Annotated in this window: 50 protein-coding genes, 1 tRNA gene, 1 pseudogene and 1 riboswitch (2 of these 53 only partly in view); of the genes and pseudogenes, 20 read left to right on the forward strand and 32 right to left on the reverse strand. The window is 70.9% G+C overall.

Annotation, left to right across the window (positions count from 1 at the left end; translation table 11 throughout):
* Together RC2_RS14040 and RC2_RS14045 are read right to left on the reverse strand one after the other, a co-directional pair.
* Positions 1-197, reverse strand: the start of a protein-coding gene (locus tag RC2_RS14040; protein ID WP_068147797.1) for an SDR family NAD(P)-dependent oxidoreductase. Its footprint begins 481 nt before the window's first position; only the first 197 of its 678 coding nucleotides appear in the window; the start codon lies at positions 195-197; the stop codon falls past the left edge of the window.
* 1 nt (position 198) lies between these two features.
* Complete coding sequence (locus tag RC2_RS14045) at positions 199-1074, reverse strand: LLM class F420-dependent oxidoreductase (protein ID WP_068147799.1); 876 nt, start codon at positions 1072-1074, stop codon at positions 199-201.
* A 176-nt stretch (positions 1075-1250) separates the two neighbouring features.
* Here RC2_RS14045 and RC2_RS14050 point away from each other — a divergent pair, with 176 nt between their 5' ends.
* Entirely contained in the window at positions 1251-2765 is a 1515-nt protein-coding gene (locus RC2_RS14050) for an NAD(P)/FAD-dependent oxidoreductase (RefSeq protein WP_082895470.1), read from the forward strand.
* Positions 2766-2779: 14 nt separating this feature from the next.
* Here the strand turns inward: RC2_RS14050 and RC2_RS14055 are convergent, their stop codons facing one another.
* Both RC2_RS14055 and RC2_RS14060 read right to left on the reverse strand, forming a co-directional pair.
* Positions 2780-3235 carry a PaaI family thioesterase gene (locus RC2_RS14055; RefSeq protein ID WP_068147802.1) on the reverse strand — a complete coding sequence of 152 codons (456 nt, stop codon included), beginning with the start codon at positions 3233-3235 and terminating at the stop codon, positions 2780-2782.
* Between the two features lie 152 nt (positions 3236-3387).
* Complete coding sequence (locus RC2_RS14060; protein WP_072681538.1) at positions 3388-4080, reverse strand: hypothetical protein; 693 nt, start codon at positions 4078-4080, stop codon at positions 3388-3390.
* Between the two features lie 205 nt (positions 4081-4285).
* Between RC2_RS14060 and RC2_RS14065 the strand changes: the two genes are divergently transcribed.
* Genes RC2_RS14065 through RC2_RS14075 form a run of 3 tightly spaced genes read left to right on the forward strand, consistent with a single transcriptional unit; the run spans position 4286 to position 7631 of the window.
* The gene (locus tag RC2_RS14065; protein ID WP_072681552.1) at positions 4286-5704 is read left to right on the forward strand and encodes a FecCD family ABC transporter permease; all 1419 of its coding nucleotides are present in this window, start codon (positions 4286-4288) and stop codon (positions 5702-5704) included.
* Positions 5701-6789, forward strand: a complete 1089-nt coding sequence (locus RC2_RS14070) for a FecCD family ABC transporter permease (RefSeq protein ID WP_068147808.1) — start codon at positions 5701-5703, stop codon at positions 6787-6789. The genes RC2_RS14065 and RC2_RS14070 overlap by 4 nt, the downstream gene beginning before the upstream one ends.
* Entirely contained in the window at positions 6786-7631 is an 846-nt protein-coding gene (locus RC2_RS14075; protein ID WP_068147810.1) for an ABC transporter ATP-binding protein, read from the forward strand. The genes RC2_RS14070 and RC2_RS14075 overlap by 4 nt, the downstream gene beginning before the upstream one ends.
* Here the strand turns inward: RC2_RS14075 and RC2_RS14080 are convergent.
* Together RC2_RS14080 and RC2_RS14085 are read right to left on the reverse strand one after the other, a co-directional pair.
* The gene (locus tag RC2_RS14080) at positions 7628-10243 is read right to left on the reverse strand and encodes a rhomboid family intramembrane serine protease (RefSeq protein ID WP_371828687.1); all 2616 of its coding nucleotides are present in this window, start codon (positions 10241-10243) and stop codon (positions 7628-7630) included. The two genes, RC2_RS14075 and RC2_RS14080, sit on opposite strands and share 4 nt — an antisense overlap.
* Positions 10240-11538 (reverse strand): alpha/beta hydrolase, encoded by a 1299-nt coding sequence (locus RC2_RS14085; protein WP_068147813.1) that lies wholly within the window; start codon positions 11536-11538, stop codon positions 10240-10242. Before RC2_RS14085 ends, RC2_RS14080 begins: the two co-directional genes overlap by 4 nt.
* 107 nt (positions 11539-11645) lie before the next feature.
* On the opposite strand from RC2_RS14085, the gene RC2_RS14090 reads away from it, so the two are divergent.
* The 12 genes and pseudogenes from RC2_RS14090 (at position 11646) to RC2_RS14145 (ending at position 27262) form a co-directional block, all read left to right on the forward strand.
* Positions 11646-12044, forward strand: coding sequence for a BlaI/MecI/CopY family transcriptional regulator (locus tag RC2_RS14090; RefSeq protein WP_174552329.1), 399 nt, complete (start codon positions 11646-11648; stop codon positions 12042-12044).
* A 30-nt stretch (positions 12045-12074) separates the two neighbouring features.
* Positions 12075-13022, forward strand: coding sequence for a M56 family metallopeptidase (locus RC2_RS14095; protein WP_068147819.1), 948 nt, complete (start codon positions 12075-12077; stop codon positions 13020-13022).
* 288 nt (positions 13023-13310) lie between these two features.
* A pseudogene (locus RC2_RS14100) lies at positions 13311-14789 on the forward strand (DEAD/DEAH box helicase); the annotation flags it as partial.
* A 90-nt stretch (positions 14790-14879) separates the two neighbouring features.
* Positions 14880-16343 (forward strand): NADP-dependent phosphogluconate dehydrogenase, encoded by a 1464-nt coding sequence (gnd, locus tag RC2_RS14105; RefSeq protein WP_068147823.1) that lies wholly within the window; start codon positions 14880-14882, stop codon positions 16341-16343.
* Between the two features lie 4 nt (positions 16344-16347).
* Positions 16348-17244 carry a DMT family transporter gene (locus RC2_RS14110; RefSeq protein WP_068147828.1) on the forward strand — a complete coding sequence of 299 codons (897 nt, stop codon included), beginning with the start codon at positions 16348-16350 and terminating at the stop codon, positions 17242-17244.
* A gap of 11 nt (positions 17245-17255) precedes the next feature.
* Positions 17256-18692 carry a GMP reductase gene (gene guaB1, locus RC2_RS14115; protein ID WP_068147831.1) on the forward strand — a complete coding sequence of 479 codons (1437 nt, stop codon included), beginning with the start codon at positions 17256-17258 and terminating at the stop codon, positions 18690-18692.
* Between the two features lie 106 nt (positions 18693-18798).
* Positions 18799-20187, forward strand: a complete 1389-nt coding sequence (locus tag RC2_RS14120; RefSeq protein WP_068147834.1) for a hemolysin family protein — start codon at positions 18799-18801, stop codon at positions 20185-20187.
* Positions 20180-21271 (forward strand): hemolysin family protein, encoded by a 1092-nt coding sequence (locus RC2_RS14125; protein ID WP_068147836.1) that lies wholly within the window; start codon positions 20180-20182, stop codon positions 21269-21271. Before RC2_RS14120 ends, RC2_RS14125 begins: the two co-directional genes overlap by 8 nt.
* A complete protein-coding gene (locus RC2_RS14130) occupies positions 21268-22161 on the forward strand; it encodes a 3-methyladenine DNA glycosylase (RefSeq protein WP_068147838.1) in 894 nt (297 codons plus the stop codon). The genes RC2_RS14125 and RC2_RS14130 overlap by 4 nt, the downstream gene beginning before the upstream one ends.
* A gap of 59 nt (positions 22162-22220) precedes the next feature.
* Positions 22221-24398 carry a malate synthase G gene (locus RC2_RS14135; protein ID WP_068147841.1) on the forward strand — a complete coding sequence of 726 codons (2178 nt, stop codon included), beginning with the start codon at positions 22221-22223 and terminating at the stop codon, positions 24396-24398.
* A 6-nt stretch (positions 24399-24404) separates the two neighbouring features.
* A complete protein-coding gene (locus tag RC2_RS14140) occupies positions 24405-26123 on the forward strand; it encodes a VWA domain-containing protein (RefSeq protein ID WP_068147843.1) in 1719 nt (572 codons plus the stop codon).
* Positions 26120-27262, forward strand: coding sequence for a metallophosphoesterase (locus RC2_RS14145; protein ID WP_068147847.1), 1143 nt, complete (start codon positions 26120-26122; stop codon positions 27260-27262). The genes RC2_RS14140 and RC2_RS14145 overlap by 4 nt, the downstream gene beginning before the upstream one ends.
* Before the next feature lie 10 nt (positions 27263-27272).
* Here RC2_RS14145 and gcvP read toward each other — a convergent pair whose 3' ends face one another.
* From gcvP to RC2_RS14200, 11 genes are all read right to left on the reverse strand, one after another.
* Positions 27273-30116, reverse strand: a complete 2844-nt coding sequence (gene gcvP / locus RC2_RS14150; protein WP_068147850.1) for an aminomethyl-transferring glycine dehydrogenase — start codon at positions 30114-30116, stop codon at positions 27273-27275.
* 165 nt (positions 30117-30281) lie between these two features.
* A riboswitch (glycine riboswitch) is annotated at positions 30282-30399 on the reverse strand.
* Positions 30400-30424: 25 nt separating this feature from the next.
* On the reverse strand, positions 30425-31027 hold the full coding sequence (locus tag RC2_RS14155) for a MerR family transcriptional regulator (protein ID WP_068147936.1): 603 nt from the start codon (positions 31025-31027) through the stop codon (positions 30425-30427).
* 221 nt (positions 31028-31248) lie between these two features.
* Positions 31249-31722 carry a bifunctional nuclease family protein gene (locus RC2_RS14160; protein WP_068101514.1) on the reverse strand — a complete coding sequence of 158 codons (474 nt, stop codon included), beginning with the start codon at positions 31720-31722 and terminating at the stop codon, positions 31249-31251.
* A gap of 100 nt (positions 31723-31822) precedes the next feature.
* Positions 31823-32566: a transcriptional regulator FtsR gene (gene ftsR / locus RC2_RS14165; RefSeq protein WP_068147852.1), complete on the reverse strand. Its 744-nt coding sequence runs from the start codon at positions 32564-32566 to the stop codon at positions 31823-31825.
* Positions 32563-33057 (reverse strand): glycogen accumulation regulator GarA, encoded by a 495-nt coding sequence (gene garA / locus RC2_RS14170; RefSeq protein WP_068101522.1) that lies wholly within the window; start codon positions 33055-33057, stop codon positions 32563-32565. The genes ftsR and garA overlap by 4 nt, the downstream gene beginning before the upstream one ends.
* A gap of 197 nt (positions 33058-33254) precedes the next feature.
* Positions 33255-33659 (reverse strand): glycine cleavage system protein GcvH, encoded by a 405-nt coding sequence (gcvH, locus tag RC2_RS14175; RefSeq protein ID WP_068147855.1) that lies wholly within the window; start codon positions 33657-33659, stop codon positions 33255-33257.
* A gap of 77 nt (positions 33660-33736) precedes the next feature.
* On the reverse strand, positions 33737-34378 hold the full coding sequence (locus tag RC2_RS14180) for a CDP-alcohol phosphatidyltransferase family protein (protein ID WP_082895472.1): 642 nt from the start codon (positions 34376-34378) through the stop codon (positions 33737-33739).
* Positions 34379-34401: 23 nt separating this feature from the next.
* Positions 34402-35028 (reverse strand): NUDIX hydrolase, encoded by a 627-nt coding sequence (locus RC2_RS14185; protein ID WP_068147858.1) that lies wholly within the window; start codon positions 35026-35028, stop codon positions 34402-34404.
* Between the two features lie 29 nt (positions 35029-35057).
* A complete protein-coding gene (locus tag RC2_RS14190; RefSeq protein ID WP_068147860.1) occupies positions 35058-36356 on the reverse strand; it encodes a GAF domain-containing protein in 1299 nt (432 codons plus the stop codon).
* Positions 36357-36405: 49 nt separating this feature from the next.
* Positions 36406-37185, reverse strand: coding sequence for an acetoin reductase (locus tag RC2_RS14195; RefSeq protein WP_068147863.1), 780 nt, complete (start codon positions 37183-37185; stop codon positions 36406-36408).
* A 34-nt stretch (positions 37186-37219) separates the two neighbouring features.
* Positions 37220-38266, reverse strand: coding sequence for a 2,3-butanediol dehydrogenase (locus tag RC2_RS14200; protein ID WP_068147864.1), 1047 nt, complete (start codon positions 38264-38266; stop codon positions 37220-37222).
* A gap of 104 nt (positions 38267-38370) precedes the next feature.
* Between RC2_RS14200 and RC2_RS14205 the strand changes: the two genes are divergently transcribed.
* The 3 genes from RC2_RS14205 to RC2_RS14215 all read left to right on the forward strand — a co-directional run bounded on the left by RC2_RS14205 (position 38371) and on the right by RC2_RS14215 (position 42518).
* Positions 38371-39594 (forward strand): CaiB/BaiF CoA transferase family protein, encoded by a 1224-nt coding sequence (locus tag RC2_RS14205; RefSeq protein ID WP_068147867.1) that lies wholly within the window; start codon positions 38371-38373, stop codon positions 39592-39594.
* On the forward strand, positions 39591-40568 hold the full coding sequence (locus RC2_RS14210) for a 2-hydroxyacid dehydrogenase (RefSeq protein WP_068147870.1): 978 nt from the start codon (positions 39591-39593) through the stop codon (positions 40566-40568). The genes RC2_RS14205 and RC2_RS14210 overlap by 4 nt, the downstream gene beginning before the upstream one ends.
* Before the next feature lie 114 nt (positions 40569-40682).
* Positions 40683-42518 carry a flavin-containing monooxygenase gene (locus RC2_RS14215; protein WP_068147873.1) on the forward strand — a complete coding sequence of 612 codons (1836 nt, stop codon included), beginning with the start codon at positions 40683-40685 and terminating at the stop codon, positions 42516-42518.
* On the opposite strand, the gene RC2_RS14220 is transcribed toward RC2_RS14215, so the two are convergent.
* Positions 42515-43471 carry a ring-cleaving dioxygenase gene (locus tag RC2_RS14220; RefSeq protein ID WP_068147876.1) on the reverse strand — a complete coding sequence of 319 codons (957 nt, stop codon included), beginning with the start codon at positions 43469-43471 and terminating at the stop codon, positions 42515-42517. The genes RC2_RS14215 and RC2_RS14220 overlap by 4 nt on opposite strands.
* A gap of 22 nt (positions 43472-43493) precedes the next feature.
* A complete protein-coding gene (locus RC2_RS18715) occupies positions 43494-43799 on the reverse strand; it encodes a DUF3263 domain-containing protein (RefSeq protein WP_245811117.1) in 306 nt (101 codons plus the stop codon).
* A 95-nt stretch (positions 43800-43894) separates the two neighbouring features.
* On the opposite strand from RC2_RS18715, the gene RC2_RS14230 reads away from it, so the two are divergent.
* A complete protein-coding gene (locus tag RC2_RS14230) occupies positions 43895-44404 on the forward strand; it encodes a gamma carbonic anhydrase family protein (RefSeq protein WP_068147883.1) in 510 nt (169 codons plus the stop codon).
* Positions 44405-44496: 92 nt separating this feature from the next.
* Here RC2_RS14230 and RC2_RS14235 read toward each other — a convergent pair.
* The 13 genes from RC2_RS14235 to recN form a co-directional block, all read right to left on the reverse strand.
* Positions 44497-44570 (reverse strand) — tRNA-Pro (locus tag RC2_RS14235).
* A gap of 112 nt (positions 44571-44682) precedes the next feature.
* Complete coding sequence (gene der, locus RC2_RS14240) at positions 44683-46119, reverse strand: ribosome biogenesis GTPase Der (protein ID WP_068147885.1); 1437 nt, start codon at positions 46117-46119, stop codon at positions 44683-44685.
* On the reverse strand, positions 46116-46778 hold the full coding sequence (gene cmk / locus RC2_RS14245; RefSeq protein WP_082895478.1) for a (d)CMP kinase: 663 nt from the start codon (positions 46776-46778) through the stop codon (positions 46116-46118). Before cmk ends, der begins: the two co-directional genes overlap by 4 nt.
* A gap of 32 nt (positions 46779-46810) precedes the next feature.
* Complete coding sequence (locus RC2_RS14250; protein ID WP_072681540.1) at positions 46811-47839, reverse strand: pseudouridine synthase; 1029 nt, start codon at positions 47837-47839, stop codon at positions 46811-46813.
* A gap of 9 nt (positions 47840-47848) precedes the next feature.
* The gene (gene scpB, locus RC2_RS14255; protein ID WP_068147890.1) at positions 47849-48538 is read right to left on the reverse strand and encodes an SMC-Scp complex subunit ScpB; all 690 of its coding nucleotides are present in this window, start codon (positions 48536-48538) and stop codon (positions 47849-47851) included.
* Positions 48535-49386, reverse strand: a complete 852-nt coding sequence (locus RC2_RS14260; protein ID WP_068147893.1) for a segregation and condensation protein A — start codon at positions 49384-49386, stop codon at positions 48535-48537. Before RC2_RS14260 ends, scpB begins: the two co-directional genes overlap by 4 nt.
* Positions 49383-50282, reverse strand: coding sequence for a ParA family protein (locus tag RC2_RS14265; protein ID WP_068147946.1), 900 nt, complete (start codon positions 50280-50282; stop codon positions 49383-49385). Before RC2_RS14265 ends, RC2_RS14260 begins: the two co-directional genes overlap by 4 nt.
* A gap of 108 nt (positions 50283-50390) precedes the next feature.
* A complete protein-coding gene (gene xerD, locus RC2_RS14270) occupies positions 50391-51317 on the reverse strand; it encodes a site-specific tyrosine recombinase XerD (RefSeq protein ID WP_068147897.1) in 927 nt (308 codons plus the stop codon).
* Entirely contained in the window at positions 51307-51936 is a 630-nt protein-coding gene (locus tag RC2_RS14275; protein ID WP_068147900.1) for an NUDIX domain-containing protein, read from the reverse strand. Before RC2_RS14275 ends, xerD begins: the two co-directional genes overlap by 11 nt.
* Before the next feature lie 6 nt (positions 51937-51942).
* Positions 51943-53709, reverse strand: coding sequence for a CTP synthase (gene pyrG, locus RC2_RS14280; RefSeq protein ID WP_068147902.1), 1767 nt, complete (start codon positions 53707-53709; stop codon positions 51943-51945).
* Between the two features lie 142 nt (positions 53710-53851).
* Positions 53852-54799, reverse strand: coding sequence for a copper transporter (locus RC2_RS14285; RefSeq protein WP_068147905.1), 948 nt, complete (start codon positions 54797-54799; stop codon positions 53852-53854).
* A complete protein-coding gene (gene steA, locus RC2_RS14290; protein ID WP_068147908.1) occupies positions 54796-55980 on the reverse strand; it encodes a putative cytokinetic ring protein SteA in 1185 nt (394 codons plus the stop codon). The genes RC2_RS14285 and steA overlap by 4 nt, the downstream gene beginning before the upstream one ends.
* A 115-nt stretch (positions 55981-56095) precedes the next feature.
* A protein-coding gene (gene recN, locus RC2_RS14295) for a DNA repair protein RecN (RefSeq protein WP_068147911.1) crosses the window boundary here: on the reverse strand, positions 56096-57671 show its 3' portion. Its footprint extends 194 nt past the window's final position; 1576 of the gene's 1770 nt are visible here — the last part of the coding sequence; the start codon falls outside the window, past its right edge — the gene reads right to left on this strand; its stop codon occupies positions 56096-56098.

Here is a 57671-nt window from a genome sequence, read left to right on the forward strand (position 1 = left end):
AACCGTCCCGGCACGGTGGGGTCGATCAGGTCGCCCGCGAGCACGTGCGCCTCGGTGCCGCCCACCTCGGCGAGCCGGTCGGCGTCGCGGCCGGCCAGGGACACGGACGCGCCCGCCTCGACCAAGCGACGGGCGATGCGCGACCCGAGCGCGCCGGAGGCGCCCACGACCAGGAAGTGCTTGCCGTTCGGATCCATGTCAGTTCCCCATCTCGGCGAGCGGCGTCACGGCGGCGGCCGTCGCGGCGCGGGCCCACGCGGCGGGGTCGTCCCCGTGCGGGTTCAGACAGACCGTGTCGATGCCCATCGCGGCGTAGGTCTCCATCTCCCGAAGGAATCCGTCACGGTCGGCGACGGGGTCGAGCGAGGAGATGATGGTCTTCTCGATCTCGTCGGGGTTTCGGCCCTCCCGCTCGCAGTGCTCCCGGAGCACGGCGAGCTTGTGGGCGACGGTGTCGCTGTCCGCCGCGAACAGGTTGCAGAGCGAGGCGTAGCGCGCGACGAACGCGAGGGTCTTCTTCTCCCCCGACCCGCCCACCATGATCGGCGGAGCCGGTGCCTGCAGCGGTCGGGGTTCGCAGATGGTCTCCTCGAGCGAGTAGTGCGTGCCGCGGTACGGACCGTCGTCGTCGCTCCACATCTGTCGAACGATCTGCAGGGTCTCCTCGAGCCGCTCGAACCGCTCCTTCATCGCTGGGAACGGGACGCCGAGGCCCTTGTGCTCGCGCTCGTACCAGGCGGCGCCGATGCCGAGCATCGCGCGGCCGCCCGAGAGCACGTCCAGCGTGGTGACGGTCTTCGCGAGCAACCCGGGATGCCGGTACGTCACTCCCGTCACCAGCAGGCCGAGCCGGATCGACTCGGTCCGGCCGGCGAGGAACCCCAGGCCGGTGTAGCCCTCGAGCATCGGGTCCTGCGCGGTGGCGAGGTTCTCCATCTGGAACCAGTGATCCATGAGCGTGAAGAGCGTGCACCCGCCGTCCTCGGCGGCGCGGGCGGTGTCCGACAGCAGAGTCGCCGTGGCGGCCGCACCGCCCGGGTAGGAGAAGTAGGGGTAGTGGACGGCGAGTTGCACGGCCGATCCTCTCGTCAGGCGGTCACCGAGTGTGCCCGGTCACCGATGCTTCGGTCACACCGGAGCGTACGGACGAGTCGGATCGGGAACCCCCTCGTCGGGCTCGCGTGAACCCTGTCGGCACGGAAGACTAGCGTTGAGCCGTACACCGGACCTTTTTTCTAGGAGCGATACACATGAGCGAGACGATCGAGAAGAAGCGCCACCACGTCGTCGTCATCGGTTCCGGCTTCGGTGGCCTGTTCGGCACGCAGGCGCTCAAGCGCGCCGACGTCGACGTCACGCTCATCGCCCGCACCACTCACCACCTGTTCCAGCCCCTGTTGTACCAGGTGGCCACCGGAATCCTGTCCGTCGGCGAGATCGCCCCGGCCACCCGCGTCATCCTGCGCAAGCAGAAGAACGCCGAGGTGCTGATGGGTGACGTCGAGCGCATCGATCTGTCGAACAACACCGTCACGTCGCGGCTGCTGGAGCGGGAGACGGTGACCCACTTCGACAGCCTGATCGTCGCGGCCGGCGCGCAGCAGTCGTACTTCGGCAACGATCACTTCGCCGAGTTCGCCCCCGGCATGAAGACCATCGACGACGCTCTGGAGCTGCGTGGCCGCATTCTCGGTGCGTTCGAGCAGGCCGAGCTGTCCTCCGATCCCGCCGAGCGGGAACGTCTCATGACGTTCGTCGTGGTCGGCGCCGGCCCCACCGGTGTGGAGCTCGCGGGTCAGATCTCCGAGCTCGCCACCCGCACGCTCGACGGCGCGTTCCGCAACATCGACGCGCGCGACGCCAAGGTGGTCCTCCTCGACGCCGCTCCCGCCGTGCTGCCGCCGATGGGCAAGAAGCTGGGCGAGAAGGCCGCGAACCGCCTCCGCAAGCTCGGCGTGGACATCCAGCTGAACGCGATGGTCACCGGGGTCGACAACGACGGCATCACCGTCAAGGACAAGGACGGCAGCGAGCGCCGCATCGAGGCGCAGTGCAAGGTCTGGTCGGCCGGCGTGCAGGCGAGCCCGCTCGGGAAGCAGCTCGCCGAGCAGTCCGACGGCACGGAGGTCGACCGCGCCGGCCGCGTGATCGTCGAGCCCGATCTCACGGTCAAGGGCCACCCGAACGTCTTCGTCGTGGGCGACATGATGTCCGTGCCGGACGTCCCGGGCATGGCGCAGGGTGCCATCCAGGGCGCGCGCTACGCCGCCAAGGCGATCAAGGCGGGCCTCGACGGGCAGGAGCCGAGCAAGCGCAAGCCGTTCTCCTACTTCGACAAGGGCTCGATGGCCACCGTGTCGCGCTTCAGCGCGGTCTGCAAGGTGGGCAAGCTCGAGTTCGGCGGCTTCATCGCCTGGGTTGCCTGGCTCGGCCTGCACCTGTTCTACCAGGTGGGATACCGCAATCGGCTCACCACGGTCATCTCGTGGTTCGTGACGTTCCTCGGCCGCGGACGCGCTCAGATGGCGTCCACGGAACAGCAGGTGTTCGCGCGCCTCGCCATCGAGCAGCTCAACTCGCTGGAGAAGGAGAACCGCATCGACGACGCGGCCCTCCCCACGCGCACCATCGACGCCAACTCCGCGGCGGGACGTCGGGATGCCAAGGCCGATGCCGATTCCGAGGGCCGACGCAAGCAGGTCGACAGCACGGAGAAGCGCGCAGCGTCCGGGGCGTCCCCGACCAGCGCCGAACGCGCGGGCTGACCGGGGACGGGTGATCAGCGCCCGATGCTGCCCGTGTCGGCGATGTTCTGCAGGCGGACCTGACCGCGCGCGATCGGGCGGCTCTGCTCGTCGGTGATGGTGACGAGCCAGAGCTGTTGCGTGCGCCCTCGGTGGATCGGGGTGGCCTCACCGGTCAGAGTCCCCTCCCGCGCGGCGCGGAGGAAGTCCGTGGAGTTGGACACTCCCACCACGTGACCCTGCTCGAACCACAGGCCGGCCCCGGTGCTGGCCAGCGATTCCACGACGGCGCAGTGGACTCCGCCGTGCACGATGCCGAAAGGCTGGAGCAGTTCCGGTCGCACCTCGTACGTCGCCGTCACTCGGTCGGGGCCCAGGTGGGCGAAGCGCAGTCCCAGCAGCTTGCCGAAACCGGTGTCGAGCAGAGCAGCCATGTCCGGGCTCACGCCGTCGTGCGACGAGCGGGGAGCATCGGGGTCGGTGGGGGTCATCGGCTCAGTCAATCAACCGTGGTGTAGCGGATGCACGGTGGGCCTCGCGAACGTCACTGTTCGCGAGGCCCACCGGGGCGCGGACCGGGTGTCACTGCAGCCCTCAGGACTCCGCTCGATCCGACGTGTCGAACTATATAGGACAGGCTGCCCTAAGTCATGCGTATCGATCCGGTCCGCACCGGGATACCGATGTCCGTGAACGCGTCGAGCAGCAGCTGACCGCGGCGCCACCCCACCTCGGGGTCGACGGCGCCCAGGTGCGGAACCCGCACCGACGCGCCCAGCACGGAGTCACCGACGATGCGGCCGACGGCGTCCGCGTCGATCGGGCCGCGCGTCGACAACCCGCGCGTCACCACGTCCAGGGATCGCGAGGCGCGGTGCGCCGTCCAGGCCGCGAGCGACCGTTCGCACGGCAGGGACACCACCCCGGCACGCCCCGCGGGTGAGCCGGTGTCGCGCAGCACGACGTCCCACACCCCGACCCAGTCGATACCGCAATCGCTGTCGACGTGGACCCAGAGGTTCTCCGGACCCGGGTCCCACACCCGACCGACGCCGACGAAGGACGCCGCGACCCGACCGACCACACAGTGGACGAGATCGGCGGCGACTCCGAGTACGGCCTGCGCCGGGTCGCCGCGGTCCGCCATCGCCCTGGCCTGCAGGGCGGCGAAGCGGCCCGACGACTCGCCGGCTGTCAACGCCCACCATCGGCGCTTGGTCTGGTGACGCATGTCGGCCACCGCGTACACCCGAGGAGCGACGGGGTCGAGGTCACGCAGCCACGACATGGCCCGATCGAACTCCCCCGCCACTCCGACCTCGTCGACGACGGTCATCGCCCACCTCCGTTCGTGAATTGAGGTAAGCCTAACCTGACGACCGATGCTCCAATGGGGTGGGACCCGTCACAGACCCGAGACGGCCGTCGAGGGCGATGCGCAGGACTATGGTTAGGCTTGCGTAACCCCGATCCGCGACCGCGCGTCACCCGACCGACGACCAGGAGGCACCGTGTCCGAGCGCACCGCTCGCGTCTCGACGCTGCCCTCCGATCGTGACTACGCCACCCTCGACCGTCGGCCGCCCGGGCCCGCGCCACGGCTGCTCGCGATCGCCGTCGACGTCGCCCTGCCCGCCCTTCCCCTGTTCATCGGCGCCGTCGTCGTCCGCTCGCTGACCGACGCCAACGGTGGAGGCGAGATCGACCGGGCCGTGTTCGCGTCGCTCGCGATGCTGAGCGCCGTCGGCATCGCCTGGTGGAACCGCGGCCTCCGGGACGGACGGGCCGGACAGAGCGTCGGCAAGACCATGGCCGGACTCGTTCTCCGCGACCGAGACCATCACGGCGCCATCGGCACTCGCGCGGCCTTCCGCCGCGACGGACGCGCGGCGGAGGTGGTCCGCGCGGAGGTCGCGGTCGCCGACGGCTTCACCGCGATCCCGCCCGACACCTCGTCCGCCGCGACGCGGCGACGCCGCACGGGCGGGCTGCTCGTCCTCGCGGTCGCGCTGGTGCTGGTGATCGCCATGTCCATCGCCGTCGGCGCCCGCCCACTGACCTTCGCCGAGATCGCACACGCCCTGGTCGGCTCGACCGGGACGGACACCGACGTGATCGTGCGGTCGCTCCGTCTGCCGCGCACGGCACTCGGTCTGCTGGTCGGCATCGCCCTGGGCGTCGCGGGAGCCCTGATCCAGGGCCACACCCGCAACCCTCTCGCCGACGCGGGACTGCTCGGACTCAACGCGGGCGCGGCGTTCTTCGTCGTGATGGCCATCTACCTCGTCGGCATCACCTCCCCCGGCGGGTACCTCTGGTTCGCCTTCGCCGGCGCCGCCCTCGCGAGCGTCGTGGTGTTCGGCAGCGCATCCATCGGCGGTGGTCGGGCCAATCCCCTGTCCCTGGCGCTCGCGGGTGCCGCCGTGGCGTTCTTCCTGCAGGCGCTGACCAACGCGGTGGTTCTGCTCGATCAGGCGACGCTCGACAGCTACCGCTTCTGGATCGTCGGGTCCGTCTCGGGCCGCGGTATCGACATCTTCTGGACGGTGCTCCCGTTCGTCCTCGCCGGACTGGTCGTCGCCGCGGCCGGGTCGCCGGCGCTGAACACCATCGGACTCGGCGACGACGTCGCCCGCTCCCTCGGCACGAACATCGCGCTGACCCGGACCGCGGGCATCGTCGCGATCACCCTGCTCACCGGCGCCGCCACCGCGGCCTGCGGACCCATCGCCTTCGTCGGCCTGGTGGTCCCGCACATCGCGCGATCCATCGTCGGACCCGACTACCGCTGGATCGTGCCCTTCTCCGGCGCACTGGGCGGGTTGCTGCTCCTCGTCGCCGACGTCGTCGGGCGTGTCGTCGTGCGTCCCGGCGAACTCCAGGTCGGCATCGTGCTCGCCCTGATCGGCGGGCCGTTCTTCATCGCCCTCGTCCGGCGCCGGAAGCTGGTGGCGCTGTGAGTGCCCCGGGGACCACGACGCCCGAGACGCGGGTCGCGGGGCGCCCGGCGTTCCGGATCGGCCGGTTCTCCACGGTGCGTCGCCCCACCCGGGTGCTGATCACGCTGGCCGTCACCGCGGCGCTGTTCCTGCTCTTCTGCCTGAACATCGGCCGCGGCGACTACCCCCTGTCCATCCCGGACGTGGTGAACGTGCTGCTCGGCGGTGGCTCGCGCATCGAACGGTTCGTCGTGACCGAGCTGCGGCTGCCGCGGGCCCTCACGGGTGCCCTGGTCGGCGCGGCGCTGGCCGTCGCGGGTGCGGTCACCCAGTCGATCACCCGGAACGCGCTCGCGAGCCCCGACATCCTGGGCATCACCTCGGGCGCCAGTGTCGCCGCGGTCGCGCTGATCGTGCTGGGCGGCACCGGAACCGCCGTCGGAGTCCTGGCCACTCTCGGCACCTCCACCGCGGCCCTGGTGGGCGCCTTCCTGACGGCGGCGCTGATCTACGTCTTCGCCTGGCGCGGCGGAGTGGAAGGCATGCGGTTGGTGCTCATCGGCATCGCCATCAATGCCATGAACATCGCCCTGATCGGGTGGCTGCTGGTCAGCGCCACCATCACCGACGTCACCCGCGCGCAGTTGTGGCTCACCGGCACGCTGGCGGGCGCGACCTGGACGCAGGTGTGGCCGGTCCTCGCCGTCGTCGTCGTCCTCGGTACCGCCACACTGGCGCTGTCCTTCCGCCTGAACGCCATGCGTCTCGGCGGGGACACCGCGCGCTCCCTGGGCGTGAACGTGCAGCGCTCGCAGGCCGCGCTGCTCGTGGTCGCCGTCGCCCTGGCCGCCGTCGCGACCTCCGTCGCCGGACCCATCGGCTTCGTGGCGCTGGCCGCCCCGCAGATCGCTCTGCGCCTGACCCGCTCACCGGAGCCGCCGATCGTCGCATCGGCGCTGACCGGCGCGGCGATCGTGGTGGGGTCCGACCTCGTCGCCCGGACGATCCTGCCGGCGGAACTGCCGGTCGGCATCGTCACCTCCGCCCTCGGCGGACCGTTCCTGCTGTATCTGATGATCAAGGCCAATCGAAAGGCGTCGGTATGAGCGCTTCCCCTCTCGCGCACGAGCATCGCCTCGCCGCCGACGGCATCTCGGTCGGCTACGGCGACCGGGTGGTGATCGACGGACTCGACCTCGCGGTGCACACCGGTGTCATCACCACCGTCATCGGGCCCAACGGCTGCGGGAAGTCGACCCTGCTGCGCGCGCTGGGTCGGCTGCTCACCCCGCGGACCGGGCAGGTCACGCTGGACGGCAAGGCGATCGGCAGCATGAAGACCCGCGACGTCGCGCGGACCCTCGGCGTCCTGCCGCAGTCCCCGATCGCCCCCGAGGGACTGACGGTGGCCGATCTCGTGGCCCGTGGGCGCCACCCGCACCAGTCGTGGATCCGGCAATGGTCCCGCGACGACGAGGCCGAGGTGGCGCGGGCGCTCGAGCTGACGGGCATCGAGGAACTGGCGGAGCGGCCGGTCGACCAGCTCTCCGGTGGGCAGCGTCAACGCGCGTGGATCTCCATGGCCCTCGCGCAGGGCACCGACGTGCTTCTCCTCGACGAGCCCACGACCTATCTGGATCTCGCGCACTCCATCGAGGTCCTCGACCTCGTCGACCGGATGCACGACGAGATGGGCCGCACCGTGGTGATGGTGCTGCACGATCTGAATCTCGCCATCCGCTACAGCGACCGCCTCGTCGTGATGCACGAGGGGTCCATCGTCGCGTCCGGGACCCCGGCCGAGGTGATCTCGGAGAAACTCCTGCTCGAGGTGTTCGGGCTCGCTGCCGCCGTCATCGACGATCCGGTGTCGGACCGTCCCCTGGTGGTACCGATCGGAACGCGCCACGTCCGCGACCGGCGCCCCGCCGAGGACACCCGTCCCTAGCGGTCCATCATCGTGCGCACCAGCCGCACGCTCTGCGCGATCGAGACGTCCGGCAGGTAGGCACGCCCGATGGCGTTGCCGATGCTCGGCAGGGCCGCCGGATCCGGGAACGTCATGTACATCGGCTCGTACACGGGCTGGAACTTCGACTTGAACGCGAGCAGCGACCGGAAGCCGTAGACCGGCTCCAGGGTGCGTCCGACGACGTCGAGCAGCCGCTCGAGCATCGTCGACAACGTCGTCGCCTGCGGACTGTCCTCGGTGGGATCACCGACCTTGGCCAACGGTGCCCCCGACAGGCTGAGGAACTCCGCGCCCTCCTCCTGCAGCGACAGTGCGGCCGAGGCGATGAGGAATTCCATCGCCGGACGGAACCCCTCGGATCGGCGCCGCATGAAGTCGAGCGTCCAACCCACCACCACGCCGTCGCGGTGGACCGGCATCCACGACGTGACGCCGTGCACGGTGCGGTGCTCGTCGATGGCCACCAGGCAGCGCACCGCGGGGTCGTCGACCTCGTCCAGCCCGCCGAGGGTGAACCCCATCTCGGGCATCCCCTTGTCCGCGACCCACTCCTCCGAGATCGCGGTGATCTGATCGGTCACCGCCAGCGGCGCGGTGGGGAACGAGATCCACTCGGCCTCGACCCCGGCCTTCTTGGCGCGGTTGACCGCGGTGCGCACGTCCTGGAACTTCTTGCCGGTGAAGGCCAGATCCTTCAGCGGCAACACGGTCTCCTCGCCGACCTGGATGCTTTCCCACCCGAGGTCCGACGTGATCGCCGCGGCGTGGGGCGTGACCGAGTAGAAGCAGGGCGACCATCCGTTGGCAGCGGCGTACTCGGCGAACCCCACGATTGCCGACCGGCGGTCGGCCGGCGGCCCGACGGGGTCCCCGGTGGTCAGCGCGACGCCCGAGATCACCCGGAACGCGACGTAACTGCGCCCGTCGTCGGTGAACCAGTACCGGTTCCCGCGCCAGGTGGTCATCCAGGACAGGGCACTGCCGCTCGACGCACGGAGCACATCGCGCGCCAGCTCGGCCGCGTCGGAATCGACACCGTAGGTGACACGGGAGAACGAGGCGGCCGTGAGGACGACGAGGACCAGCCAGAAGGCGATGCCGGTCCATTCGTAGAGCAGGGTGGTGGCTCCGCTGTTCGGGAGGAAGGGCGCGTCGAACCACTGCAGCAACACGGGCGGGACGAGTCGCTGGGGGTAGTCGAGCAGCAGCGCGACGACCGACGGGTCGCCGTCGAAACTGCGCCGGATCCACGTGCCCACCAGGACGTAGAGCACGCCGAGCCCGACGGCGGTGGCGGCGACGACGGTCCACAGTCCGCGGTAGGTACCGCGCGGCGCGGCGACGTCGAAGCGCCGGCGAGTCGCGACGAGAAGCGCGAGCACCAGTACCGGTACCACGAACGGCACGACCGAACGGTAGAGCGTCGGCTCGGCGGTGCCGTAGAAGATGGTGTCGTTGTCGTCGACGAAGCGGATGAGGACGTTGGCGGCGGCCAACACCACCAGGGCCGCCTGCGCGACGACGGCGGCGATCCAGGCGAAACGTCGCCCGCGGCGCAGTCCGTCGGCCAGCACCAGGAGATAGACGGACGGCAGCACGCTGGCCACCACGGGGCCGACGCCACCGAGACGCAGGTCGAGCAGCCCCCGGCGGCAGTCGGCCGACGTCTGATCCGCGGCGCAGACCAGGTTGACCTCGTCGACCGTCCACGGCTGACTGCGGAACAACTCACGCAGAACCGCCAGGGGTCCGACGGCGTTCGGGGAGAACGCCGCGATCATCGGTCCGAGCGCACTGGCGGCGACGACCAGGGCCACCAGCACGCGCTCCTCGCGCCGCGTGCCCGCCAACCGCGCACCCCGCGGGGACCGGCCGATCACGAGCGGCCCGACCACCGCGCCCACCGCCACGGTCGCCAGTGCCATGACGTCGCCGAGGTGCCCACCGAACAGGGCCAGCACCGCGGTGAAGGCCACCAGGCCGACCCGGATGCGTCGTCGCCACAGGGTGGTGGCCGACGCGCTCGCGGCCATGAGGGTGCCGAGGATCCACGCGAAGGGTCCGGAGAAGACGCCGAGATGCAGTTGGAAACCCCACGCCTCGTCGAGCACCTGCGCAGCCGCCGCGAACGCGAGCGCCACCACCGATCCGCCCACCTGCGTGAGCACCGCCACCACCGCGAATCGCCGCGAGCCGAGCCGCTGCTCGGTGGGTGCCGCGACCGCGAGAAGGAGAACGGTCGAGGCGATCGCCGCGAGCCACCCCACGACCACGACGCCCGAGGTCAGCGGGGTCCACAGCCGCAGGTTCTCGATCGGCACGATGCCGAGGGCCAGATGGTGGTCGACGAAACTGCGCACGCTCCGAGTGGTGAGCATGCCGACCACGAAGACGCCCCACATGATCGCGAGGACGGCCAGCGTCACCGGCGCGCGCCGGGCACCGTCGCGCACGGTCGGTACCGCGCGGCCCACCTGCCGCGTGATCGACGTCCGGAGGCGACGCAGGGTGGACGGGGGCGAGTCGGCCGGCGCCTCGACCGTCGGCGCGGCGGGCTCGGTGCTGCCGGTGTTCGGGGTGGCGTTCACGCGGTGATTCCTGTTCTGGTTCCCAGCCACCCGATCTCGCGTCGGAGGCCTTCGGACCACGTCTGGTAACTGTGCCCACCGGGCACCTCGAGGTACTGCACGTCCATCCCCGCCGCACGCGCGGCGGCCACCAACTGCGCGGCGTACCCCTTGTACTCCGGATCGTCGGCACCCACGACGAACACGCCGGCGGACCCGTCGTAACGCCGGGTGGCCATGAGGTTCATCGGGTTGACGGCCTCGAACGCCGCTTCGCTTCCGCCGAACGCCGCGTCGAGCGTGCGTTGCTTGTCCCCCAACGTCGGCTCGAGCTGTCCCGACAGGACGAGGAACGTGGGATAGACCTGCGGGAAGTTCGTCGCCATCTGCAGAGCGCAGGTGCCGCCGTAGGACAGTCCGCCGACGGCCCAGGACGTCGGGTCGGGGTCGATCTGCAGGGTGGCGCGTACCCAGGTCGGCACGTCCGTCGAGAGATACGTCGCGACGTTGCCGAGAGGCGAGTCGACGCAGAGCGGGTTGGCGACGGCGCTTCCGGTCGCGTCGGCGACCACGACGACGGGCGCGAGTCCGCCGTGATCCGCGGCGTACGCGTCCATCGTCTGGACCAGTCGGCCACCGGTGAGCCAGTCGTCCGGGGCACCGGGCTGACCCGCCAGGAGGACCAGGACGGGGAGCAGCGGACGGCGCGGAGCGAAGTACGCGGGCGGCAGGTAGACCTGCGCGTTGCGCGCCGCGAACCCCGAGGCGGTGCCCGGGATCGGCGTGTCGAGGATGCGACCCCCGGACGGCAGATCCGGCGGCGGAGTCCAGACGGACTCGAGCGGCGAGCCGGTGATCGGGTCGGACGACCGGTCCGTCGCCTCGTCGAGTCCGACCTGCTCGGCGGCGTCGAGCCCCAGGGCACTCCCGAGTGTCGGGTAGGCCGCGAAGACGAGGTTGACCTGCAGCGCGGCGGTGGCCACCACGACGACGGTCGCGAGCACGGCGAGGACCTTCGTCCACCATCGGCGTGCGGCGACGACTCGCGGGATCAGCAACAGCAGACCCAGCAGCCCCACACCGATCCAGACGTAGACCGCGATCTGGATGGGGTCCGGAAATCCCCGCCAGATCTTCTCGACGACGACCCAGCCGACGGCGGTGAGCGCGACCGCGGCGAGCACGCAGATCGGCACCGACCGCAGGAGGTGGCGACGACTGCGCGAGACCACCAGGACGACCAGCCCGACCACGCCGACGGACGTCACGACGGTGGGGAGCGGTCCACTGACCAGCGAGGTGTCGAGGAGGGCCACCGCGTCACAGTAGCGCCGTCCCGCCCCACCGCGTTCGGTTCACCACCCGCGGCTCGACGCGCCCTACTACACCCCGTAATACGCACTCGTGTCGGAGAAGCCGTAGCATGAGCCGAATGGCAGGCCTGGGCGATCTCGAACGTGCGGTGATGGAACATCTCTGGGCCAGCGACTCCCCGCAGACCGTGCGGCAGGTCCACGAGGCTCTGGCGTCCCGGCGCGAGTTGGCCTACACCACCGTCATGACGGTGCTGCAGCGGTTGGCCAAGAAGAAGCTGGTCACCCAGCGCCGCGACGATCGTGCGCACCGGTACTCCCCCGTCCACGGCCGGGAGGAACTCGTCGCGAGCCTCATGGTCGATGCACTCGACCAGGCCGATCGGTCCGGCGGGCGGGCGGCGGCCCTGGTCCACTTCGTCGGCCGCGTCAGCGCCGACGAGGCAGCGGCGCTGCGCCGGGCTCTGGCAGCATTGGACGAGCAGGATCCCGACACCCGCTCCGACTGAGCGCACCCGCCCGACGACGAACCCGAGGACATGAACGCACCGACCGCGCTCGTATTCGCCGCGTTGGCGTTGCTGCTCGCGGGCCCGGTCCCCGCGATGCTGGCCCGAGCGACGTGGCCGCACCGCACGCCGCGGGCCGCGCTCGTCCTGTGGCAGGCGATCGCGCTGGCCGCGGTCCTCTCCGCGTTCTCGTCGGGTCTCGCCATCGCCAGTCAGCTGTTGGTCCCCGGTGCGGACGGCCGACCCACCACGGCGCCCACCGCGGAGATCGCCGCCCTGGGTCTTCCGCTGTGGATCGTCTACGTCTCGGTGTTCGTCGTCACCCTCGTCATCGGCGCTCGACTGGTGTGGGCGACGTCGCTGGTGGCGGTGAAGACGCGTCGTCGCCGCGCCCGGCATCGCACCCTGGTGGACATCCTCGACCGTGGCTCGGACACCCCGTCCCGGCACGGCGCGGACGTGCGGGTGCTCGACTCGCTCGACCCGATCGCCTACTGCCTCCCCGGTCTCCGGCAGCGCGTGGTGCTCAGCGAGGGCACCCTCGCCCACCTCGACGACGCAGAGCTCGCGGCGATCCTGACCCACGAGCGCTCGCACCTGCGGGCCCGACACGACCTGGTGCTCGAAGCGTTCATGGCCGTCAACCAGGCGTTTCCCCGCCTGGTCCGGAGTCGGTCCGCGCTCGGCTCGGTACAACTGCTGGTCGAACTTCTCGCCGACGACAGTGCTGTTCGCGTCACCGGCCCGAAGCCGCTGGCGCGCGCACTCGTCGCGTGCGCGGGTTCCGCGGCGCCCAAGGGTGCACTCGCCGCCGGCGGGCCGAGCACCCTCGTGCGCGTCGAGCGGCTCGCCCGGCCCGGACCGGACCATCGCGTCGCTGCGCTCGCCTATCTCGCCTCCGCCGCGATCCTCGTGGTGCCCACCATCTACGTCGCCGTGCCGTGGCTGACGGAACTGCGCCGACTGACGGGCCGCTGACCGGTTGCGCTGCTCACACGAGTCGTGGTCGGGCGCCCTCGTCGCGTAGTGTGGTCGATGGTTCGCACGTCGAACCATCAGATATTCGATACGGCACGTTATTTCCTTCACCGCCGACCCGAGCGCTCCGCGCTCCGGCTTCGCGGTCGTTCGAGACACCTTCTTTCGTGGTCCGGCGGGATCCCCCGCCCTGCGAGCCAGGTGATGTGTGCCCTGGCTCGTCTCGTCGATCGGCGCTTCACGTCGCCGTCGACTTCGGCGCGCCCGTAACCCGAGAGGTCCCCCGCGTTGATCGACGCAACACCGCTGTCCCCTGCCGCCGATGCGGCCGTCACCACCGCCGCCGATGCGGCCGTCACCACCACCTTCGCCGAGCTCGGCCTCCCCGCCCCCGTGGTGACGGCCCTCGCCGCGAAGGGCATCACCGTTCCCTCCCCCATCCAGTCGATGGCGATCGGCGACGCGCTCGCCGGCCGCAACGTCCTCGGCCGCGCGCAGACCGGGTCCGGCAAGACGCTGGCCTTCGGCCTGCCCATGCTCACCCGCCTCGCCGAGCTCGGTGACACGCCCGCGGCGAAGCGCCCGCGTGCGCTCGTCCTGGTGCCCACCCGTGAACTCGCGTTCCAGGTCGTGGACTCCCTGCAGACCTACGCCGCCCCGCTGCGCCTGTCGGTGCGGCCGGCCGTCGGCGGCACCCCGTTCGGCCGGCAGGCCGACCAGCTCCGCCGCGGCGTCGACGTCCTCGTCGCCACGCCCGGTCGACTGGGCGACCACCTGCGTCAGGGCACCTGCCTGCTCGACGACGTGTGCATCACGGCCCTCGACGAGGCCGACCAGATGGCCGACATGGGCTTCCTGCCCGAGGTCCGCGAGATCCTCGGACTGACGGCCGCGAACGGCCAGCGCATGCTGTTCTCGGCGACGCTCGACCGCGAGGTGCAGTCCCTGGTGCGCCGGTTCCTGCCCGACCACGTGCAGCACTCCACCGGCGACAGCAAGGCCGCCGTCGAGTCGATGGAGCACTACATCCTCAACGTCGGACGCGGCCAGAAGGACATCGTGCTGTCCGAGATCGCCGCACGCCAGGGCGGGCGCACCATCATGTTCGCGCGCACCAAGCTCGGCTGCGAGGGCATCACCGACCGCCTGCGCGCCGTCGGCATCCACGCCGAGTCGCTGCACGGCGGCAAGGCGCAGAACCAGCGCACCCGCGTTCTCGACCGGTTCAAGAACGGCCGCACCCCGGTGCTCGTCGCCACCGACGTCGCCGCACGCGGCATCCACGTCGACGGCATCGACCTGGTCGTCCACGTCGACCCGCCGGCCGACCACAAGGACTACATGCACCGCGCCGGTCGCACCGCGCGCGCTGGAGCGGCCGGCACCGTCGTCGCGATCGCCCTGCCGAACCAGCGCCGCATCATCGGTCGCCTCACCGGCCAGGCCGGCGTCAAGGTCACCGAGGTGAACGTCGCCCCCGGGTCGGCCGAGCTCGGCGCCATCACCGGCGCCCAGAAGCCGTCGGGCGAGCCCGTGCGCGAGGCGCCGCGTCGCGAGCGTCCGGCCGGTGCACCGCGGCGTGGCGGCAACGAGGGCGGCGGCTACCGCGGACGCAGCAGCGAGGGCAGTGGCTACCGCGGACGCAGCAGCGAGGGCGGCGGCTACCGCGGCCAGGGTGGACCCCGCCGCGAGGGCGCACCGCGCCGCGACGCCGCACCCCGCCGGGACACCGGCACTCACGGCGGCGGCTTCCGCAGCCGTGCGTCGCACGCGTCGACCGACTAGAGCCGACCCGCACGCCGGCCCCTGCCCGGCCCCGGACTTTTCAGCCGGGGCCGGGCAGGGAAAGCTGGGCGCATGACCTCTCCACGCGACACATCCGACGGATCCACTCCTCTCGCCCCGATCGGCGTCACCGGCCTCGCCGTCATGGGTTCCAACCTGGCGCGCAACTTCGCCCGGCGCGGTCACGTCGTCGCCGTGCACAACCGGAGCAGCGCCAAGACCACCGCGTTGATCGAGAACCACGGCAGCGAGGGCACGTTCGTCCCGTCGGAGTCCATCGAGGACTTCGTTGCCAGCCTGGAGACGCCGCGCCGCGTGGTGATCATGGTCAAGGCCGGCGATCCCACCGATGCGGTGATCGAGGAACTCGCGGCCGTGATGGACGAGGGCGACATCATCATCGACGGCGGCAATGCGCTGTACACGGACACGATCCGTCGCGAAGCCGATCTGAAGGAGCGCGGTCTGCTCTTCGTCGGTGCCGGGATCTCCGGCGGCGAGGAGGGCGCCCTGAACGGGCCGTCGATCATGCCCGGCGGACCGGCGAAGTCGTACGAATCCGTCGGACCCCTGCTCGAGTCCATCGCGGCGCAGGTCGACGGCACCCCCTGCTGCACCCACATCGGACCCGACGGCTCCGGCCACTTCGTGAAGATGGTGCACAACGGCATCGAGTATGCCGACATGCAGCTCATCGGCGAGGCGTACCACCTGCTGCGCGACGCGCTCGGCAAGGATCCCGACGCGATCGCCGACGTCTTCCGCACCTGGAACGAGGGCGACCTCGAGAGCTACCTCGTCGAGATCACCGCGGAGGTGCTCTCGCACAAGGACGCGAAGACCGGCACGCCCCTGGTCGACGTCGTCGTCGACGCGGCGGAGCAGAAGGGCACCGGCCGGTGGACGGTCAAGTCCGCACTGGATCTCGGTGTTCCCGTCACCGGCATCGCCGAGGCGGTCTTCGCGCGGGCGCTGTCCGGTGCGCGCGACCAGCGCGCCGCGGCTCGCGGGCTGGCCTCCGGCACCCTCGCCGACAAGCCGCTGGACGTCGACGCGTTCGTCGAGGACATCAGGTCCGCGCTCTACGCCTCGAAGGTGATCGCCTACGCCCAGGGTTTCGATCAGATCGCGGCCGGCAGCGCCGAGTACGACTGGGACCTCCACCCCGGCGACCTGGCCACCATTTGGCGGGGCGGCTGCATCATTCGTGCGCGGTTCCTGAACCGCATCAAGGATGCGTACGACGAGAACCCCGAGTTGCCCAGCCTGATCCTGGCGCCGTACTTCCGTGAGGCCGTGGAGAACGCCGTGGACAGCTGGCGACGGGTGGTGTCCACCGCGACGCTGCTCGGCATTCCGGTGCCGGGCTTCGCCTCCGCCCTGTCGTACTACGACGGACTGCGCGCCGAGCGTCTCCCCGCCGCCCTGACGCAGGGCCTGCGTGACTTCTTCGGCGCGCACACCTACGAGCGGGTCGACGCCGAGGGCAAGTTCCACACTCTGTGGAGCGAGGACAGGTCCGAAGTCCAGGCGTGAGGCCGTGACCGCCCCGGCGTCGTCCTCGATCGCGATCGTCCTCGCGTTGATCGCCGCTGCGCTCTTCGCGTGTGCGGCCGTGGCCCAGCAGTCCGCCGCCGCGGCGGTGCCGGACGGTGCGCTCGTGCGCGGGGTCCTGCGCAGCGGGCGGTGGTGGGCCGGGGTCGGGGGCGACGTGGGCGGTTATCTCGTCCAGGTCGCCGCTCTGGCGGTCGGATCGGTGGCCGTGGTGCAGCCGGTGCTGGTCAGCATGTTGCTGTTCGCGCTCCCGCTGTCCGCGCGGTTCTCGGGGCTACGCATGCGTCCGTCGACGTGGCTCGCCGCGGTCGGCCTGACGGCCGCGCTGGTCGTGTTCGTCGCGGTCGGCGAGCCGACGGAGGGCGACGCCGACGCGCCGTGGGCGGCGTGGGCGTGGCCGCTGGCGGTGGTGGTCGGAATCTCCCTCGTCGCGGCGGCCGTGGGTGCCTCCGCCGGACGCCGAGCGTCGCGGGCCGCGTTGTCGTTCGGCATCGCCGGTGGGCTTCTGTTCGGCGTCGCGGTCGCGTTCACGAAATACGTCACCGATCTCGTCGAACGGGGGTTCCTCGCCGCGGCGACGTCCTGGCAGACCTACGCGCTGGTCGCGGCCGGGGTGGCCGGGTTCTACCTCCAGCAGCGTGCGTTCCAGGCCGGGCCGCTCGCCGCGTCGTTGCCGGCCGTCACCATCGGCGAGCCGCTCGCCGCGGTGGCCCTGGGCGTCGTCGTCCTCGACGAACGGATCGACGTCGGCGGTGTCCGGGGTCCGGTGGTGATCGCGGCCCTGGCCGTCATGGTTCTCACGACGATCGCCCTCAGCCGGGTCCAGGCCACCGCGGGGGAACCGCGGACCGCTCGGTCCCGGCCGGTGCACGACCCGCAGTAGGATGACGCCCCGTGCAGTTCCTCCACGATCGCCGCCCGCCGTACGACCTCACCTACGACGACGTCTTCCTCGTTCCCAACCGGACCGACGTCACGTCGCGCTTCGACGTCGACCTCGCCACGGTGGACGGATCGGGGACCACCGTGCCCGTCGTCGTCGCCAACATGACTGCCGTCGCCGGCAAGCGCATGGCCGAGACGGTCGCCCGCCGCGGCGGCATCGTCGTCGTGCCGCAGGACGTGCCCACCGCCGCCGTCGCCGAGACGGTCGCCTTCGTCAAGAGCCGCCACCTCGTCGCCGACACCCCCGTCACGCTCACCCCGGACGCGTCGGTCTCCGATGCGCTGGCCCTGATGCCCAAGCGGGCGCACGGTGTCGTCGTCGTGGTCGACGCGGGCCGGGCCGTGGGCATCGTCGCCGAGGCAGCGTGCACGGATGTCGATCGCTTCGCGCGCCTCGGGACGGTCATGGAGAGCGCGTTCGTCACCGCACCCGTGGACATCGACCCGCGGGCGGTCTTCGATCTGCTCGAGTCGCGACACGAGAACCTGGCCGTCCTCGAGACGCCGGACGGCCTGCTGTCCGGAGTCCTCACGCGCACCGGCGCGCTGCGCAGCGCCATCTACCGTCCCGCGGTCGACGCCCACGGCCGCCTGCGGATCGCCGCCGCGGTCGGAGTGAACGGCGACGTCGCCGCCAAGGCGAAGGACCTCGTCGACGCCGGCGCCGATCTGCTCGTGCTCGACACGGCACACGGCCATCAGCAGAAGATGCTCGACGCGCTCGCCACCGTGGCCGGCCTCGGTCTCGGTGTCCCCCTCGCGGCCGGCAACGTCGTCTCCGCGGCGGGAACGCGCGACCTCATCGCCGCGGGTGCCGACATCGTCAAGGTCGGGGTCGGGCCCGGCGCGATGTGCACCACCCGCATGATGACCGGCGTCGGCCGTCCGCAGTTCTCCGCCGTCGAGGAGTGCGCGGCCGCGGCCCGCGAGTCCGGCAAGCACGTGTGGGCCGACGGTGGGGTCCGTCATCCGCGCGATGTCGCCCTCGCCCTGGCGGCCGGTGCCTCGAACGTGATGATCGGATCGTGGTTCGCCGGTACACACGAGTCCCCGGGCGACCTGCGTGTCGACGCGGCCGGTGTCGCCTACAAGGAGAGCTTCGGCATGGCGTCCAAGCGGGCCGTCGCCGCTCGCACCGCCACCGACAGCGCGTTCGACCAGGCGCGCAAAGGCCTGTTCGAAGAGGGCATCTCGAGTTCGCGGATGCGCCTCGATCCGGAACGCCCCGGCGTCGAGGATCTGCTCGATCACATCTGCGCCGGTGTCCGCAGCACCTGTACGTACGCCGGGGCCCGCACGCTGGAGGACCTGCACGCGAACGCGGTGCTGGGCATCCAGTCCGCAGCCGGGTTCGCCGAGGGCCGCCCGCTGCCCACCGGGTGGTGATCCCGGCGGACTCCGCGGTTGACCGACGCCGCGGCCGGGTATCGCACCTCTCACGTCCCGTTCGACCAGCACGACCCGTTCGACCAGTTAGGACACCGGTGCCGTCGTGACCGTGCTCGTCCCCGTGCTCAGCCTCGTCGGTTTCGTCGCACTCACGGCCGGGACCGCCCTGTTCGTGGCGGCGGAGTTCTCGCTGACCGCGCTCGAACGCAGCACCGTCGAGGCGGCCGCCCGCGAGGGCGACGCGCGGTCCCGCCAGGTGCTGCGCGCGCACAAGACGCTGTCCTTCCAGCTCTCGGGCGCACAGCTCGGGATCACCATCACCACGCTGATCACCGGCTACATCGCGGAACCGGTGCTCGCGCGGTTCATCTCGCCGGTGGTGCTCGCGATCGGCGCGTCGGAGCGGGTCGCGACCGCGGCCTCGCTGGTGCTCGCGCTGATCATCGCGACGTCGTTGTCGATGGTGTTCGGCGAGCTGGTGCCGAAGAACCTCGCGATCGCGAACCCGATCGGCGTGGCCCGTGTCGCGGCGGGCCCGCAGGCGGCGTTCTCCCTCGTGTTCCGGTGGGCGATCGACGGCCTCAACGGGTCCGCCAACTGGATGGTGCGGCGGCTCGGGATCGAGCCGGCGGAGGAGCTCCGCTCGGCGCGCTCTCCTCAGGAACTCGGCTCGCTCGTCCGCACGTCGGCCGAACACGGGTCGCTCGACGCCCGCACCGCGCGACTGGTGGATCGGTCGCTGCAGTTCGGCGACCGTAGCGCCGACGAGCTGATGACGCCGCGCGTGAAGATCGAGACCCTCTCCGAGCGGGACACGGTGGCCGACCTGATCGACACCGCGGCCCGGACGGGCTTCTCCCGGTTCCCGGTGGTCGTCGCCGGCGACCTGGACGACACCCTCGGAGTCGTCCACATCAAGCACGCGTTCACCGTGCCCGCCGCCGAGCGCGGCACCACGCCGGTGCGGACGCTCGCCGCCCGGGTCCCGACGGTGCCCGCGAGTCTCGACGGCGACTCGGTGATGGACCGCGTGCGTGCCGACGGCATGCAGGTCGCGCTCGTCGTGGACGAATACGGCGGCACCGCGGGCATCGTCACCATGGAGGACCTCATCGAGGAGATCGTCGGCGACGTCCGCGACGAGCACGACACCCCGGACGTCGACGTGCAGCGGGTCGGCGACGGCTGGCTGTGCTCGGGGTTGCTCCGGATCGACGAGGTGGTCGAGCACACCGGGTACGCCGCGCCGAGCGGGGACTACGAGACGCTCGGCGGACTCGTGCTGACCCGGTTCGCCCGCATTCCGGAGGCCGGCGATCGCGTGGTGCTTCCCACGGCCGTCGGCGAGTCCGACGACGACGCGCACGGCGGGTGGATCGCGCGGGTCGAGTCGATGGACGGCCGACGGATCGACCGGATTCTCGTGCGACCCGCCGCTCCCGAGGAAGTGGGTCACCTGCGGAGCGCCGGTTCGGAGGACGACCGTGGGTGACCTCGCCGCGGTGGGCCTCGCGGTGATCCTGCTGCTGCTGAACGCCTTCTTCGTCGGTGCCGAGTTCTCCCTGATCTCCGCCCGACGGGACCGGTTGGACAGCCTGGTCGCCCAGGGCAAGAAGCGGGCCGCGGTGGTCGTCGAGGCAGGTCAGAATCTGTCGCTCATGCTGGCGGCGGCGCAGCTCGGCATCACCATCTGCTCGATCCTGCTCGGCCGGGTGGCCGAGCCCGCCGTGGCTCATCTGATCGAGCGGCCGTTCGAGTGGGCCGGACTGCCGGAGCAGTTGCTCCATCCGGTCGGGTTCACGCTGGCGCTGATGATCGTGGTGATCCTGCACATCCTGATCGGCGAGATGGTGCCGAAGAACATCGCCATCGCCGGTCCGGAATCGACCGCGATGCTGCTGGTGCCGATGCACCTGCGGTGGCTCGCCGTCGCCAAGCCGTTGATCGCGTTCTACAACCTCTGCGCCAACGCGACGTTGCGGGCCCTGCGGGTCGAACCCCGTGACGAACTGGAATCGTCCGTGTCCGCCGACCAACTCTCCGACATGATCGGCGAGTCCCGGTCCGAGGGACTGATCGACGAGGAGGAGCACCGCCGGCTCGCCCGAGCGCTCGAGACGTCGGGACGGACGGTGCGCGAGGTCCTGATCCCGCTGGAGCGGGCCCGTACCGTCCGCACCGGCCCGGACGGGCCGACCCTGGGGGCCATCGAGGAAGCGGTGCGCGAGACGGGTTTCTCCCGCTACCCGGTGCGCGACGACGCCGACGGCCTCATCGGCTATCTGCACCTCAAGGACGTGCTCGATCTCATGGCCGATCCGGACGCGGACGCCGACACGGTCATCCCGCGATCGGACGTGCGGATGCTGCCCGTGGTCGACGGTCGAACCCCGTTGGACGAGGCGCTGGCGCGTCTGCGCAGTCGTCGCAGCCACCTCGCAGCGGTCGCGGAACCGGGGCAGGGCACCATCGGCATCGTCGCGCTCGAGGACCTGGTCGAGGAGTTCGTGGGGACGGTGCGCGACGGGACCCACCGCGTCGAGGACGTCGTTCCGGGTCCGGACGAGCAGGGATGATCGTGCTGAGCCCCGCCGAGTTCGACACGCGACGGGCGGCGCACGAGCACCGCGTGGACGAGGCGATCGGCGACCACGTCGCGCGCCGGGCGACCGGTGCGACCCATCCGGTGATCGACTTCCTCTTCACCTACTACAGCCTCAAGCCGGGACATCTGCGTCGGTGGCATCCCGGCCACGGCACCGCGCTCGTCGGCGACGCCGCGGCGGCCTACCGCGACCGCACCGGGTACACGTCGGTCACCGTGGACGGCGTTCCCGCGACGACGGTGTCCGACGAGTTCCTGGCCAAGCGTCTCGCGGCGGTCGAGTTCGTGCACACCCTGCTGACCCGCACCGCCGGGCGACCGGCCCGGCTGGGCTGTTTCGGCCTGCACGAGTGGGCGATGGTCTACCGGGGTGGCGGCGACGCCCTCCGCCACGACGTCCCCCTGCGACTCGGGCACGAGGGGACCGACCGGGTGGTCGAGGAGATGCCGTTGCGGTGCACCCACTACGACGCGTTCCGCTTCTTCACCCCCGACGCGGTGCCCCGCAACGACACCGAACTCTCCCCCGATCACCGGCTGCGGACCGAACAACCCGGTTGCCTGCACGCGGCGATGGATCTCTACAAGTGGGTGGCCAAGCTGGGACCGCTGCTCCCGTCCGATCTCCTGATGGACTGCTTCGACCTGGCACGGACCGCCCGCGAGATCGACATGCGCGCCAGCCCGTACGACCTGCGGGGGTACGGCTACGCCCCGATCGCCGTCGAGACACCGGCCGGACGAGCGGAGTACGTGCGGGTGCAGCAGGACGTCGCGGAGCGGGCGACCCCACTGCGCGCGCGTGTCGTCGAGGGGTGTCGGGCACTCCTGGTGCACTCCGGTCGGAATACCAGTGGGTAACATCGTGCACGGCGCGGCAACGGTGCCGCGGCCGACGAGAGTCGAGTGAGGGGCTACAGATGACGGAACGCGTCCAGGTCGGAAGTCTGCAGGTTGCCGCTGTTCTGCACGAGTTCGTGCAGTCGAAGGCCCTGCCGGGTACCGGTGTCGAGGCGGAGGCGTTCTGGTCCGGGGTGGAGTCGTTGCTGACGGATCTCGCCCCGAAGAACCGCGCTCTGCTGGGCGCTCGCGACGAGATCCAGGGCAAGCTCGACGCCTGGCATTCCGAGCACCCGGGCGCCGGGTACGACAAGGCGGCGTACAAGGCGTTCCTGCAGGAGATCGGGTACCTCGAGGAGCAGCCGGCGCCGTTCTCGATCACCACCTCCGGGGTGGACCGGGAGATCACCTCCACCGCCGGTCCCCAGTTGGTGGTGCCGGTGCTCAACGCCCGCTTCGCGATCAACGCCTCCAACGCCCGCTGGGGCTCGCTCTACGACGCCCTGTACGGCACCGACGCCATCCCCGAGGACGGTGGCGCCGAGAAGGGCACCTCCTACAACCGGGTCCGCGGCGACAAGGTCATCGCCTACGCCCGCGCGTTCCTCGACGAGGCCGTGCCGCTGGCGTCGGGCTCGCACGTCGACGCCACCGCCTACGTGATCGACGGGTCCGCCCTGTCGGTGACCCTCGCCTCGGGTGAGACCACCGGCCTGGCCGATCCGGCTCTGCTCGTCGGCTACACCGGCGAGCCGTCGGCGCCGACGGGCATCCTGTTCCGCCACCACGGTCTGCACCTGGAACTGCAGATCGACGCCACCAGCCCCATCGGCAGCACCGACGCCGCCGGCGTGAAGGACGTGCTCGTCGAGTCGGCCGTCACCACGATCATGGACCTCGAGGACTCCGTCGCCGCGGTCGACGCCGAGGACAAGGTCCTCGGCTACGGCAATTGGCTGGGCCTGATGCGCGGCGACCTCGCCGAGGAGGTCACCAAGAACGGCAAGACCTTCACCCGCACCATGAACCCCGACCGCGTCTACACCGCCCTCGACGGCTCCGAGCTGGTGCTGCACGGCCGCTCGCTGCTGTTCGTGCGCAACGTCGGACACCTGATGACCACCGACGCAATCCTCGACGCCGACGGCAACGAGGTGCCCGAGGGCATCCTCGACGCGATCATGACCTCGCTGTGCGGCATGCACAGCCTCACCGGCGAGGTGGAGCTGACCAACAGTCGCACCGGCTCGCTCTACATCGTCAAGCCGAAGATGCACGGCCCCGCCGAGGTCGCGTTCACCGACGAGCTGTTCGCCCGCGTGGAGGACCTGCTGGGTCTGTCCCGCAACACCCTCAAGGTCGGCATCATGGACGAGGAGCGGCGCACCACCGTCAACCTCGCCGCCGCGATCGCCGCGGCGAAGGAGCGGGTGGTGTTCATCAACACCGGCTTCCTCGACCGCACCGGCGACGAGATCCACACCTCCATGGAGGCCGGGCCGGTGGTCCGCAAGGCCGAGATGAAGAAGCAGACGTGGATCGCCGCCTACGAGGACTGGAACGTCGACACCGGCCTGGCCGCCGGCCTGGAAGGCAAGGCGCAGATCGGCAAGGGCATGTGGGCGATGCCGGACCTGATGGCCGACATGCTCGAGCAGAAGATCGGCCACCCGAAGGCCGGCGCCAACACCGCCTGGGTGCCGTCCCCGACGGCGGCGACCCTGCACGCGCTGCACTACCACAAGGTGGACGTGTTCGCCCGCCAGGAGGAGATCGCGCAGGCCAAGCGTGCCACCGTCGATCAGATTCTCGAGATCCCGCTGGCCGCGGACACCTCGTGGAGCGCGGAGGACAAGCAGCGCGAGCTCGACAACAACTGCCAGTCGATCCTCGGATACGTCGTGCGCTGGATCGACCACGGTGTGGGCTGCTCGAAGGTGCCCGACATCGACGACGTCGCCCTCATGGAAGACCGTGCCACACTGCGCATCTCGAGTCAGTTGCTGGCCAACTGGGTGCGTCACGGTGTCGTCTCCGAGGACGACGTGCTCGCCTCCCTGCACCGCATGGCGCCGGTGGTCGATCGACAGAACGCCGGTGACCCCACCTACCGGCCGCTCGCCGAGAACTCCGAGACCAACATCGCGTTCAACGCGGCGAAGGACCTCATCCTGCTCGGCACGCAGCAGCCCAACGGCTACACCGAGCCGATCCTGCACGCCCGTCGTCGCGAGTACAAGGCCGCCAACGCCCGATGACGACCCGTGGGTAACCACCGCCGCGATCACGCGGAGCGACGACGCCGCGGGGTCTCCCGCGGCGTCGTCGCGACCGTCGTGGTCCTCCTCCTGCTCGCGGCCGCCGTGGTCGGCTGGTTCGCCGTCCGCGACCGGTCGGCCGAGGAGGCCGAGCAGGCCGCCCGGGCCTGCGTCGAGGGCGAGGCCACCCTGGCCGTCACCGCCGATCCGGACGTCGCGGACGTGCTGCGCACCCTCGGCGAGTCCTGGACGGCCGGGGGCCCGGTGGTGCGGGATCACTGCATCACGACGGCGGTGACCGCCGCGCCCACGGCAGTCGCCGCCGAGGCCCTCGCCGCCACGACGTACGACCCGTCCGCCGCGGGACCCGAGCCGGCGTTGTGGGTGCCCAGCGACACGGCCGCGGCAGCAGCGGTCGCCGCACGCGGCACGGACATCACCCCGCGGTCGGTGGTCACCTCACCCGTGGTCCTCGGGGCCGCACCCACCGTCGCCGACGGTCTCGCTGCTGCCGGGTCGCGGTGGACCGACCTTCCCGCACTGGCGTCGTCGGCCGACCCGCTGCGGCTCGCCCTGCCCACGGGCCCCGCGACCGCGGCCACTCTGGTGGCGGTGGCCACCGACCCCGGGACGGAGACCCAGCCGCTGACGGTCGACCGCGCCACGTCGCCCGCCGCGGTGTCGGCGGTGTCCCGCCTCGCGCTGGCCGCGCGCGACGTTCCGGCCGACATCGCCGACGTCGACGCCGCCCTCGACACGATCGTCCGAGCTCCCGATCCGACCGCGGCGCCGGTTCGCGCCGTCCCGGTCACAGAGCAGCAGCTCGCGATGCGCATCCGCGAGGGCCAGCAGCTCGCAGCGTTCCGACCGGCCGGGCCGACACCGATGGCGGATCACCCCGGGCTGGTCCTCGCGACCGCGGATCCGACGGCGCGGGCCGCAGCGGCGGAGTTCCTCGACTACGTCCGGTCGGCCCCGGGCCGCGAGGCGTTCCTCGCGGCCGGCTTCCGCGTCCCCGGCGAGTCCACCGACACCCCCGACCCGATCGTTGGGCTGGACTTCCCCGCGGTGGACCCGGTCGCGCCGGTTCCGACCGCCGACGCCCGAGCTGCGGTGCTCGGTACCGCTGCGGAGCCGAGTCGACCGGCGTCCACCACCGTGCTGCTCGACGTGTCCGGGTCGATGGAGTCGATCGACGGCGGGAGCACCCGGCTCGACAACGTCCGCGCGGCACTCGGCCAGGCGACCGGCGCACTGTCCGGCGACGGCCGCCTCGGCGTGTGGATCTACAGCCGCGGTCTGGACGGATCCCGCCCGTACCGCGTCCTCGCACCGCTGGGCCCGTCGGCGGAGAGCGCACGGACCGGTCTGGACGCCCTCTCGGGCATCACCCCGCAGACCGCCACCTCGACGTACGCGTCGGTCCTCGCCGCGTACCGCTCGGCCGTCGAGAACTGGAGTCCCGACGGCCCCCAGTCCGTTCTGCTCGTGACCGACGGACCCAACGACGACACGTCGATCTCACCGTCGTCGTTCCTGCAGTCGCTGGCCGACGCCGCCGATCCGGCGCGTCCGGTCCGCCTCGACGTCGTGTCGCTGGCGGACGCTTCCGATATCGACACCCTGCGCAGCGCCGCAGGGCAGACAGGTGGAGACGTGATCGTCACAGCATCGTCCGACCCCGGCCTGGCCGGAACCCTCGAGCGACTGACCTCCGCCCGGTGATGCGCATGGCGGTGTTCGCCGTCGTCCTCGGGCTCGTGACGTTCTGGCTGCACCGACGCCTCGTCGTCGCCGGCGACCTCCGCCGCGGCACCGGCCGCGTCGTCGATGCAGTAATCGTCCTGTTCTGGGCGGCGGCCGTCATCGGCATCGGCTCCGGTGAGGTTCTCGACCCGTCGTGGGCTCGATACGTCGCCTACCCGGGTCTGAGCTGGCTGGCGGTTCTGCTCTACCTCGTGCTCGGCTCCATCCTGATCGCCCTGGTCGCGGGGCTGATGCGGCTCGGCGCCGCCGTGGTGCGCCGGGACGGCACGGACGCCCGCCGCACCACGGTGCGCCGGGCCAACACCGTGCTCGTGCTGGGTACGGTCGCGGCCGTGGGCTACGGCGTGGTGGACGCGGCCTCGCCCGAGGTCACTCGCACCCAGGTCAGCCTGCCCGGTCTGCCCGCCTCGTTCGACGGCATGCGAGTCGCCGTGGTGTCCGACCTGCACGTCGGTCCCGCACGCGGTGAGCGCTTCGTCGCCGGCGTGGTCGACGAGATCCTGGCGCAGTCGCCGGACCTGATCCTGGTGGCGGGCGACCTGATCGACGGCACCACGGAGCTGGTCGGGCCGTCGCTCGCGCCCCTGAGCCGCCTCGACGCTCCGATGGGGGTCTTCGTCACCAGCGGCAACCACGAGTTCTACGCCGGCGACGGCGGCCGCTGGCTGGACCTGTTCGACTCCCTGGGGCCCACCGTGCTCCGCAACGAGCCGGTCCAGCTCCGGCGCGGGTCCGACACGATCGACCTGGTGGGCATCGAGGACCTCACCGCCCCGGAGCCGTACCAGCCGGATCTGCCCGCGGCGCTGAACGGCACCGACCGGGACGACTTCCAGCTGCTCGTCGCGCATCAGCCGAAGCAGGCGCTGGAGGCGTCCGATCTCGGAGTGGATCTGCAGGTGTCGGGTCACACGCACGGCGGACAGATCTGGCCGATCCCGTACCTGGTGCCGCTGCAACAGCCCACCGTGCAGGGGCTCGACACCATCGGGAACACCACGATCTACACCACCCGCGGCGCCGGGGCCTGGGGGCCACCGGTCCGCATCGGCGCGCCGCCGGAGATCACGATGCTCGAACTCCGGTCGGCGGCCTGATCCGACGCGGCTACTCCGCGAACGCCTCGAGCGGCGGGCACGAGCACACCAGGTTGCGGTCGCCGTGCGCCCCGTCGATGCGGCGCACGGCCGGCCACACCTTGGGCCGCCCGAGTCCGGCGGGGTAGACCGCTTCCTCGCGGGTGTACGGGTGGGTCCACTCGGTCACCAGGCAGTGCGCCGTGTGCGGGGCGCCCCGCAACGGGTTGTCCTCGACCGGCCACTCGCCGGACGCGACCCGATCGATCTCGCCGCGAATGGCGATCATGGCGTCGACGAAGGCGCCGATCTCCTCGAGGTTCTCGCTCTCGGTCGGCTCGACCATGAGCGTGCCGGCCACGGGGAAACTCATCGTCGGGGCGTGGAAGCCGTAGTCGGCCAACCGCTTCGCGACATCGTCGACCGTCACGCCGGTGCGCGCGGTGATGGGTCGCAGATCCAGGATGCACTCGTGGGCGACCATCGACTTGTCGCCGGTGTAGAGCACCGGGAAATACTCGTCGAGTCGTCGGGCGATGTAGTTGGCCGACGCGATGGCCGTCAACGTCGCGCGACGCAGGCCGGTCGCCCCCATCATGCGGATGTAGGCCCACGTGATCGGCAGGATGGACGCGCTGCCGTAGGGCGCGGCCGAGACGGCGCCGGTCTCTCCCAGCCCGTCGACGTGCGGGTGGCCGGGCAGGAACCGGGCGAGGTGGGAGCGCACCCCGATCGGCCCGACTCCGGGTCCGCCGCCGCCGTGGGGGATGCAGAAGGTCTTGTGCAGGTTCAGGTGGCTGACGTCGCCGCCGAAGCGTCCCGGACGCGCCACACCGACGAGCGCGTTGAGGTTGGCACCGTCCACGTAGACCTGCCCACCGGCGTCGTGCACCGCCGCGCAGATGTCGGCGATCTCGTGTTCGTAGACGCCGTGGGTGGACGGGTAGGTGATCATGATGGCCGCGAGCGTGTCGGCGTGCTCGGCGACCTTCGCGCGCAGATCGCTCACGTCGACGTCGCCGTTGGGTCGGCACGCGACGACGACGACCTTCATGCCCGCCATGACGGCGGACGCGGCGTTCGTGCCGTGAGCGCTGGACGGGATCAGGCAGATCGTGCGCCCGTCGTCACCGCGGTCGAGGTGGTAGTTCCGGATCGCGAGGAGACCGGCGTACTCCCCCTGGCTGCCGGCATTGGGCTGCAGGGAGACCGCGTCGTAGCCCGTCACGGCCACCAGCCACTGCTCGAGGTCCTGCACTACGCGCAGCAGGCCGGGAGCGTCCTCGGCCGGCGCGAACGGATGCAGCTGGGAGAACCCGGGCCAGGTGATCGGCTCCATCTCGGCGGTGGCGTTGAGCTTCATCGTGCAGGACCCCAGCGGGATCATGCTGCGGTCGAGCGCGATGTCCTTGTCCGACAGGGAGCGCAGGTAGCGCAGCATCGCCGTCTCGGTGCGGTAGCGGACGAACGCGGGGTGGGTCAGGAACTCGGTGCGGCGCGCCAGCGCGTCGGGAATGGCCGGGTCCGGCGCCTCGATCGCCGCGTCGTGCGCCCCGAAGGCGCGGAGGACGGCGGCGACGTGCTCGTCCGTCGTCGCTTCGTCGGTCGCGATGCCGACGTGGTCGTCGTCGACGTGCCGCAGGTTGATGCCGGCGTCACGCTTGGCGGCGGCCACCACCTCGGCGGCGCGACCGGGGACGCGGGCGAGCACGGTGTCGAAGAACGACGCGTGGACCACCTCGACGTTCGCACCGCGGAGTCCGGAGGCGAGCGAGGCGGCGTGCCCGGCGACCCGGCGTGCGATGGCGGTCAGGCCGTCGGCACCGTGGTAGCTCGCGTACATCGCGGCGACGACCGCGAGAAGGACCTGCGCCGTGCAGATGTTGCTGGTGGCCTTCTCGCGGCGGATGTGCTGCTCACGAGTCTGCAGCGCGAGTCGGTAGGCGACGGAGCCGTCGGCGTCCTTGGAGACGCCGACCAGGCGTCCCGGAAGCTGCCGGGCGTGCGACGAGCGCACGGCCAGGTAGCCGGCGTGGGGTCCGCCGAAGCCCATCGGCACGCCGAAGCGCTGCGTGGTGCCGAAACACGCGTCCGCGCCCTGCTCACCCGCCGGGGTGATCAGCGTGGCGGCGAGCAGGTCGATGCCGACCGCGACCAGTGCGCCACGCTCGTGGGCGGCCGCACACAGGTCGGTGACGTCGAGCAGCCGGCCCGACGCGCCGGGTGACTGGGTGATCACGCCGAAGCAGTCGCCCTCGGGCAGTCCGTCGGCCAGATCGGCGGCGACGACCTCGATGCCGAGCGGCTCGGCCCGCGTGTCGATCACGGCGCGCGTCTGGGGGAAGAGGTCGGTGTCGACGATCAACCGCGCGGACCTCGACTTGCCGGCGCGTCGCAGCAGTGTCATCGCCTCGGCGGCGGCGGTGCCCTCGTCGAGCATCGAGGAGTTGGCGATCTCCATGCCGGTGAGGTCGGCGACCATCGTCTGGAAGTTGAGCAGGGCTTCGAGGCGGCCCTGGCTGATCTCGGGCTGGTACGGGGTGTACGCGGTGTACCAGGCCGGGTTCTCGAGGATGTTGCGGACGAGGACCGGGGGCGTCAGCGTCGCGCTGTATCCCGTCCCGATCATGGACACCGCGACGGTGTTCGACGCGGCGAGCGCAGCGAGTTCGGCCAGCGCCTCCTGCTCGGACACGGGCTCGGGGAGCGATTCGAGTCCGTCGGCGACGCCGTCCGATGCTCGGTCGAGGATGTCGGCCGGCACAGCCGCGGCGGCCAGTGCGTCGAGGCTCTCGACGCCGATGACGTCGAGCAGACGCGCGGTCTGCTCGGCATCGGGTCCGATGTGGCGGTCAACGAAGGTACGTGCGGTCACGGATTACTCCCGAGGGGCTCGCGGTGAGGTGCACGTCCTCCGCGCAGGGAAGGACGCCCCTCCCCCTCTGTCGTGTGCCCGTGACCACGGGCGCCTGAGAGATTCGGCGCGGCTACGCCTTTCCCCGTGGGCGGGTGGGCTGTTCCACCGCTTTCCAGAGGCGTCGGAGCCCGCACGGTCCGGGTGCCTGAGAGATTGACGGAGAGGTGCTGCTCCTTCGGCGCTCGACTCGATGACGACCACGAGGGCCGGACCGAGATCGAAGCTCTCCCGTGCGGCGTCGACGCACGGCCGAGTATAGGCCGGGTTCAGCCCGTCTTGCGGCTGGCGCGGTTCTTCCGCCGGGACGCGAGCTCGTCCTCGGGGGTCGGCTGCGCTTCCCCGCCGTCGGCCCGCTCGGCCGGGAAGTCGGCGATGGTGCCGGTCAGCTCGCGCATGGCGCCGCTGACGGCGATCCCGAAGACCCCCTGTCCGCCCTGGAGCAGGTCCACCACTTCCTCGGCGGACGTGCACTCGTAGACGGTGGTGCCGTCGGAGAACAACGTGATGCGCGCCAGATCGGCGACGCCGCGACGACGGAGGTGGTCGACGGCGACGCGGATGTTCTGCAGCGAGATCCCGGTGTCGAGGAGACGCTTGACGATCTTCAGGACCAGGATGTCCTTGAAGGAGTAGAGCCGCTGGCTGCCGGATCCGGCCGCGCCGCGGATCGAGGGCACCACCAGGCCGGTGCGGGCCCAGTAGTCGAGCTGGCGGTACGTGATGCCCGCGATCTGGCAGGCGCTGGGAACGCGGTAGCCGACCAGCTCGTCCGGCACGGAGTCGTCGGGGAAGAGACCGGGCTGCACCTCGTCCGCGCCGACGGCACCGACAGCGCCGTCGTCGGACTGCGGAGTCTGCTGCGGCTCCAGCGGCTGATCTGCCACGTTGTTCTCTCCCTCTCGGATGTGTCTCTCGCGGTGAAACCGGCGATGAACTCCGTGACATCCGACAACTCGACCTCTCGGTCGAGACTACGCCAGTCGCGCCGACGGCACGTGCTTCATCGACCCGAACGCTAGAGACCGAGGAGGTGCCGCACAACGCGCCACGCGGTGAGTCTCTACCTCAAGTCGAGGGTGAGACTCGATCGTTATCCGTCCGTGGCCTTGAAGTCGTCGGGCGAGATGGTGTCGAGGAACTCCTTGAACTTCTCCACCTCGTCCTCCTTCTCGTCCGGCATGACCAGACCGGCTTCGGCGAGCACGGATTCCTCCGCGTGGATCGGCACCCCGGCGCGCAGCGCGATGGCCACGGAGTCGGACGGGCGGGCGGACACGCGCACGTTCTGGTCGAACACCAGATCCGCGTAGAACGTGCCTTCCTGCAGGTCGACGATGCGCACCTCACGCAGTGACCGCCCCAACGCGGTCACGATGTCCCCGATCAGATCGTGCGTGAGCGGCCGCGGAGGTTGCACCCCTTGCTGCTCGAGCGCGATGGCCGTGGCCTCGGTCTGTCCGATCCAGATGGGCAGATACCGTTCGCCGTCCTCCTCGCGAAGAAGAAGAACCGGCTGGTTCTGGGGTTGTTCGACCCTGATTCCGATGACGCGCATCTCGCTCATCGCGCTTGCCTCCCACCTGCTCGACGCACCCGTTCGAGTGTAGTGACGCACCCCGACTCCCGTCGCGGGTCCGCCGGGCCCCGCCGGTCCGGCACGCCCGTCAGTCCAGCACGCCCCGCACGGCCGCCTTCACCAGCGACGTGTGCAGGGTCAGCGACAGGGCGGCCAGTTCGCGGACGAGCTCCTCGGCACGGTCCCGCGCCCCCGCGTCACGACCCAGGGCCACCGGGCCCGCCACCTGCGCCAACAAGGTGGCCTCCCGGTCCGCGGCGAGCTTGAACGCCCGCAGATGCCGCACTTCGAGGCCGTACTGCGCCATCGCCGCGGCGGTGCGCACCAGGACCACCGCGTCCTCGTCGAAGAAGCCCGCAGGTCCCGCGGTCACCAGGCCTGCCTTCTGAAGATCGACCAGGAACGCCTCGTCGACGCCGGCGCGCTCGAGCAGGTCGGCGCGACTCATCCGCACGCGTCGCTCGCCGAGAAATTCGGTGGGCGAGACGGTCGGCGCGAGCGCGAGCGCCCGCGGTCCACGGCGCGGACCTCGCGCGGCGCCGTCGGCGGCCGCCACGGTCGCACCCTCGTCGAGGGCGTCGAGCTGTTCCTTGATGACCTTCAACGGAAGGTAGTGGTCGCGCTGCGCGGTGAGCACGTACTTCAGGCGCTCGCAATCCTGAACGGAGAAGCGACGGTAGCCCGACGCCGTCCGTTCCGGAGAGATCAGACCCTCGGCTTCGAGGAACCGGATCTTCGAAATGGTGACGTCGGGGAAATCCGGGCGGAGTCGATCGAGCACGGTGCCGATCGACATTCCGCCGCTGGTGGATTGCTGCCCGACTGCGGTCATCGACTGCCCGCGGACGCCTCGCCGGCCGCGCCGCTGGCCTGACCCTTCGGGCCGGTCAGGAAGACCAGGCGGAACTTGCCGATCTGCACCTCGTCGCCGTTGGCCAGGACGGCCGAGTCGACGGGTTCACGGTTGACGTAGGTGCCGTTGAGGCTGCCCACGTCGACGACCTGGAAGTTGTCCTCGTCCTGCCGGAACTCCGCGTGACGACGGCTGACGGTCACGTCGTCGAGGAAGATGTCGCTGTCCGGGTGGCGCCCGGCCGAGGTGGTCGGCTGATCGAGCAGGAAGCGCGATCCGGCGTTGGGGCCGCGCTTGACCACGAGGAGCGCCGATCCGACGGGCAGGCCCTCGACGCCCGACACGGGGGCTTCGGACGACGTCCCCTGCGCGGCAGCGGAATCCATCTCGTTGAGGAAATCCGCACGGAAGACCGAAGTGGTCTCCGCGGGGGCCTCTCCGTACACGCCGTCGTTGCCGTTGTCGCTCACGTTTCTCCTCCTCGGTCCGATCGGTCGTGACTCGACCGATCGGCTCGGCACGTATCGATGGTGCTTCTCCGGCGGACTGCCGGCTACTGCTGTCGGACACTCGGCCGTGGGGCCCGCGACCGACGTGAGGACCTTACCGACCGTACCTTGCGGACCCGGTCGCACGGGCACGCTTGCCCACCCGTCGACGTCGGCCGTTATGCGGCTGTGATGGACGCGTAGGCCTCCGCGTCCAGCATCCCCTCGAGTGCGTCGTCGAGGTCGGACTCGGATGCCGCGGTCAGGTCGACGAGCCACCCGGCGCCGTAGGGGTCGGAGTTCACCAGTTCGGGATCGCCGTCGAGTTCACCGTTGACGGCGGCCACGGTGCCGCTCAGCGGGGCGTAGATGTCGGACACGCTCTTGGTGGACTCGACCTCGCCGAACGACTCGCCGGAGGTCACGGCGTCGTCCTCGGCGGGCAGCTGCACGAACACCACGTCGCCGAGTTGCGACTGGGCGTAGTCGGTGATGCCGATGCGGACGGTGGTCGGCCCGGTGCGCTGCACCCACTCGTGCTCGGCCGTGTACCGCAACTCGGCGGGAATGTCGGTCTGGCTCACGTGATCTCGGTCCTTTCGGTCACCGGGTGGCGAACGTGCGTCCCGGCTGGGTCACCGCTGCCGCGCCGAGCGTACCGTCACCGGCCGACCCGTCGCGGCAGACGTCGAACCGGACCGAACGCCAACCGCAGGTAGAGCACGCCGGTCCACACGTAGAGGCCCGTGCCCCAGATCAGCAGCGCGGACGCGACGGGTCGCAGCGCGTCGGTCGTCGTGGTGTCCAGGTTCGCCGCCAGCAGCAGCGGCAGCGCGACCATGACGACGAACGTGGCGGCCTTGCCGAGGTAGACGACCTCGGGTGGACCGAGGCCGCGTCGCCGGTACAGCAGCAGCGCAGCGGCCAGGACGGCGTCGCGCCCGACGAGCACCACCGCGATCCACCACGGCACGATGCCGGCGATCGCGAATCCGCCGAGGGTGGCCACGACGTAGAGACGGTCCACGAACGGGTCGAGCAGCGCCCCGAGCGCCGACGACTGGTCGAGAATCCTCGCGAGCTTGCCGTCGAGGAAGTCGGTGGCCCCGCTGATCAACAGCAGGGTCAGCGCCCATCCGTAGGCCTGGTCGACCAGGAGCAGCCAGAGGAAGACGGGAACACCGATCAGCCGAACCACGCTGAGCGCGTTGGGAATCGTGACGATGCGATCCGCGAGCACGGTCGCGATCGTGCCGGTGGCCCGGACAGGCTGGGCAGGCTCGGCAGGCTCGGGTGCCGTCATCGCCCGAGCATGGCACACCCCTCTCAACGCCAGGCGAAGACGGGTTGTTCGAAGTCGGCGACGCGGGTGGCGCGTCCGTGCAGGACCACCTCGCGGAACTGGTGGACCAGGGCACCGGTCGGGGCGTGGATGCGCGTGGTGCGGAAGGGCCATTGCACGACGGGACGGGGCGACTCGGGAATCGTGACGAACTGCGCGTCGACGTCGATCTCGTCGATGCCGACGAGGTAGAGCACGTCGACCTCGTCGGGACTGGGCCGTAGCGGACCGGGAACGTCGGCGATCCACACGACGAACGGGGTGATGACGTAGCCCGAGCGCGTCGCGTAGTCGTCCAGTCGGCCGAGGATCGCCTCGTGTCCGACCAGGACGCCGATCTCCTCGTGCAGTTCGCGCAGCACGGCGTCCTCGGCGCTCTCCCCGTCGTCCAGGCGACCGCCGGGCAACGCGAACTGCCCCGGATGAGCGCGCATCCGCGTCGGCCGTCGCGTGAGCACGAGGTCACGCACACCCGGCTCGCCCGCCACGGCGAGAGCCACGGCCGCTCGGCGATGGTCGCCGGTCTCCAGGGGACGCGCGTCGAACGCCGCGAGCCGGGCGACGATCGCGTCGCGTTCGAGTCGGGTGTCGGGCACCGGTCCGTCGGTCACCCGGTCATTCGATCACGGGGGTCGGTCGATCACTGGGCCATCCGGAACGGGCGCACGCCCGGTGCGGAGGACTGCGGCAGGAGCCGGGCGCGGTCGTCGGGCAGCACGAGTTCGACGACGGCCGCGGGGTCGATGCGGTAGGGCTGCGCCAGCACCACCCCCGCGAAGGCCTTGCGGAGCCGCGACATCTCGGCCCGTACGGTGATGGCTCGACCGTGGTCGCCGAACAGGTCCGCCGCGAGCTCCGCGGCGGTGCGGCCGTCGCGGTGGACGGCGAGAAGGAAGAGGATCTCCGCGTGCCGGGGCGTCGCCTCGTGACTCCACCGCCCGAACCGGCTCTGCACCTCGACGAGCGTGCGCGCGGTGTCGGAGACGTCGATCCGCAGAGTGGTCGGCACGCTCTCGCCTCCCACCACGGTGTCGGCGGGGTCCGCCGGGCGCACCATCCATCCGCCGGGCAGCGGTTCGACGTCGCACACTCCGAGGGACGGCACCCAGAGCTGCCCCGCGGCGACGTCGGTCGGCAGCATCACCCGTGAGCGCACCGGCACCGACGCGACGGCGGCGACCCACCCGTGTCCGTCGACGGCCAGCGCCGGTCGGTCGCACCGCGCGAGCATGGGCGCGGCCACCGACCGCAGGGTGTCGAGGGAGAGTCGATGCTTCTCTCGCAGCTGCGCTTCGGCCAGGCGCGACACGGCGTCGATCAACGCCAGGGTGGTCGGGTGTACCGACGACGCCGGACCGCTGACGTCGACCAGGCCGATCACCCGTCCCGTGCGAGGGTCCTGGATGGGCGAGCTGGCGCAGGTCCACGCGTGGTGGGACCGGACGTAGTGCTCGGCCGAGAAGATCTGCACGGCCGAGCGCGACACCAACGCCGTCCCGATCGCGTTGGTCCCGACGCTGTCCTCGGCCCAGTCCGCGCCCTCGACGAAGCCGAGGCGGTCGGCCCGGTCCAGCACCGCGGGCGCACCGCTGCGCCAGAGGACCCGGCCCCCACTGTCGGCCACCACCAGCAGGTTCTCCGAGTCCGTCAGCACCGATCGCAGACTTCCCGTGAGGTCGGGCAGGATCTCCTCGAGTCCCGATTCCCGGCGCAGCCGCTCGAGCTCCCCGGCTCCGAGCGCGTCCGCCGGCCCGCCCCGGTCTGGGTCCACGCCGAGACCTTGCACCCGCCGCCACGAGTCGCCGATGACGTCGCGGGGCCGTGCGGGGGCGCGGCGACCCGACATCGTGGCGTCGTAGACCTCGGTGAGCAGACGGGCGTAGCGCCGCGGATCCTCGCCGGCGGAGACGGCGGGTTCGGGGTCGGCGGTCGGAGACATCGTCATCGATTGTGCTCCGCATCACACGGCGCGGCCACCTCGGGGTGGGTCACCGATAGACCAGCCCGCCGTCGATGAGACCCGACTGGCCCGTCATGTACGCGGCATCGGGGCCCGCGAGGAACGAGACGTACCCGGCGACGTCCTCGGGCGTTTCCGCGCGGCCGAGCGCGATACCGCCGACGAACTTCTCGTAGGTCGCGCCCCTCGGTGCACCGGTCAGGTCGGCGAACCGCTGGTCGATCTCCACCCACATGTCGGTGCCGACGACGCCGGGGCAGTAGGCGTTGACGGTGATGCCCGCGGACGCGTACTCCTTCGCCGCGGCCTGCGTGAGCCCGCGCACCGCGAACTTCGTGGCGCTGTAGACGCCGAGCATCTCGAACCCGTCGTGGCCCGCGATCGACGAGGCGTTGACGATCCGGCCCCGCACCCCACGGGCGAGGAAGGACGCCGCGGCCGCCTGGATTCCCCACAGCACACCGTCCACGTTGACCCGCCAGATGCGGGCGACCTGGTCCTCGGTCGTCTCGGACAGCGGGCCGACCAGGGCGATGCCCGCATTGTTGACCATGACGTCGAGGCCGCCGAGTTCGGCGACGGTGCGATCGACCGCGTCGTGCACCTGTCCGCGATCCCCGACGTCGGCCGTCACGGTGACGGCCCGGCGGCCGAGGGCACGCACCTCGGCGGCCACGGCGTCCAGCGTGTCAGCGTGGACGTCGAGCACCGCCACGTCGGCGCCGTCGCGGGCCAGCCGCAGGGCGATTGCCCGTCCGATGCCGCGGCCTGCGCCGGTGACCAGGACGACCTGTCCGTCGATACTCATGTTTTCTCCTTCGTCGGGGGTGGGTCGGATGTGCTCAGCGGGTGGGGTCGACGAGCACCTTGGTCTTGCGACCGGCGTGCAAGGCGTCGAAACCCTCGGTCACGACGTCCTCGAGCGCGATGTGCTCGACCCATCCCGTGGTGTCGTACGTCCCGGCGTCCATGAGGGCGATCACCGCCTCGTAGTCCGCGGCGGTGTAGCAGAGGGATCCCTGAATGCGGGATTCGTTCATGACCAGGTTCAACAGTGGCGTTTCCAGTGGGGTCTCGTAGATGGCGACGCTGACCATCGGCCTGCGCGACCCGACGCAGGCCAGCGAGGTCTCGACCGCCGGGCGCACTCCCGCGGCGTCGTAGACCGCATCGGCGCCGCGGCCGTCGGTGGCGTCCGCGACGAAGGCCGGGACGTCGACGTCGGTGGGGTCGAGAGTCCGCGCACCCAGTGCGGCGACCGCGGCGCGTCGGTCCGCGGACGGCTCGACCACGTACACGTTCTCGAGGCCCTTCCCCCGGAGCGCGAACCAGAGTCCGATGCCGATCGGACCGGCCCCGAAGACCAGGGCCGTGCCGTCGGCGGGCGGCTCGCCGAGGGTGGCCGCGTGATAGGCGACGGACATCGGCTCGACCAGGGCGCCGAGTTCGAGCGACACCGAGTCGGGCAGGCGGTGGAGCATGTGCACCGGCACCACCGTGCGTTCGGCCATGCCACCGTCGGACATCAAGCCGTGGAATCCGATCTTCTGACACACGTTGTAGTTGCCGGCCCGGCAGGGCGGGCACTGTCCGCAGCGGTGGATCGGCTCGACCGCCACCCGATCCCCCACGGCCCACCCGTCCACGCCGGACCCGACGGCGGCGACGGTTCCCGAGAACTCGTGCCCCATCGTCAGCGGCGCCTGCCGCCCCGTCAGCGGGTGCGGCGAGGTGGGCACGAAGATCGGCCCGGCGTAGTACTCGTGCAGGTCCGTTCCGCAGATGCCGTTGAACGCGACGTCGACGGCCACCTCCCCCGGTCCGGGCTCGGGAGTGGCCACGTCCTCGATCTCGACTCGGTGGGGTCCGTGGTAGACGGCTGCGCGCATCGTGGGGTCCGTTCGGTCGGGGGTCGGTGTCGCTGTGAGCCCCGATGGTGGTGTGGCGCAGACCACTCGCAGAAGAGTTGCACGCGGTTGCATAGGCTTCGGCCGTGGCCGACGATCTCCCGCTCCCCCTGGCCGGCATCCGCGTTCTCGAGCTGGGGAACTACATCGCCGCACCGACCGCCGCACGGCTCCTGGCCGATTTCGGAGCCGAGGTGATCAAGGTCGAGCGCCCGCGCACGGGGGACGAACTGCGGAACTGGCGGCTGTACGCCGGGACCACCTCGATGCTGTTCCGCACCCTCAACCGCGGCAAGAAGTCGGTGGTGATCGACCTGCGGACCGACGAGGGACGCCGCGACGTCCTCGACCTCGTCGCGGTGTGCGACGTGGTGCTCGAGAACTTCCGCCCCGGCACCCTCGAGCGGTGGGGACTCGGACCGGACGAGATGAACGCGGTCAATCCCGAGGTCGTGCTCGCCCGCATCTCGGCGTTCGGTCAGACCGGCCCCCTGGCGTCGCGACCGGGCTTCGCCGCCGTCGCCGAGGCCTACGGCGGACTCCGCGAGCTGGTGGGCGATCCCGACCGGCCGCCGTCGCGCACCGGGGTGTCGATCGGCGATTCCATCGCCGGTCTGTACGCCGCCTTCGGCGCGGTGACCGCGTTGCTGCAGCGCGAGCGCACCCGCCCGGGTGCGGTGCCCCTGCCGGCGCGCAGCATCGACGTCGCACTGAACGAGGCCGTGCTGTCGATGATGGAGTCCCTGATTCCCGACTACCTCGCGTACGGCGTCGAACGTCGTCGCACCGGCGGGCGGACCGAGGGCATCGCCCCGTCCAACGCCTACGTCTGCGCCGACGGCCTGTCCGTCGTCGTCGCCGGGAACAGCGACGCCATCTTCGGTCGCTACATGCGCCTGATCGGACGCACCGACCTCGCCGACGACGCCGACCTGGCCACCAACGCCGGTCGCTGGGCGCGACGGGACGAGATCGACGACGCCATCGGAACGTGGGCGGCCGAGCGCACCCGAGACGAGGCGTTGCGCCTGCTCGGCGAGGCCGAGGTACCGGCCGGCCCCATCTACACCGCGCGCGACATCTGCGCGGACGAGCAGTACGCGGCCCGGGACATGATCCAGCACTTCGAGGTGGACACCGGTGAGCCGGACCCGGCGATCGTCGGGTTCCCCGGCATCGTCCCCGTACTCGGAGGGCGTTCGCTGCCCGTCCGGTCGATCGGACCGGACCTCGGTGCCCACACCGACGAGGTCTACCGCGACCTGCTCGGTCGCCCCGCCCCCATCCCCGATCGGAACGGACAGCCATGACCGACCACCGCATCCTCGTCACCTCGGAGATCCCCGAGCCCGGCCCGTCGATCCTGCGGGAGTACGGCAACGTCACCTTCTGCGACGAGCCGATCGACGCCGACGCGCTGCGCACCGCGGTCACCGACGGCAGTCACGGTGTGGTGCTCGCGCAGCTGCGCGATCGTTTCGACGCCGATCTGCTGAGCCGAGCCACCCTCGCCGGCATCTCGAACTACGCGGTGGGCTTCGACAACATCGACGTCGACGCGGCGCAGCGCCACGGCATCGTCGTCGGCAACACCCCGGGCGTGCTCACCGACTCCACCGCCGACATCGCGATCCTGCTCATGCTCGCGACGGCGCGACGCGCGGTCGAGGCCGATCGGGTGGTGCGCACCGGGGGATTCCAGGGCTGGCAACCGAATCTGATGCTGGGCACCGACGTCTCGGGACGGACGCTGGGGCTCGCCGGTTTCGGACGCATCGCCAAGGCCACCGCGCGGCGCGCCCTGGGGTTCGGCATGACGGTGCTGTTCTGCCCGCGTCCGCCGTCGGATCGCGACGTCGCCGATCACGAACTCGGCGACCTCGTCGGCCGCGTCACGCATGTCGACTGGGCGACCCTCGTGCGGGAGAGCGATTTCCTCTCGCTGCACGTGCCGCTCACCGACGACACGCGCCACCTCGTCGACGCCGACGTGCTGGCGGCGATGCGCGACGACGCGATCCTGATCAACACCGCCCGCGGACCCGTCGTCGACGAGACGGCGCTGGTCGAGGCGTTGCGCGACGGCGTCATCGCCGCGGCGGGACTCGACGTCTTCGAGCGCGAACCGGAGCTGGCGCCGGGACTCGCGGATCTGCCGAACACCGTCCTGCTCCCCCACGTCGGCAGCGCGACGGTGTCGGTGCGCTCGGAGATGGCGCGGCTGTCGGCGCTGAATGCCGTCGCCATCGCCCGCGGCGAGGAGCCGCCGCACCGCGTGGTGTAGCGCTGCAACCCCGTGCAACTCTCGCGGCGGGGTGCCGTCGGAGCGTGTGCTGTGCATCACAGCGTCCATGTGACGCTCGACACGCACCGATCTTCGAACGGGAGAGCAGTACCCATGACCCAGACTCTCGAACCGCCCACCACCACCGACCGGTCGCCGCAGGAGCGGGTCGACGCCTGGCTGGCGGATTTCGACCGCGCCCTGGCCGCCCGGGACGTCGAGGGCGTCGCCGCCCTGTTCGGCACCACCAGCTTCTGGCGTGACCTGGTGACGTTCACCTGGAACATCAAGACCGTCGAGGGCCGCGAGCAGATCGCCGACATGCTCGGTGCCCGACTGGACGACGTCGACCCCCGCGGGTTCCACACCACCGAGACCCCGGACGAGGCCGACGGTGTGTACTCCGCCTGGATCGCGTTCGAGACGGCCACGGCCCGCGGGTCGGGCCACCTGCGCCTGCGGGAGAACGCCGACGGCGACCTCGAGGCCTGGACACTGCTGACCACGATGCAGGAACTCAAGGGTCACGAGGAGCCCCGCGGCCACCGTCGTCCGATGGGCGCCGTGCACGGGTCGAACAAGGAGACCAAGACCTGGGCGGAACGACGCGAGCTCGAGGAGAAGGAACTCGGCTACTCGGTCCAGCCGTACGTGCTGATCGTCGGTGGCGGTCAGGGCGGCATCGCCCTCGGCGCGCGGCTGCGGCAGATGGGCGTGCCGGCCATCGTCGTCGACCGGAACGACCGGCCCGGCGATCAGTGGCGCGGCCGATACAAGTCGCTGTGCCTGCACGATCCGGTCTGGTACGACCACCTCCCCTACCTGCCGTTCCCGGACAACTGGCCCGTCTTCGCCCCGAAGGACAAGATCGGCGACTGGCTCGAGATGTACACCAAGGTGATGGAGGTCCCCTACTGGACCCGGACCACCGCCGAGTCCGCCACGTTCGACGAGGAGACGAAGCAGTGGACCGTCGTCGTCGATCGGGACGGCGAGAAGGTGACGCTCACCCCGAAGCACCTCGTCATGGCGACGGGGATGTCCGGCAAGGCGAACATCCCGAACTTCCCCGGTATGGACGTCTTCCGCGGCGAGCAGCACCACTCGTCGCAGCACCCCGGCCCCGACGCGTACGTCGGCAAGAAGGTCGTGGTGGTCGGCTCCAACAACTCGGCCCACGACATCTGCAAGGCCCTGTACGAGACGGGTGCCGACGTCACCATGCTGCAGCGCTCGTCCACGCATATCGTCAAGTCCGACTCGCTGTGCGAGATCGCGCTGGGCGACCTCTACTCCGAGCGGGCCGTGCAGAGCGGAACCACCACGCAGAAGGCCGATCTCACGTTCGCCTCACTGCCGTACCGGATCATGCACGAGTTCCAGATCCCCGTGTACCAGCAGATCGCGGAGAAGGACAAGGACTTCTACGACCGCCTCGCCGCCGCCGGCTTCCAGCAGGACTTCGGTGACGACGGCTCGGGGCTGTTCATGAAGTACCTCCGCCGCGGATCCGGCTACTACATCGACGTCGGCGCGTCCGAGCTCGTTGCCGACGGGTCGATCAAGCTCGTGAACGGCCAGGTCGACCACCTGACCGAGACCGCCGTGGTGCTCGCGGACGGCACCGAGCTCGAGGCCGATCTGGTGGTCTACGCCACCGGCTACGGCTCGATGAACGGCTGGGTCGCCGATCTGGTCGACCAGGAGACCGCGGACAAGGTCGGCAAGGTGTGGGGCCTCGGCTCGGACACCACCAAGGACCCCGGTCCCTGGGAGGGCGAGCAGCGCAACATGTGGAAGCCGACCCAGCAGGAGAACCTCTGGTTCCACGGCGGCAACCTGCACCAGTCGCGCCACTACTCGCTGTACCTCGGGCTCCAGCTCAAGGCGCGGTACGAGGGCATCGACACCCCGGTCTACGGGCTGCAGGAAGTGCACCACCTGAGCTAGGCAGGGTCGCGTCCCTCCGGCACGGTGACGGGCCGCACCGACCGCTGGATGTCCTCGCGGTCGGGCTCGAGCCACGGCGGCAGCTTCAGCGCACGGCCGAGCTCGAGCAGCGGCTCGTCCACGTCGAATTCCGGTGTGTCCGTAGCCACTTCGAGCAGGACACCACCGGGTTCCCGGAAGTAGATCGACGTGAAGTACTGCCGGTCGAGGATCTTCGTGACGTGGTGGCCGCGATCGACCAGGTACTCGCGCCACAGTTCCTGGGTGGCGTGATCGGGCACCCGGAACGCGATGTGATGCACGGTGCCCCCGGCCACCACCCCCGGCTCGCCGCGGGAGTCGGCGACCACGTCGACGAGGTGGCCGGGGCCGCCGGGCCCGGCCCGCAGTCGGGTGCGATCCGGCAGATCGGACTCGACCCGCATGCCGAGGTCCTCGACGAGCGTCGCGACGGTGCGCTCGCCGTCCCCGACCGTCAGCACCGAGGAGTGCTGACCGCGGATCGCGTGCTCCCCCGGCACCGACGCGGAGTCCCACGGATCACGCGGATCGACCACGCTCGACGCGACCAGTTCGAGCCGCAACCCGTCCGGATCGCGGAGCTCGAGACGCTCCTCGTCCGAGGTGCCGGTGACGGCCGAGTCCACGCCGAGCGCGGCGAGATGGTCGCGCCACCATCCGAGAGAACCCTGCGGAATCGAGAACGCCGTCGCGGTCGACTGGCCCACACCGATTCGCCCCGTCGGCACCGTCTGCCACGGGAAGAACGTCATCAGCGTGCCAGGCGTCCCGGACGAGTCGCCGTAGTAGAGGTGATAGGTGGACGGATCGTCGAAGTTCACCGTCCGCTTCACCAGGCGCAGTCCCAGGACCGTGACGTAGAAGTCGATGTTGGTCTGCGGGTCGTCGGCGATGGCGGTGACGTGGTGCAGCCCCTCGGTGCGCGGCATCATGCGTCGAGCGTAGGCCGCGTCGCTACTGCCCGAGCCAGAGACGCTTGCGGCAGACGGTCAGCATGGCGTCGGCCACGGCGGGATCGACGCGCACCGCCTTGCTCTCGAGGAGATCCTTTGCGCGCGTGAAGAATTGGGTGGTCGACAGGCCGAACTCGACCAGGATGTCCTCGGACCGTCCGCCACCGTAGGCGTACCACCGCTGCAGGAAGGCGACCACGTGCTGGTCGTCCGGCGCCGCGAGGGTCTCGGCCGCCGGTGTCGCCCCGAGCCCCGTCGATCGGGATGCTGCTGCTCGGGATGCGACAGGGAAAGGTGTACTCGTCACGGATGGAGTATTCACCATCGCTCCGACAGTCCGGTGTCGGTTCCGTGAACACGGTGCGCGCGTCGAATCACGATGGCCGTTGTTAGTGTCGGCGAATGGAACAGACGTATCCCTTCGCCGGTCACAGCCCCTCCGTCGCCGAGGATGCGTGGCTCGCTCCGGGTGCCGCCGTGATCGGCCGCGCCACCCTCGCGGCCCGTACGGCCGTGTGGTTCAACGCCGTCGTGCGCGCCGATGCCGAGACCATCTCGATCGACGAGGAGAGCAACATCCAGGACGGCTGCGCGTTGCACGCGGATCCCGGCGCACCGCTGACCGTCGGCAAGCGGGTGAGCGTCGGGCACAACGCCGTGCTGCACGGCTGCACCGTCGAGGACGACGTTCTCGTCGGTATGGGCGCCACCGTCATGAACCACGCCCGCATCGGCACCGGGTCGATCGTCGCCGCCGGCGCGCTGGTCACCGAGGGCACCCAGATCCCGCCGAACTCGTTGGTCGCCGGGGTTCCCGGCAAGGTGCGGCGGGAGACCACGGAGCAGGAGCGCGAGGCCATCGGCTTCAACGCCGCCGGCTACGTCGCGCTCATGGAGCAGTACCGGGGCTGACCTCTCAAACCGGCCCTCGAGAAGGGCACCGAGAACGACACCGAGAACGAGAAAAGCGGCTCCGGACGTGATGTCCGGAGCCGCTTCTCGCGTCGGGCTGACAGGATTTGAACCTGCGACCACTTGACCCCCAGTCAAGTGCGCTACCAAGCTGCGCCACAGCCCGCGGTCCACACGAAGCGGACCGTGCATCCCCTCTCGGGAACGGTGAAACACTACCTCAGGCGCGGCGCCGGAAGCCAATCGCCTCGCGGCCTCCGGTCACCCCGCCCGGGTAGCTACTTCCGGCGCTCGCGCTTCTCCCGGATGCGCACGGAGATGCGCACGGGGCTGCCGTCGAAGTTGAACTCCTCGCGCAACCGACGCTCGAGGAACCGCCGGTAGCCTGCTTCGAGAAAGCCCGTGGTGAACAGCACGAAGGTCGGGGGGCGCGTCCCGGCCTGCGTCGCGAACATCACCCGCGGCAGACGGCCACCGCGCATGGGCGGCGGGGTCGCGGCGACGACGTCCTTCAGCCAGGAGTTCAGGCGGCCGGTGGGAATGCGCTTGTCCCACGAGTCCAACGCCGTCTCGAGCGCGGGCACGAGCTTCTGCACGGCGCGACCGGTGCGCGCCGAGACGTTGACGCGCGACGCCCACGGCACACGCGCGAGGTCGCGGTCGATCTCCCGCTCGAGCTGGTGGCGTCGATCCTCGTCGACCAGGTCCCACTTGTTGAAGGCGATGACCAGGGCGCGGCCCGCCTCGGCGACCATCGACAGCACGCGCAGGTCCTGTTCGGAGATGACCTCGGAGGCGTCGATCAGCAGGATCGCGACCTCGGCGGCGTCGATGGCGCCGCGGGTGCGGAGCGAGGCGTAGAACTCGGCGCCGCTGGCGTGGGTGACGCGCTTGCGCAGACCCGCGGTGTCGACGAACCGCCACACCTTGCCGCCCAGTTCCACCAAGGAGTCCACCGGGTCGACGGTGGTGCCGGCGACGTCGTGCACCACGGACCGCTCGTCCCCGGTCAGCTTGTTCAGCAGCGACGACTTGCCGACGTTCGGCTTGCCCACCAACGCCACTCGGCGCGGCCCCGCGACGCCGGTCCCCTCGCGCGGGGTCTCCGGGAGCACCTCGAGCACGTCGTCGAGCAGGTCGCCGGTCCCGCGGCCGTGCGTGGCGCTGACCGTGCGCGGCTCGCCGAGCCCGAGCGACCACAACGCCGCCGCCTCGGACTCCACCCGCTCGTCGTCGACCTTGTTGGCCACCAGGATCACCGGGGTCTTGGACCGGCGCAGCACGCGGGCCACCGCTTCGTCGGTGGCGGTGGCACCGACGACGGCGTCGACGACCAGCAGGATGGCGTCGGCGGTCTGCATGGCCTGCTCGGCCTGCCGGGCGACGGACTGCTGCATGCCCTTCGCGTCGGGCTCCCAGCCGCCGGTGTCCTGCACCATGAACCGTCGGCCGGACCAGTTGGCCTCGTACGAGACGCGGTCACGGGTGACGCCGGGGACGTCCTCCACCACCGCTTCACGACGGCCGATGATGCGGTTGACGAGGGTCGACTTGCCCACGTTCGGCCGACCGACGACGGCGAGGGTGGGGACGGCGACCTCGGGCTCGTCGCCCTCGGGAGCGTCGAGATCGAGCTCGTCCCAGTCGGTTTCGTCGGTCCAGACGCCGTCGGAGGCGAAGACCTCGGTGACGTCGGTGAGATCGTGGTCGCTCATGATCGAGCTCCTTGCAGGTCGTGGACCAGGCGCAACAGGGCGTCGATGACGCCGTCCTTGGTCAGGTCGCTCGTGTCGACGGTGACGGCGTCGTCGGCGGGACGCAGCGGCGACAGGGCGCGCGTGGAGTCCGCGAGGTCACGACGCTGGACGTCGGCGAGCACGCCGGCGTAGTCGTCGCCGCGGCCGTCGGCCACGTTCTGGTCGTTGCGTCGCGCGGCGCGGGTCTCCGCGGACGCGGTCAGGTAGATCTTGAGGTCGGCGTCGGGGAGGACGACGGTGCCGATGTCCCGTCCCTCGACGACGACGCGGTCGCTGCGCATCGCGATGTCGCGCTGCATCGCCACGAGCTTCTCGCGCACGGCCGGGACGGCGGACACGGCGGAGACCGCCGCGGTCACCTCGGCGCCGCGGATGGGCCCGGTGACGTCCTCCCCCGCGACCTCCACACGCTCGGCGGTCGGGTCGGTCCCGATCTCGAGCGGCAGCGACGCAGCGGCCGCGGTCACGGCGTCGACGTCGGTCGAGTCGACGCCCTGCGAGAGCACCCACACCGTCGCGGCGCGGTACATCGCGCCCGTGTCGAGGTACGACGCGCCGAGTCGCGACGCGAGCAGCCGCGACACCGACGACTTGCCGGTGCCCGACGGGCCGTCCATCGCGACGATCAGGCGCTCGCCTCCGGCGGCGCTCACAGCCCCACCGCCCCGTAGAGGCTGCCGACCTCGCCGCGACCGAGGACGCGCAGCGTGCCCGGCCGCTGATCGCCGAGGGCGACGGCGCCGATGTCGGTGCGGACCAGGCGCCGCACCGGGAAGCCCACCGCGTCGAACAGGCGACGCACGATGTGCTTGCGACCCTCGTGCAGCACCACCTTGACCAGCGTGCGGCCCTCGTTGACGTCGAGGATGGTGAAGGCGTCGACCTTGGCGGGGCCGTCCTCGAGCTCGACCCCGGCGCGCAGCTGCTTGCCGGCGCTGCGCTCCATCACCCCGTGAACGGTGGCGAGGTAGGTCTTGGACACCTCGAACGACGGGTGCATGAGCCGGTGGGCGAGATCGCCGTCGTTGGTCAGCAGGATCAGGCCCTCGGTGTCGGCGTCGAGGCGGCCGACGTGGAAGAGACGTTGTCCGGCCTGAACGCGCTCGGAGACGATGTCGCCGATGCAGGGACGGCCGAGATCGTCGGACATCGTGGACTGCCAGCCGCGCGGCTTGTTCAGCGCGATGTGCACCAGGTCGGCCTTGACCACCACGCGGATGCCGTCGACGCGCACCACGGCGCTGCCCGGGTCGACCCGCACGCCCTGCTCGGTGACGATGCGGCCGTCGACCTCGACACGGCCCTGCTCGATGAGTTCCTCGGCGGCGCGGCGGGAGGCGACGCCGGCCTGCGCGAGCACCTTCTGCAACCGCACGCCGTCCTCGGGTGCGACGTGCGGGCGACGCGAGGTGTCGGTGTTCTGGTGCCGTGCGGGCTTGGCATTGGAGATCGTCGGCGTCGCCGGGGTGGCCTTCTCGGGCTTCGGCTTGCGCGCGCCGGCCTTCGGCTTGCGGGGGTACTTCGCCCCGGTGGTGCGCGTCTCGGTCCGGCGCGTGTACGCCGCGGCGGCCACCTTCTTGTTGGGGCGCTTCTTCTTGCGTTCGGTCGTGGTGTCGGGGTTCGCGTCGGGATTGTCGTCCCGGTCCGGTGTGCCGTCACGGCGAGCGGAGTCAGTCACTGCGTCTACCTATTCGTCTGTCTCGGTTCCGAACTCGGTCGTCGGGTTCGGATCGGCCTCGGCTCGGCGCTGTGCACGCAGAACCCGAGGATCGGTGTCCATGCTGTCATTGATGTCGTCGATCATGTCGACGCCGGGCAGCAGCGGTGCCAGTTCGGGAAGATCGCCCAGCGACGACAACCCCAACCGTTCGAGGAACATGTCCGTGGTGACGTACTGCGTCCCACCGGAGTCGGGATCGGGTCCCGCCTCGGCGATCAGTCCGCGGGCCAGCAGGGTCCGCATCACACCGTCCACGTTCACCCCACGCACTGCACCGACCCGTGCGCGGGTAACCGGTTGACGATAGGCGATGACGGCGAGCGTTTCCAACGCCGCGCGCGTGAGCTTGGACCGGGCGCCGTCGAGCAGGAGTCTCTCGACGTACGGCGCGAACTCCGTCCGGGTGTAGAACCGCCAGCCGTCGCCGACGAACCGCAGGTCGATGCCGCTCCCCCGCGCCGTGAAGTCTTCGGCGATCCGGGTGAGCAACGCCTCGATGCGCGCTCGGTCACACCCCGTCGCGGAGACCAGCTGATCGACGGTGGCGGGACTGTCCACGACCAACAGGATCGACTCCAGCGCGCCGCGCAGCTCGACGTCGGTCAGCGTCTCGTCCGGCTGCGGCTCGTCGGTCGAGTCGTGCTCCGGGTCGGTCATCCGTAGTCCTCCATGCGGGTGGTGTCGAGGTCGTCGTCGTCGCCGGTCCACCGCACCTGCAGCGCACCCAGCGCTTCCGGCTGATCGAAGGTGACCGCCTTCTCCCGGTACAGCTCGAGCAGCGCCAGGAAGCGGACGACGATCTCGACGGGCGCGGTGCAGTCGGCCACCAGGTCGGCGAACTCGGTCCAGGCGCCCTCGCCCCGCTCCCGCAGCATCGCCAGGACGGTCGCGGCGTGCTCGGCCACCGAGACGGGCGCCTCGTGCAGGTGACCGAGCCCGACAGTGGGGATCTCGCGCGGCCGGAACGCCGCGGCAGCGATCTCCGCGAAGCGCGTCGGGTCCACCCCGAGCAACACCTCCGGCAGCAGGCCGTCGAACCGCTCCTCGAGCGACACCGACCGCGGATAGCGGCGCAGCGCCGCGCTCTCGAGTTCGCCGAACAGCTGGGCCACCTGCTTGTACGCGCGGTACTGCAGCAAGCGGGCGAACAGCAGGTCCCGCACCTCGAGCAGCGCGAGGTCCTCGGCGTCGTCGACGTCCCCCGCCGGGAGCAACCGGGCCGCTTTGAGATCCAGCAGAGTCGCCGCGACCACCAGAAATTCGGTGGTCTGGTCGAGTTCCATCGCCGCGCCGAGTTCCCGTGTGTACGCGATGAATTCGTCGGTGACCCGGTGCAGCGCCACCTCGGTGACGTCGAGGCGATGCTGCCCGATCAGCGTCAGCAGCAGGTCGAACGGGCCCTCGAAGTTGTCCAGCCGGACCTCGAACCGCTGCCGCGTCGACCGCTCCGGAGGCGAGGTGTCGGGCTCGGTGGGCTCGGTGGGCTCGACGGGGGGCGCGGTCACCCGCGCGGCGAGGTGTCTCGGTGGATGACTTCGCGGGCCAGGGACCGGTAGGCCTCCGCGCCGGACGATTTCGGCGCCCAGGTGGTGATCGGCTCGCCGGCCACCGACGTCTCCGGGAAGCGGACGGTGCGGGTGATGACGGTGTCGAAGACGACGTCGCCGAAGACCTCGACGACCCGGTTCATGACCTCGCGCGAGTGCAGCGTGCGCGCGTCGAACATGGTCACGACGATGCCCTCGAGAGTCAGTCGCGGATTGAGTCGGTCGCGCACCTTGTCCACGGTGTCGTTCAGCAACGCGAGGCCGCGGAGGCTGAAGTACTCGCACTCCATCGGGATCAGCACCGAGTCGGCGCACGCGAGCGCGTTGACCGTCAGCAGTCCCAACGACGGCTGGCAGTCGATGAGGACGTAGTCGTAGCGGTCCAGCACGGGGTGCAGGACCCGGCCGAGCGTCTGCTCGCGGCCGACCTCGGTGACCAGCTGGATCTCCGCAGCGGACAGGTCGATGTTGCTGGGGAGCAGGTCCATGCCGTCGACCCGCGTCCGCATGAGGACGTCGTCGATCGACACGCGCGGCTCGACCAGCAGGTTGTGCACGGTGAGTTCGAGTTCGTGGTGCGGCACACCGAGGCCCGCGGACAGCGCGCCCTGCGGGTCCAGGTCGACCAGCAGGACCCGACGGCCGAACTCCGCCAACGAGGCCCCGAGGTTGATGGTCGACGTGGTCTTGCCGACGCCGCCCTTCTGATTGCACATGGCGATGACCGTGGCGGGGCCGTGGGAGGTGAGCGGGGCCGGTTCGGGGATCGCGCGCGGGACGCGGCCGGTGGGGCCGAGTTCGGTCGCGGGAGCCGAGTGAGCGGGCTCCGGCTCCGGGGCGCGCGCTCGGAACAGCGCGCCGTCGTCGTGTGCCGTGGACACCCGCGCATCTCCCCTCGCCTCGTACGGACCGGTCACACCGGAACGCTACCGCGTGGACCGAGCGGCGCCGACGCGGACACGCTACCGAGCGCGGGGATGGGCTTCGGCCCACACTTCCCGCAGGGTCGTGACCGTCACCAGGGTGTAGATCTGCGTCGTGGTCACCGACGCGTGACCGAGAAGTTCCTGCACCACGCGCACGTCCGCGCCGCCGTCGAGCAGGTGGGTCGCGAAGGAGTGGCGCAGGGTGTGCGGGGACACCCGCGAACCGATGCCGGCGCGCTCGGCCGCGGTCTGGAGCACCTGCCACGCGCTCTGCCGGGACAGTCGTCCGCCGCGGACGTTCAACAGCAGGGCCGGGGTGCCACGGGAGACGAGGGCGGGACGTCCGCGCACCAGGTACGCGTCGACCGCCGCCATGGCCGGTCGGCCGACCGGCACCACGCGCTCCTTCCCGCCCTTGCCGCGCAGGATCACCGAGCGCGACACGGTGTCGATGTCGTCGACGTCCAGGCCCACCGCCTCGGAGATGCGGGCGCCGGTGGAGTAGAGCAGTTCGAGGAGTGCACGGTCCCGCAGGCCGCGCGGGGTGTCGGCCGACTCCCCGGCGGCCGCGTCCAACAGGGCGAACACCTCGTCGACGGGCAGGGACTTCGGGAGGCGGCGGCCGGGTGCGGGCGGTTTGACCGCGGCGGCGACGTCCGTCTCCACGGTGCCCTCGGTCACCGCGAATCGATGCACGCCGCGGACCGCGATGACCGCACGGGCGGCCGAGCTGGACGCGAGCGGCGGGAAGTCGCCCGTGCCGGTGCGCAGGGCCTCGACGAAGTCGCCGACGTCGTGTCGGGTGACGTCGGACAGCCGCGTCCGCCCCCGCTGCGCGAGGAAGTCGGCGTAGCGCACCAGATCTCGGCGATACGACGTCACGGTGTTGCGCGCCGCACCGCGCTCCACCGTCAGATGGTCGAGGTAGGCCTCGATCACCTCGGTCGGGCTGTCAGCCGCCATGGGCGCGGCGCTGCTCGAACGCCGTCGGCCGATCCCGCCACGGCGCGTCGGCCGGCCGCATCGGCACGGACCGCGACCGCACCGCCGCGACGGCGAGGATGCCGGCCACGGCGGATGCGTTGACGATCTCGCCGGACAGCACCCGCGCGAGCGCGTCCTCGACCGACAACCGCACCAGTTCGATGTCCGCTTCCTCGTCGCGGGCCTCCGGTCGGTCGACCTCGGACAGTCCCTCGGCGAGGAAGATGCGGACGGTCTCGTCGGTGAATCCCGGCGACGCCGCGACGTCCACGAGCAGCGAGAACGACTCGGCCGCGAGCCCGGTCTCCTCGGTCAGCTCCCGCCCGACCGCGTCGACGGGGTCCTCACCGGGCTCGTCCAGCAATCCGGCGGGGAGCTCGAGCAGCCGGCGGCCGAGCGGATGGCGGTACTGCTCGATCAGGACGATGCGGTCCTCGTCGTCGATCGCCACGACGGCGACGGCACCGTGGTGCTCGATCACCTCGCGCTCGGCCGTCCGGCCACCCGGCATCGCGACACGGTCTCGCCGCAGGGCGAGGATCGCCCCCTGGTACTCGAGTTCGCTGCCCACGACCTCGAACTCGTGTCGCTCCGCCATGTCGCCTCAGGCCTTCGCGGTGGAGTCGGCGATCGCGGTGGGCTCTGCGGCCTCGACGGGCGTGGCGGGCTCGGCCTGCGCGGCGTCACCGTGGACGTCGACGGGCAGGCGCTCCTCCGACTTGTAGTCCAACGCCGCGGCGATCAGTCCGGCGAACAGCGGGTGCGGACGGGTCGGACGGCTCTTGAGCTCTGGGTGTGCCTGCGTACCGACGAAGAACGGATGCGTCTTCTTCGGCAGCTCGACGAACTCCACGAGATGACCGTCGGGCGAGGTGCCGCTGAACTGCAGCCCGGACGCCGCGATGCGGTCGCGGTAGCTGTTGTTGACCTCGTAGCGGTGGCGGTGCCGCTCCGACACCGACTCGCTGCCGTAGGTCTGCGCCACGACGGACCCCTTGGCGAGCGTCGCCGGGTAGGCGCCCAGACGCATGGTGCCACCGAGGTCCGCTTCGCCGGCCACGGCCTGTTCCTGGTCCGCCATCGTCGAAATGACCGGCTGCGTCGTCTCCGGCTCGAACTCCGCCGAGTTGGCGTCGGAGAGTCCGACGGAGCGGGCCGCCTCGATGACCATGCACTGCAGGCCGAGGCAGAGGCCGAGCGTCGGGATCCGGTGCGTGCGGGCGTGGGTGATCGCGCCGAGTTTGCCCTCGATACCGCGGATGCCGAAGCCACCCGGGATGACGACGGCGTCGATGTCGGCCAGGGCGAGCCGGGCACCGGCCGCGGTGTCGCAGTCGTCGGACTGGACCCACACCAGCTCCACCTTCGCGCGGTTCGCGAATCCGCCCGCGCGCAACGCCTCGGTCACCGACAGGTACGCGTCGGGCAGGTCCACGTACTTGCCGACGAGCGCAACACGCACCGTCTCGCGCGGCGAGTGCACCCGCTCGAGCAGCGTGCCCCACACCGACCAGTCGACGTCGCGGAAGGGCAGACCGAGCTTGCGGACGACGTAGGCGTCCAGACCCTCGCCGTGCAGCACCTTGGGGATGTCGTAGATGGACGGGGCGTCGGGCGTCGAGATGCAGCCGTCGACGTCCACGTCGCACATGAGCGCGATCTTGCGCTTGAGACCGTCCGGCACGTCGCGATCGGACCGCAGGATCAGCGCGTCCGGCTGGATACCGATGCTGCGGAGCGCGGCCACCGAGTGCTGCGTCGGCTTGGTCTTGAGCTCACCCGACGGCGCGAGGAACGGCACCAGCGAGACGTGCAGGAAGAAGACGTTCTCCCGGCCGACGTCGTGGCGGACCTGACGAGCGGCCTCGAGGAACGGCTGGGACTCGATGTCGCCGACGGTGCCGCCGATCTCGGTGATGACGACGTCCGGCGCCTGGCCCTGCAGGTCCGGGCCGCGCATCGCCAGGATGCGAGCCTTGATCTCGTCGGTGATGTGCGGGATGACCTGGACGGTGTCACCCAGGTACTCCCCGCGCCGCTCCTTCGCGATCACGGTGGAGTAGACCTGCCCCGTGGTCACGTTCGCGTACCCGGAGAGGTCGCGGTCGAGGAAGCGCTCGTAGTGCCCGACGTCCAGATCCGTCTCGGCGCCGTCCTCGGTGACGAAGACCTCGCCGTGCTGGAACGGGTTCATCGTTCCGGGATCGACGTTGAGGTAGGGGTCGAGCTTCTGCATGGTGACGCGCAAGCCGCGTGCGGTGAGCAGCTGGCCCAGGCTCGAGGCCGTGAGGCCCTTGCCGAGCGACGACGCGACGCCGCCGCTGACGAAGATGTGCTTGATGTCGGCCCGCGTGTGAATGCGTGACTGCAAAGAAACTCCCGTGACGGTGCGACCCGATGGTGGCGCGGAACCGGTGATCGATCCTGCTCATCGAGTGGTTCGGAATACGACCGACCCACGGGACTTCACGGTAACACCTCCGCGCCGAATCGGTCGTCGTCGCGGGCCGTGTCTACCGTGCGGGCGCCCCCACCGTGACGGCCGTCGCCCCGGGGCCGGTGCCGTAGCGACCCGACGCCCCGCCGAGCTGCTCCTGCAGCGCCAGCACGGTGGTGATCCGCCCGGACACGCGATCGACGTCGTCGACGGTGCTGGTTCCGGCGGCGAGCGCGGAATCCGACCGCACGACGGCGACCGGCCCACTCCCCGTGGCGGACTCGGGCCGTCCTGCCAGGACGACGCCCGCGCCGCGACCGTCCAGCGATCCGGCGAAGCGCGCGACGATGGCGCCCCGGTTGCCGTCGGCGCCCGGGTCCTGCGCCGCGCCGGTCACGATCACGGCCAGCTGCCCGGGAGCCACCGCACCGTCGTCGTAGGCGAGGAATCCACCGCCGCGCAGCGTGTCGAGGGCCAACGCGAGTTCGTCGGGCGTGCTCTGCGGCTGCGCCGTGGCGGGATCGAGCAACAGAACGGTCCCCAGCAGGTCGCCGGCGAGGCTGCCCTGGTCCACGGCGCCGGTCCGCAGCTGCGCGCCGGCGGGGACGACGTTGGTCAGTCGGGTGCGCAGATCGTCGCCACTGGCGGCGGAGACGAAGGCGTCGGTCAGCCCGACGCGCCCGCTGATGCGGCCACCCGAGTCCCCGATCAGACGGGACACGCCCTCGACGTCGGCGGGATCGGCATCCGGCGTGGTGACGACGACGACCGAGCGATCGGTGAGGGCACCCGCGACGACCCGGGACGCCACGGCGTCGTCGAAGCCGTCGGCCGCGTTCAGTCGTTCCCCGAGGGCGTTGTTGGCCTGGTCGAGCTCGTCGACTCGACTCTGCAGATCGTCGCGGTCGTCGCGCAGGCCGGACAGGACGCGGCCGGACAGCAGTCCGGAACCGAGGACCACGCCGACGGCCAGCGCCAGGAAGACCGCGATGAGCGAGACGGTGTGCTGGCGGAGCGAGATCACCGAAGCAGCCCCTGAACCCACAGCGCGAAGGAGTTCCAGGTGTCGATCGCCCAGTCGAGGGTGGCCCCGCTGCCGTTGGTCACCACGAGCGCCACGATGACGGCGACGAGCGCGGCGAGCACCAGCAGCGCCACCGCCGCACCGGACACCCGGCTGCGATAGAGGGTCGCCATCGCCTTGGCGTCGACGAGCTTCGGTCCCACCTTGAGACGGGTCATGAACGTCGAGGGGGTGCTCGCCCGCTTGCCGGCGTCGAAGAACTCGTCCAGGGACGCGGAGCAGCCGACGGTGACGATCAACGAGGCACCGTGATGGTCGGCGAGCAGCAACGCCAGATCCGATGCCGTCCCGGTCGCGGGAAAGGTCATGGCTCCGATGCCGAGGTCCTGGATGCGCTCGAGGCCCTTCGCGTGGCCGTCGGAATCGGCCGGGAGCACCACCTCGGCACCCGACTTCAGCGTCCTGCTGCTGACGTCGTCGGGATCGCCGACGATGAGGTCGGGGCGGTACCCCGCGTCGGCGAGGGTGTCCGCGCCGGCACCGACGCCGATGAGGATCGGCGAGTACTCCTTGACGAACGGGCGCAGCGCCTTGAGGTCGGCGACGTGGTCGGGCCCCTCGGCCACGACGACCACGTGTCGGCCCGCCATCGCGACGTCCACGTCCGGCACGCCGACGCCGTCGATCAGCAGCGGCGACTCGGTGCGGATGAACTCGATGGTGTTGCCGGAGAACGCTTCCAGGTGATCGACGAGAGCGGACTTGGCCTCGATCATCCGATCGGAGACGTCGGCCTCGGTCTGCTCGGTGCCCTCGGCCAGCACGCGCTCACCCGCGAAGACGGTGCCGTCGTGCAGACGCACCTTGGCGCCGTCCTTGATCTTCTTGAGCGCGTCGGGACCGACCTCGTCGATCAGGACGACGCCGTTGGCCACCAGCACCTCGGGGCCGAGGTTGGGGTAGCGCCCCGAGATGGAGGCCGACGCGTTGACGACGGCGGTCACGCCGGCCTGGACGAGCTGGTCGGCCGTGATGCGGTCGAGATCGAGTTCGTCGAGAACGACGACGTCGCCCGGACCGACACGGCGCAGCAGCTTGGCCGTGGAGCGGTCGACGCGGGCGATTCCCGTGACTCCGGGAAGAGAGTCGTGACTACGCGAGAGCAGAGCCGGCATCTTCATGCGTTCGATGATGGGGAACGACGGCCCGCCGATGAGGGAGGCGCGCCGTATCAACTACCACATCGTTCACACGAGTCACACCGGCGGGTGCGTCGACCCGGGACCGATCCCGGGGTCAGGACGCGGCGGCGCGACGCTCCGCCGTCGCCGTGGCGAGTAGCTCCTCCGCGTGCGCACGACCGGTCTCCGTGTCGTCGAGTCCGGCCAACATCCGGGCCAGCTCGACCACGCGGTCCGAGTCGCTCAGCGTGCGCACTCCACTGCCCGGACCGCCCTTGCGGGTGTCGGTCTTGTTCACCACGAGATGTGTGTCGGCGAATGCCGCCACCTGCGGCAGGTGGGTCACCACGATCACCTGGTGCGTGCGGGCCAACCGCGCCAGCCGCTTACCGATCTCCACGGCCGCGCGGCCACCGACGCCGGCGTCGACCTCGTCGAACACCATGGTCGATCCGGCGTCCGACTGCGCCAGCACCACTTCGAGCGCGAGCATCACGCGGGACAGCTCGCCGCCCGACGCACTCTTCGTCAGCGGCAGCGATTGGGCACCGCTGTGTGCGGCCAGCCGGAACTCGACGTCGTCGACGCCCGACGAGCCGGCGTGCAGACTCGCGCCACCCACCTCGAGCGCGACGCGATCGTCCTGCGCCGCCGGACGCGGGCGCACCACGACCTCGAGCTTGGCCTTGCCCATCGCGAGTCCGGACAACTCCGTGCTGACGGCCTTGGCCAGTCGGGTCGCCGCCTTGGTCCGCGCCGCGCTGAGTGACGCCGCGACGGACGCCGTCGCCGCGGCACCGGTCCGCACCTGCTCGGCGAGGGCGGCCAGGGCGTCGGCGGACACGTCCAGTCCGGTCAACCTCTCGCGGGCCTCCTGCGCCCAGGCGAGAACACCGTCGACGTCGGCGGCGTACTTGCGAGTGAGGTTCTTCAGCTCGGCCTGCCGCGAGAGCATGGTGTCCAACGATTCGGGATCCGCCGGGAGGTCGTCGAGGTAGGCCGTCAGGTCCGCGCCGACGTCGGTGACCACGGCGATCGCCTCGGCGACGCGCGGCCCCAGCGCCCGGAGCACCTCGTCGTCGGCGGAGTCGAGGCGATCCCGCGCGGTACCGAGCAACGCCATGACGGACACGTCGTCGGGATCGTCGCCTCCCGTGAGAGCTCCACGAGCGCCGGCTGCGGCGTCACGCAGGCTGTCGAGGTCGCCCAACCGACGCACGGCGGCGGAGATCGCGGCGTCCTCACCGGGTTCGGGGGCGACGGCGTCGATTTCCTGGAGAGCGAACGTCAGCTGGTCCGCCTCGCGGGCCATCTCGCGGGCGCGCTCGGTTCGGTCCCGGAGTTCGTCGACCGCGGCGAGCCACGCGCGTCGCCGCGTGCGGTACTCGGTGAGCAGGGCCGTCACCGTGTCTCCGGCGAAGCGATCCAGCGCCGCCCGCTGTTGGTCGCTGCGCTGCAATCGCAACTGGTCGTTCTGTCCGTGGACGGTCAGCAGCGACCCGGTGAACTCCGACAGCACGCCCGCCGGCACGCTGCGGCCGCCGAGGTGTGCCCGCGAGCGTCCGTCGGTGGACACCGAGCGCACGGCGATGATGCTGTCGTCGTCGTCGCGTCGGGCCCCGGTCGACTCGAGCAGCGCCTCGACCTCTCCGCGCGCGGGATCGCCCACCGTGTCGGTGGTGAACCGACCT

It is taken from the genome of Rhodococcoides corynebacterioides NBRC 14404 (assembly GCF_001894765.1).
GTDB lineage: Bacteria > Actinomycetota > Actinomycetes > Mycobacteriales > Mycobacteriaceae > Rhodococcoides > Rhodococcoides corynebacterioides.

What these genes read in the sequence shown, in the direction of transcription:
- RC2_RS14050 (WP_082895470.1), top strand. Translation starts at nt 1,251, where the DNA reads ATGAGCGAGACGATCGAGAAGAAGCGCCACCACGTCGTCGTCATCGGT.
- RC2_RS14055 (WP_068147802.1), bottom strand. Translation starts at nt 3,235, where the DNA reads ATGACCCCCACCGACCCCGATGCTCCCCGCTCGTCGCACGACGGCGTG.
- RC2_RS14060 (WP_072681538.1), bottom strand. Translation starts at nt 4,080, where the DNA reads ATGACCGTCGTCGACGAGGTCGGAGTGGCGGGGGAGTTCGATCGGGCC.
- RC2_RS14075 (WP_068147810.1), top strand. Translation starts at nt 6,786, where the DNA reads ATGAGCGCTTCCCCTCTCGCGCACGAGCATCGCCTCGCCGCCGACGGC.
- RC2_RS14090 (WP_174552329.1), top strand. Translation starts at nt 11,646, where the DNA reads ATGAGCCGAATGGCAGGCCTGGGCGATCTCGAACGTGCGGTGATGGAA.
- RC2_RS14095 (WP_068147819.1), top strand. Translation starts at nt 12,075, where the DNA reads ATGAACGCACCGACCGCGCTCGTATTCGCCGCGTTGGCGTTGCTGCTC.
- gnd (WP_068147823.1), top strand. Translation starts at nt 14,880, where the DNA reads ATGACCTCTCCACGCGACACATCCGACGGATCCACTCCTCTCGCCCCG.
- RC2_RS14130 (WP_068147838.1), top strand. Translation starts at nt 21,268, where the DNA reads ATGATCGTGCTGAGCCCCGCCGAGTTCGACACGCGACGGGCGGCGCAC.
- RC2_RS14135 (WP_068147841.1), top strand. Translation starts at nt 22,221, where the DNA reads ATGACGGAACGCGTCCAGGTCGGAAGTCTGCAGGTTGCCGCTGTTCTG.
- RC2_RS14160 (WP_068101514.1), bottom strand. Translation starts at nt 31,722, where the DNA reads ATGAGCGAGATGCGCGTCATCGGAATCAGGGTCGAACAACCCCAGAAC.
- ftsR (WP_068147852.1), bottom strand. Translation starts at nt 32,566, where the DNA reads ATGACCGCAGTCGGGCAGCAATCCACCAGCGGCGGAATGTCGATCGGC.
- RC2_RS14180 (WP_082895472.1), bottom strand. Translation starts at nt 34,378, where the DNA reads ATGACGGCACCCGAGCCTGCCGAGCCTGCCCAGCCTGTCCGGGCCACC.
- RC2_RS14190 (WP_068147860.1), bottom strand. Translation starts at nt 36,356, where the DNA reads ATGTCTCCGACCGCCGACCCCGAACCCGCCGTCTCCGCCGGCGAGGAT.
- RC2_RS14195 (WP_068147863.1), bottom strand. Translation starts at nt 37,185, where the DNA reads ATGAGTATCGACGGACAGGTCGTCCTGGTCACCGGCGCAGGCCGCGGC.
- RC2_RS14200 (WP_068147864.1), bottom strand. Translation starts at nt 38,266, where the DNA reads ATGCGCGCAGCCGTCTACCACGGACCCCACCGAGTCGAGATCGAGGAC.
- RC2_RS14210 (WP_068147870.1), top strand. Translation starts at nt 39,591, where the DNA reads ATGACCGACCACCGCATCCTCGTCACCTCGGAGATCCCCGAGCCCGGC.
- RC2_RS14215 (WP_068147873.1), top strand. Translation starts at nt 40,683, where the DNA reads ATGACCCAGACTCTCGAACCGCCCACCACCACCGACCGGTCGCCGCAG.
- RC2_RS14220 (WP_068147876.1), bottom strand. Translation starts at nt 43,471, where the DNA reads ATGATGCCGCGCACCGAGGGGCTGCACCACGTCACCGCCATCGCCGAC.
- RC2_RS14230 (WP_068147883.1), top strand. Translation starts at nt 43,895, where the DNA reads ATGGAACAGACGTATCCCTTCGCCGGTCACAGCCCCTCCGTCGCCGAG.
- der (WP_068147885.1), bottom strand. Translation starts at nt 46,119, where the DNA reads ATGAGCGACCACGATCTCACCGACGTCACCGAGGTCTTCGCCTCCGAC.
- cmk (WP_082895478.1), bottom strand. Translation starts at nt 46,778, where the DNA reads ATGGACGGCCCGTCGGGCACCGGCAAGTCGTCGGTGTCGCGGCTGCTC.
- scpB (WP_068147890.1), bottom strand. Translation starts at nt 48,538, where the DNA reads ATGACCGACCCGGAGCACGACTCGACCGACGAGCCGCAGCCGGACGAG.
- xerD (WP_068147897.1), bottom strand. Translation starts at nt 51,317, where the DNA reads ATGGCGGCTGACAGCCCGACCGAGGTGATCGAGGCCTACCTCGACCAT.
- RC2_RS14275 (WP_068147900.1), bottom strand. Translation starts at nt 51,936, where the DNA reads ATGGCGGAGCGACACGAGTTCGAGGTCGTGGGCAGCGAACTCGAGTAC.
- steA (WP_068147908.1), bottom strand. Translation starts at nt 55,980, where the DNA reads ATGAAGATGCCGGCTCTGCTCTCGCGTAGTCACGACTCTCTTCCCGGA.